The sequence below is a fragment of the Streptomyces sp. NRRL S-920 genome (genome assembly GCF_000717945.1).
In the GTDB taxonomy this organism is placed as follows: domain Bacteria; phylum Actinomycetota; class Actinomycetes; order Streptomycetales; family Streptomycetaceae; genus Streptomyces; species Streptomyces alboniger.
In genome coordinates, this window is record NZ_JODF01000042.1 from 1 (window position 1) to 57,671 (window position 57,671).

47 protein-coding genes (1 of these 47 running past the window's edge) are annotated in these 57,671 nt (G+C 72.6%); 23 read left to right on the forward strand and 24 right to left on the reverse strand.

The window, feature by feature from the left end; genetic code table 11:
• The first annotated feature begins 262 nt into the window (after positions 1-262).
• Both IG54_RS0126000 and IG54_RS0126005 read left to right on the forward strand, forming a co-directional pair.
• Positions 263-1,330: a hypothetical protein gene (locus tag IG54_RS0126000; protein WP_234336352.1), complete on the forward strand. Its 1,068-nt coding sequence runs from the start codon at positions 263-265 to the stop codon at positions 1,328-1,330.
• A 189-nt stretch (positions 1,331-1,519) separates the two neighbouring features.
• Complete coding sequence (locus IG54_RS0126005; RefSeq protein WP_420712283.1) at positions 1,520-2,512, forward strand: phosphotransferase family protein; 993 nt, start codon at positions 1,520-1,522, stop codon at positions 2,510-2,512.
• 1 nt (position 2,513) lies between these two features.
• Here the strand turns inward: IG54_RS0126005 and IG54_RS0126010 are convergent, their stop codons facing one another.
• Positions 2,514-2,942, reverse strand: coding sequence for a hypothetical protein (locus tag IG54_RS0126010; RefSeq protein WP_030789220.1), 429 nt, complete (start codon positions 2,940-2,942; stop codon positions 2,514-2,516).
• Between the two features lie 211 nt (positions 2,943-3,153).
• Here IG54_RS0126010 and IG54_RS0126015 point away from each other — a divergent pair, with 211 nt between their 5' ends.
• The 4 genes from IG54_RS0126015 (at position 3,154) to fxsA (ending at position 7,259) form a co-directional block, all read left to right on the forward strand.
• On the forward strand, positions 3,154-3,594 hold the full coding sequence (locus IG54_RS0126015; RefSeq protein ID WP_030789227.1) for an Lrp/AsnC family transcriptional regulator: 441 nt from the start codon (positions 3,154-3,156) through the stop codon (positions 3,592-3,594).
• A gap of 42 nt (positions 3,595-3,636) precedes the next feature.
• Positions 3,637-5,286, forward strand: coding sequence for an amidohydrolase (locus IG54_RS0126020; RefSeq protein ID WP_030789229.1), 1,650 nt, complete (start codon positions 3,637-3,639; stop codon positions 5,284-5,286).
• Positions 5,287-5,777: 491 nt separating this feature from the next.
• The gene (locus IG54_RS0126025) at positions 5,778-6,569 is read left to right on the forward strand and encodes a polyprenol monophosphomannose synthase (protein WP_030789231.1); all 792 of its coding nucleotides are present in this window, start codon (positions 5,778-5,780) and stop codon (positions 6,567-6,569) included.
• A gap of 105 nt (positions 6,570-6,674) precedes the next feature.
• A complete protein-coding gene (gene fxsA / locus IG54_RS0126030) occupies positions 6,675-7,259 on the forward strand; it encodes an FxsA family membrane protein (RefSeq protein WP_030789235.1) in 585 nt (194 codons plus the stop codon).
• A gap of 102 nt (positions 7,260-7,361) precedes the next feature.
• On the opposite strand, the gene IG54_RS0126035 is transcribed toward fxsA, so the two are convergent.
• The 4 genes from IG54_RS0126035 to IG54_RS0126050 all read right to left on the reverse strand — a co-directional run bounded on the left by IG54_RS0126035 (position 7,362) and on the right by IG54_RS0126050 (position 10,841).
• Positions 7,362-7,736, reverse strand: a complete 375-nt coding sequence (locus tag IG54_RS0126035) for an RNA polymerase-binding protein RbpA (RefSeq protein WP_030360404.1) — start codon at positions 7,734-7,736, stop codon at positions 7,362-7,364.
• A gap of 257 nt (positions 7,737-7,993) precedes the next feature.
• Positions 7,994-9,340, reverse strand: a complete 1,347-nt coding sequence (locus IG54_RS0126040; RefSeq protein ID WP_030789238.1) for an MFS transporter — start codon at positions 9,338-9,340, stop codon at positions 7,994-7,996.
• 44 nt (positions 9,341-9,384) lie between these two features.
• Positions 9,385-10,152 carry a glycerophosphodiester phosphodiesterase gene (locus IG54_RS0126045; protein ID WP_030789241.1) on the reverse strand — a complete coding sequence of 256 codons (768 nt, stop codon included), beginning with the start codon at positions 10,150-10,152 and terminating at the stop codon, positions 9,385-9,387.
• Positions 10,149-10,841: a YczE/YyaS/YitT family protein gene (locus IG54_RS0126050; protein ID WP_051819974.1), complete on the reverse strand. Its 693-nt coding sequence runs from the start codon at positions 10,839-10,841 to the stop codon at positions 10,149-10,151. The genes IG54_RS0126045 and IG54_RS0126050 overlap by 4 nt, the downstream gene beginning before the upstream one ends.
• A gap of 64 nt (positions 10,842-10,905) precedes the next feature.
• Between IG54_RS0126050 and IG54_RS0126055 the strand changes: the two genes are divergently transcribed.
• The gene (locus IG54_RS0126055) at positions 10,906-12,405 is read left to right on the forward strand and encodes a PLP-dependent aminotransferase family protein (RefSeq protein WP_030789247.1); all 1,500 of its coding nucleotides are present in this window, start codon (positions 10,906-10,908) and stop codon (positions 12,403-12,405) included.
• Positions 12,406-12,432: 27 nt separating this feature from the next.
• On the opposite strand, the gene IG54_RS0126060 is transcribed toward IG54_RS0126055, so the two are convergent.
• Positions 12,433-14,052, reverse strand: a complete 1,620-nt coding sequence (locus IG54_RS0126060; protein ID WP_030789250.1) for an ATP-binding protein — start codon at positions 14,050-14,052, stop codon at positions 12,433-12,435.
• Between the two features lie 36 nt (positions 14,053-14,088).
• Positions 14,089-14,283, reverse strand: coding sequence for a hypothetical protein (locus IG54_RS0126065; RefSeq protein WP_030789254.1), 195 nt, complete (start codon positions 14,281-14,283; stop codon positions 14,089-14,091).
• A gap of 275 nt (positions 14,284-14,558) precedes the next feature.
• Between IG54_RS0126065 and IG54_RS0126070 the strand changes: the two genes are divergently transcribed.
• Together IG54_RS0126070 and IG54_RS0126075 are read left to right on the forward strand one after the other, a co-directional pair.
• Positions 14,559-14,951 carry an ankyrin repeat domain-containing protein gene (locus IG54_RS0126070; protein ID WP_030789257.1) on the forward strand — a complete coding sequence of 131 codons (393 nt, stop codon included), beginning with the start codon at positions 14,559-14,561 and terminating at the stop codon, positions 14,949-14,951.
• Positions 14,952-15,252: 301 nt separating this feature from the next.
• Positions 15,253-16,677 carry a HEAT repeat domain-containing protein gene (locus IG54_RS0126075; protein ID WP_030789260.1) on the forward strand — a complete coding sequence of 475 codons (1,425 nt, stop codon included), beginning with the start codon at positions 15,253-15,255 and terminating at the stop codon, positions 16,675-16,677.
• A gap of 80 nt (positions 16,678-16,757) precedes the next feature.
• On the opposite strand, the gene IG54_RS0126080 is transcribed toward IG54_RS0126075, so the two are convergent.
• The 5 genes from IG54_RS0126080 to IG54_RS0126100 all read right to left on the reverse strand — a co-directional run bounded on the left by IG54_RS0126080 (position 16,758) and on the right by IG54_RS0126100 (position 21,345).
• Positions 16,758-17,627: a biotin-dependent carboxyltransferase family protein gene (locus tag IG54_RS0126080; protein WP_030789263.1), complete on the reverse strand. Its 870-nt coding sequence runs from the start codon at positions 17,625-17,627 to the stop codon at positions 16,758-16,760.
• A complete protein-coding gene (locus tag IG54_RS0126085; protein ID WP_051819975.1) occupies positions 17,624-18,286 on the reverse strand; it encodes a 5-oxoprolinase subunit B family protein in 663 nt (220 codons plus the stop codon). The genes IG54_RS0126080 and IG54_RS0126085 overlap by 4 nt, the downstream gene beginning before the upstream one ends.
• Positions 18,283-19,047 (reverse strand): LamB/YcsF family protein, encoded by a 765-nt coding sequence (locus IG54_RS0126090; protein WP_030789268.1) that lies wholly within the window; start codon positions 19,045-19,047, stop codon positions 18,283-18,285. The genes IG54_RS0126085 and IG54_RS0126090 overlap by 4 nt, the downstream gene beginning before the upstream one ends.
• Before the next feature lie 121 nt (positions 19,048-19,168).
• On the reverse strand, positions 19,169-19,954 hold the full coding sequence (locus IG54_RS0126095; RefSeq protein WP_030789270.1) for a putative hydro-lyase: 786 nt from the start codon (positions 19,952-19,954) through the stop codon (positions 19,169-19,171).
• An 89-nt stretch (positions 19,955-20,043) separates the two neighbouring features.
• The gene (locus IG54_RS0126100; protein ID WP_030789272.1) at positions 20,044-21,345 is read right to left on the reverse strand and encodes an MFS transporter; all 1,302 of its coding nucleotides are present in this window, start codon (positions 21,343-21,345) and stop codon (positions 20,044-20,046) included.
• Between the two features lie 149 nt (positions 21,346-21,494).
• On the opposite strand from IG54_RS0126100, the gene IG54_RS0126105 reads away from it, so the two are divergent.
• From IG54_RS0126105 to IG54_RS0126120, 5 genes are all read left to right on the forward strand, one after another.
• Positions 21,495-22,205, forward strand: a complete 711-nt coding sequence (locus tag IG54_RS0126105) for a GntR family transcriptional regulator (RefSeq protein WP_030789274.1) — start codon at positions 21,495-21,497, stop codon at positions 22,203-22,205.
• Positions 22,206-22,309: 104 nt separating this feature from the next.
• The gene (locus IG54_RS0126110) at positions 22,310-23,836 is read left to right on the forward strand and encodes a hypothetical protein (protein WP_030789276.1); all 1,527 of its coding nucleotides are present in this window, start codon (positions 22,310-22,312) and stop codon (positions 23,834-23,836) included.
• Positions 23,836-23,988 (forward strand): hypothetical protein, encoded by a 153-nt coding sequence (locus IG54_RS42180; RefSeq protein WP_158708931.1) that lies wholly within the window; start codon positions 23,836-23,838, stop codon positions 23,986-23,988. The genes IG54_RS0126110 and IG54_RS42180 overlap by 1 nt, the downstream gene beginning before the upstream one ends.
• Entirely contained in the window at positions 23,985-24,878 is an 894-nt protein-coding gene (locus IG54_RS0126115; RefSeq protein ID WP_030789280.1) for a hypothetical protein, read from the forward strand. The genes IG54_RS42180 and IG54_RS0126115 overlap by 4 nt, the downstream gene beginning before the upstream one ends.
• A 62-nt stretch (positions 24,879-24,940) precedes the next feature.
• Positions 24,941-29,560: a hypothetical protein gene (locus tag IG54_RS0126120; protein WP_030789283.1), complete on the forward strand. Its 4,620-nt coding sequence runs from the start codon at positions 24,941-24,943 to the stop codon at positions 29,558-29,560.
• A gap of 9 nt (positions 29,561-29,569) precedes the next feature.
• Here the strand turns inward: IG54_RS0126120 and IG54_RS0126125 are convergent, their stop codons facing one another.
• From IG54_RS0126125 to IG54_RS0126145, 5 genes are all read right to left on the reverse strand, one after another.
• Positions 29,570-30,691: an aromatic ring-hydroxylating oxygenase subunit alpha gene (locus tag IG54_RS0126125; protein ID WP_030789286.1), complete on the reverse strand. Its 1,122-nt coding sequence runs from the start codon at positions 30,689-30,691 to the stop codon at positions 29,570-29,572.
• Positions 30,692-30,717: 26 nt separating this feature from the next.
• Positions 30,718-31,872 carry an N-methyl-L-tryptophan oxidase gene (gene solA, locus IG54_RS0126130; RefSeq protein ID WP_030789289.1) on the reverse strand — a complete coding sequence of 385 codons (1,155 nt, stop codon included), beginning with the start codon at positions 31,870-31,872 and terminating at the stop codon, positions 30,718-30,720.
• A 15-nt stretch (positions 31,873-31,887) separates the two neighbouring features.
• Positions 31,888-34,401, reverse strand: coding sequence for a GcvT family protein (locus IG54_RS0126135; RefSeq protein ID WP_030789292.1), 2,514 nt, complete (start codon positions 34,399-34,401; stop codon positions 31,888-31,890).
• Between the two features lie 17 nt (positions 34,402-34,418).
• Positions 34,419-35,504, reverse strand: a complete 1,086-nt coding sequence (locus IG54_RS0126140; RefSeq protein WP_030789295.1) for an S-(hydroxymethyl)mycothiol dehydrogenase — start codon at positions 35,502-35,504, stop codon at positions 34,419-34,421.
• 250 nt (positions 35,505-35,754) lie between these two features.
• Positions 35,755-36,606, reverse strand: coding sequence for an IclR family transcriptional regulator (locus IG54_RS0126145; RefSeq protein ID WP_234336350.1), 852 nt, complete (start codon positions 36,604-36,606; stop codon positions 35,755-35,757).
• A gap of 188 nt (positions 36,607-36,794) precedes the next feature.
• Here IG54_RS0126145 and IG54_RS0126150 point away from each other — a divergent pair, with 188 nt between their 5' ends.
• Both IG54_RS0126150 and IG54_RS0126155 read left to right on the forward strand, forming a co-directional pair.
• The gene (locus IG54_RS0126150; protein WP_030789302.1) at positions 36,795-37,157 is read left to right on the forward strand and encodes a bifunctional 3-phenylpropionate/cinnamic acid dioxygenase ferredoxin subunit; all 363 of its coding nucleotides are present in this window, start codon (positions 36,795-36,797) and stop codon (positions 37,155-37,157) included.
• Between the two features lie 20 nt (positions 37,158-37,177).
• Positions 37,178-38,467, forward strand: a complete 1,290-nt coding sequence (locus IG54_RS0126155) for an NAD(P)/FAD-dependent oxidoreductase (RefSeq protein ID WP_078594523.1) — start codon at positions 37,178-37,180, stop codon at positions 38,465-38,467.
• Here the strand turns inward: IG54_RS0126155 and IG54_RS0126160 are convergent.
• Positions 38,464-39,009, reverse strand: a complete 546-nt coding sequence (locus tag IG54_RS0126160; RefSeq protein ID WP_030789309.1) for a hypothetical protein — start codon at positions 39,007-39,009, stop codon at positions 38,464-38,466. The two genes, IG54_RS0126155 and IG54_RS0126160, sit on opposite strands and share 4 nt — an antisense overlap.
• 478 nt (positions 39,010-39,487) lie before the next feature.
• Between IG54_RS0126160 and IG54_RS0126165 the strand changes: the two genes are divergently transcribed.
• Genes IG54_RS0126165 through IG54_RS0126185 form a run of 5 tightly spaced genes read left to right on the forward strand, consistent with a single transcriptional unit; the run spans position 39,488 to position 47,678 of the window.
• On the forward strand, positions 39,488-42,499 hold the full coding sequence (locus IG54_RS0126165; RefSeq protein ID WP_030789313.1) for a nitrate- and nitrite sensing domain-containing protein: 3,012 nt from the start codon (positions 39,488-39,490) through the stop codon (positions 42,497-42,499).
• A complete protein-coding gene (locus tag IG54_RS0126170) occupies positions 42,496-42,936 on the forward strand; it encodes a roadblock/LC7 domain-containing protein (RefSeq protein WP_030789315.1) in 441 nt (146 codons plus the stop codon). Before IG54_RS0126165 ends, IG54_RS0126170 begins: the two co-directional genes overlap by 4 nt.
• Positions 42,937-42,945: 9 nt before the next feature.
• On the forward strand, positions 42,946-43,416 hold the full coding sequence (locus IG54_RS0126175) for a DUF742 domain-containing protein (RefSeq protein ID WP_234336351.1): 471 nt from the start codon (positions 42,946-42,948) through the stop codon (positions 43,414-43,416).
• A gap of 25 nt (positions 43,417-43,441) precedes the next feature.
• Positions 43,442-47,092, forward strand: coding sequence for a hydantoinase B/oxoprolinase family protein (locus IG54_RS0126180; RefSeq protein ID WP_030789319.1), 3,651 nt, complete (start codon positions 43,442-43,444; stop codon positions 47,090-47,092).
• Positions 47,073-47,678, forward strand: a complete 606-nt coding sequence (locus tag IG54_RS0126185; RefSeq protein WP_030789321.1) for a GTP-binding protein — start codon at positions 47,073-47,075, stop codon at positions 47,676-47,678. Before IG54_RS0126180 ends, IG54_RS0126185 begins: the two co-directional genes overlap by 20 nt.
• 66 nt (positions 47,679-47,744) lie before the next feature.
• On the opposite strand, the gene glpK is transcribed toward IG54_RS0126185, so the two are convergent.
• The 5 genes from glpK to IG54_RS0126210 form a co-directional block, all read right to left on the reverse strand.
• Positions 47,745-49,265: a glycerol kinase GlpK gene (gene glpK, locus IG54_RS0126190; RefSeq protein ID WP_030789323.1), complete on the reverse strand. Its 1,521-nt coding sequence runs from the start codon at positions 49,263-49,265 to the stop codon at positions 47,745-47,747.
• A gap of 22 nt (positions 49,266-49,287) precedes the next feature.
• Positions 49,288-50,043, reverse strand: a complete 756-nt coding sequence (locus IG54_RS0126195; RefSeq protein ID WP_030789325.1) for an MIP/aquaporin family protein — start codon at positions 50,041-50,043, stop codon at positions 49,288-49,290.
• Positions 50,044-50,405: 362 nt separating this feature from the next.
• Positions 50,406-51,596, reverse strand: coding sequence for a lipid-transfer protein (locus IG54_RS0126200; RefSeq protein WP_030789327.1), 1,191 nt, complete (start codon positions 51,594-51,596; stop codon positions 50,406-50,408).
• Complete coding sequence (locus tag IG54_RS0126205; RefSeq protein ID WP_030789329.1) at positions 51,593-52,039, reverse strand: Zn-ribbon domain-containing OB-fold protein; 447 nt, start codon at positions 52,037-52,039, stop codon at positions 51,593-51,595. The genes IG54_RS0126200 and IG54_RS0126205 overlap by 4 nt, the downstream gene beginning before the upstream one ends.
• 163 nt (positions 52,040-52,202) lie before the next feature.
• Positions 52,203-53,009, reverse strand: a complete 807-nt coding sequence (locus IG54_RS0126210; protein WP_030789331.1) for a M15 family metallopeptidase — start codon at positions 53,007-53,009, stop codon at positions 52,203-52,205.
• Between the two features lie 73 nt (positions 53,010-53,082).
• Here IG54_RS0126210 and IG54_RS0126215 point away from each other — a divergent pair, with 73 nt between their 5' ends.
• A complete protein-coding gene (locus IG54_RS0126215) occupies positions 53,083-53,616 on the forward strand; it encodes an NUDIX domain-containing protein (protein WP_030789333.1) in 534 nt (177 codons plus the stop codon).
• Positions 53,617-53,766: 150 nt separating this feature from the next.
• On the opposite strand, the gene IG54_RS0126220 is transcribed toward IG54_RS0126215, so the two are convergent.
• Positions 53,767-56,121 carry a glycoside hydrolase family 31 protein gene (locus IG54_RS0126220; protein ID WP_030789335.1) on the reverse strand — a complete coding sequence of 785 codons (2,355 nt, stop codon included), beginning with the start codon at positions 56,119-56,121 and terminating at the stop codon, positions 53,767-53,769.
• A gap of 216 nt (positions 56,122-56,337) precedes the next feature.
• Here IG54_RS0126220 and IG54_RS0126225 point away from each other — a divergent pair, with 216 nt between their 5' ends.
• Positions 56,338-57,671 carry the 5' portion of an acetoacetate--CoA ligase gene (locus IG54_RS0126225; RefSeq protein WP_030789339.1) on the forward strand. It continues 661 nt past the right edge of the window, so only the first 1,334 of its 1,995 coding nucleotides appear in the window; it begins with the start codon at positions 56,338-56,340; its stop codon lies beyond the right edge, outside the window.

Here is a 57,671-nt window from a genome sequence, read left to right on the forward strand (position 1 = left end):
GCCCTGGCCCCCGGCCCTGGCCCCCGGCCCCGGCCCCGGGTCAGGCCCCGGCCCAGGGCCAGCCCCAGGCCCCCCGGCCAGGAAAAGCGGGCCGCCACGCGTCTGGCTCCGCCCCGCTAACTGACGTACCGTCAGCTGAGCGCCGGAGGCCCCGCCGCCTCCCGCCGCGCCCTGAACTGCCGCGCGCCCAGGGAGGTTTGCCGTGGAGGACGACCGTCCGGTACCGCTCGACGAGTATCCCGTGCACCAGGTACCCCTGTCGATGAAGCACGTCGCGACGGGCGACCGCAACGCCTACGACCGGTGCATCTTCCACCTCTTCGACCACGAGGGCCGCGCCCTGCTCATCCTCGGCCTCGGCGTCTATCCGAACACCGGTGTGATCGATGCGTACGCCACCCTCCGCATCGGCGACACGCTCCACGCTGTACGCGCCGGTGACGCCCTCGGCGACGACCGGACAAACCTCTCCGTCGGCCCGCTGCGCATCACCGTCGACGAGCCGCTGCGCCGCCTGCGCCTGGAGTGCGCCGCCGACCCGGACGACCCGGCGTCCCTGTCGTACGACCTGACCTGGACCGCCGACTTCCCCGCCCTCTGGGAGCCGCACCACACCCAGCGCCGCGGTGCTCGGCTCACCCTCGAAGGGCGCCGTTTCGTCCAGGCGGGCCGCCCCCGCGGAGTGATCCGCGCGGGCGGCGAGGAGATCCATGTCGCGGCGGGGGAGTGGACCGCGACCCGCGACCGGAGCTGGGGCGTGCGGCCCATTCCTGGCGAGGAACGCGGGCGCCTGGAGGAGGAGTTCGCCACCGAGGGCTTCCACTGGATCTGGTGCCCCGTGCGTTTCGACGACCGCTTCCTGATGGTCATCGTCCAGGAGGACGCGGACGGCTACCGCACCCTCAACGACGCCACCCTCGTCCGCCCCGCCCTGCGCGACCGCCAACTCGGCTGGCCCCGTGCCGACATCACCTACCGGCCCGGCACCCGCCACCCCGAGCGCGCCGTCATCCACCTCACCGGCCCCGACGACCACAAGCCCCTCGAACTGGGCGCGGAGGTCCTCGCTTCGCTGCCCCTGGCCGTAGGCGCCGGATATCCGCCCGCCGACGACTGGCAGCACGGCACCTGGCGCGGCCGCGACTGGACCGACCGCCGCACCTACGACCTCTCGGACCCCGCCGCACACCCCCTGGCCGCCTACGGAGTCATCGACCACGCCGCCCGCTTCACCCTCGACGGACAGACGGGGTACGGCATTTTCGAGCACGGCAGCTTCGGCCGCCACGACCCGAGCGGCTTCACCGGATTCGACTCCGTGGCGCCCTAGGGCCTGTCCGGCGGATCATGCCGCGGGCCGCGGGGTCTGGCACTTCCCCAAGCTCTCGGCTTCGCTCGAGCAGGGGAGACCCCATCACTGCGGCCCCGCCCCCGCACGACCACGCGCGAACCGGAAGAGCTGGCCCGCCGCCTCACCGCCTGGCTCGACACCCGCCTGCCCGGCGCCGAAGCGGTCGACGTGACCGTCCCCGAGTCCAACGGCATGTCCAGCGAGACCCTGCTCTTCACCGTCGAGCACCCCGAACCGCCCCTGCGCTCCTGCGCGTTGCGCCTGGCGGCCGACCCGGCGGCGTACACGATCTTCCCCGTCTACGACATGCCGCGTCAGTACCGCACGATGCGGCTCGTCGCCGAGCGCACCGACCTGCCGGTGCCGCGCGTCCTGTGGCTGGAAGAGGACCCCGGGCCGCTCGGCGCGCCCTTCTTCGTCATGGAGCGGGTCGAGGGCCGCGTCCCGCCGGACGTCATGCCTTACACGTACGAGGGAAATTGGCTGCACGCCGCGATCGACACCGAACGCGCCCACCTGGAGGAGGCCTCGGTCCGGATCGTCGCCCGGCTGCACGACCAAGTCCCGGTGTCGGAGGCACGATTCCTCGCACTGCCCGGCGAGGGGAGCCCGCTGCGCCGGCATGTCACGGCCCAACGCGCTTACTACACATGGGTGGTGGGGGGACTGCCCCGCTCACCCCTCATCGAGCGCGCCTTCGACCGCCTCGAAGAGCTGTGGCCGCACACCGAGGGTGCGCCCGTCCTCAACTGGGGCGACGCGCGCATCGGGAACATCGTCTACGCCGGCTTCGAGCCCGCGGCGGTCCTCGACTGGGAGATGGCGGCGCTCGCACCCCGCGAGGTCGACCTCGGCTGGATGGTCTACCTCCACCGTTTCTTTCAGGATCTGACGGTGAGTTTCGGCCAACCAGGGCTGCCGGACTTCCTGCGCCGCGACCGTATCGAGGCGACCTATGCCGGGCTCACCGGGCACACCCCGCGCGACATGGACTTCTACACGCTGTACGCGGCGCTGCGGCACGCGATCGTCATGCTGCGCGTCGCCTACCGCCAGGTCCACTTCGGCGAGGCCGCGGCGCCCGGAGCGGGCGGGGACGCGGACGCGCTGATCCTGCACCACGACAGCCTCGCCGCCATGGTGCAGGGCAGCTACTGGTGACTCAGGCGGCGGGGCGCTGCTGCCGCGGTACGCGGAAGGGCCGCGAGCCCGGTCCGCCCACGTGCGAGAACGGCTGCTTCCGCCAGTCGAGGCCCTGAGGGAGCGTCAACAGCAGGGCGGTGTCCTGCTCCTGAGCCTCCATCGTCTCGTCGACGGGTGTGGCGTCCTCGGCCGCGCGGCCCGTACCGGCACAGACCGTGAGCCCGAACGGGTTCCACGGAGTGGGGCACAGGGCGTGCTCGGGCAGGACGTCCTCGTCGGCCAGGAGTGCGATCGGCTGCCCGCAGTCGGGGCAGTTCACGCGGTACATCTCAAAGGTGTCGTACGCGTCGAGAAGGGCGTCAGCCGGTTCGACGCCCTCCGGCTCGGGCTCGGCGGCCTGCTGCTGCTTGGCGCGAGTGGGCCTGCCGGGGCGCTTCAGATTCTGCATGGGACTCTCCCCCTTGGGTGGGCCGACAAGGCACTGCGGCCTCGACCACAGCAAGCACTTCCCGTCCCGTCGTAGAGGTAATCGTGGCATCCCATCGGACACGGTCAACGAGGTGTGGCGTTCGTCACATGCCGACGGGAGTTGCCACGCCGCGCGAGCCCGGCGGGCGCTCGGGTATCCGCGGGGATCAAGAGCCCTGTAGGTTCGGCGCATGGAGGAGCTGGACCGACAGATCGTGCAGCTGCTCGTCAAGGACGGGCGGATGAGCTACACCGACCTGGGCAAGGCCACGGGCCTGTCCACATCGGCCGTGCACCAGCGGGTACGCCGCCTCGAGCAGCGGGGAGTCATCCGCGGCTATGCCGCGGTCGTGGACCCGGAGGCCGTGGGGCTGCCGCTCACGGCCTTCATCTCGGTGAAGCCGTTCGACCCCAGCGCGCCCGACGACATCGCCGAACGCCTCGCGGGCGTCCCGGAGATCGAGGCGTGCCACAGCGTCGCGGGCGACGAGAACTACATCCTGAAGGTCCGCGTCGCCACTCCGCTGGAACTGGAACACCTGCTGAGCCGCCTGCGTGCCCTCGCCGGGGTCTCCACGCGGACGACCGTGGTGCTCTCTACCCCGTACGAGGCGCGCCCGCCCCAGGTGTGACCCGCGCGCGAGGCGCGCGTCCGCAGGGGCGAGACTGGACCCATGAGCCAGAGCACCGCCCCCGACGACGTCCGGGACTCCCAGAACCACCGCACCGTGCTGCTGCGCGGCGGCGACGTCCACAGCCCCGCCGACCCGTTCGCCACCGCGATGGTCGTCGAGCGCGGCCATGTCGCCTGGGTCGGCTCCGAAGGCGCCGCCGACGCCTTCGCGGACGGCGTCGACGAGGTCGTCGACCTCGAAGGCGCCCTGGTCACCCCGGCGTTCACGGACGCCCACGTGCACACCACGGCCACCGGCCTCGCCCTGACGGGACTCGACCTGTCGGGGGCCCGTTCACTGGACGAGGCGCTCGTATCCGTACGCGAACACGCCGCCGCACGACCGCACGACACCGTGCTGCTCGGCCACGGCTGGGACGCCGCCCGCTGGCCCGGCGGCCGCCCGCCCACGCGCGCGGAGCTGGACGAGGCCACCGGCGGCCGGCCGCTCTACCTCTCCCGTATCGACGTCCACTCGGCGGTAGCCACCACCGCTCTGCTCGACCTCGTGCCCGGCATCACCGAGCGCACCGGCTTCCACCCGGACGCCCCGCTGACCGCCGACGCCCACCACGGAGTGCGCGCCGCCGCCCTGGCAGCGGTCACGCCCGCCCGGCGCGCCGAGGCCCAGCGCGCCGCCCTGAAGCGCGCCGCCTCGCTCGGCATCGGCTCCGTCCACGAGTGCGCGGGCCCGGAGATCTCCGACGAGGACGACTTCACCGGGCTGCTGAGGCTCGCCGCCGAGGAGGCCGGGCCCCGTGTCGTCGGCTACTGGGCCGAGCACGGCCCCGAAGGCGTGGCGCGCGCCCGGGAGTTGGGCGCGGCCGGCGCCGCCGGTGACCTCTTCGTGGACGGCGCCCTCGGCTCGCACACCGCCTGTCTGCACGAGCCGTACGCCGACGGCGCCCACACCGGCACCGCCTACCTGGACGCCGCCGACGTCGCCGCCCACGTCGTGGCATGCACCGAGGCGGGCCTCCAGGCGGGCTTCCACGCCATCGGGGACGCCGCGGTGGGCTCCGTGGTCGATGGCCTGCGGCTGGCCGCGGAGAAGGTCGGCCTGGCCCGCGTCAGGGCCGCCAGGCACCGCGTGGAGCACGCCGAGATGCTCACCCCCGAGACCATCGCGGGATTCGCCGAGTTCGGCCTCACCGCGTCCGTCCAGCCCGCCTTCGACGCCCTGTGGGGCGGCGAGGACGGCATGTACGCCGAGCGCCTCGGTGCCGAGCGGGCCCGCACCCTCAACCCGTACGCGGCCCTCCTGCGCACCGGCGTCCCCCTCGCCTTCGGCTCCGACAGCCCCGTCACGCCCCTCGACCCCTGGGGCACGGTCCGCGCCGCCGCCTTCCACCGCACGCCCGAGCACCGCGTCTCCGTGCGCGCCGCGTTCACGGCCCACACCCGGGGCGGCTGGCGGGCCGTCGGCCGCGACGACGCGGGTGTCCTGGTGCCGGGCGCGCCCGCGGACTACGCCGTGTGGCGCACCGCCGATCTGGTGGTGCAGGCCCCGGACGACCGCGTGGCCCGCTGGTCGACCGACCCGCGCTCGGGCACGCCCGGCCTGCCCGACCTGTCGCCCGGGGCGGAACTCCCCGTCTGTCTGCGCACCGTGGTGGCCGGTCAGCCGGTCCATGTGGGGCCGGACGAGTGATGTCCCGGCGGTGCGCGGCGCCGATCACGGCCCGCCGGGGCTCCGTACGACCTGCGAATCCTCGGCACTGACCTGGCGGTATTTATCAACACCGCAGCTCACAAGGCTATTGACAGAGAGCCGCCGTGGGCCGGTAGGTTCGGCCGGGTCCACCACAGGACGTCCGACCGGCGAACCTCCACGCAGTCGTCGAACGCCGCTGGGTCATGGGTGGTGTGCCGCACCGGCGCACCTCCGCTGGGAGCCAGATCCAGCGTCCGCGACGCGGAGGCGAGGGAACGTATCAGCCGGTCGGCTGGTGTGACCCGGGTCGGGCCCGGACGCTCAGTAGACAACGGCTTTCGGTCGATCCGCAGCCAGCGGGTCCCGGGCCGGCCCGAAGGGCGCCGGGCCCCGATCCGCAGTCCTGGACCTGCCGACCCCCGAGCCGCCGCTGCGGCGCAGGCCGCGGCCACTATGGTGGTCCTCTGCGTACGAACGAAGGGGCAGTAGTGAACGACGGCGGTCGAGTCTCCGAAGCAGGGGACCAGGGGAGACAGTTCGGCTCGCTCGGCACGGCCTTGGTGATCATTCCGACCTACGACGAGGCGGAGAACATCCAGTCCATCGTCGGCAGGGTGCGGGCCGCCGTCCCGGAGGCGCACGTCCTGGTCGCCGACGACAACAGCCCCGACGGCACCGGCAAGATCGCCGATGAGCTGGCGGCCGAGGACGACCAGGTCCACGTGCTGCACCGCAAGGGCAAGGAGGGCCTCGGCGCCGCCTACCTCGCGGGGTTCCGCTGGGGGCTCGACAACGACTACGGCGTGCTCATCGAGATGGATGCCGACGGCTCCCACCAGCCCGAGGAGCTGCCCCGGCTGCTGACCGCGCTGAAGGGCGCCGACCTCGTGCTCGGCTCGCGCTGGGTGCCCGGCGGCCGGGTGGTGAACTGGCCCAAGCACCGCGAGTTCATCTCCCGCGGCGGCAGCACCTACTCGCGCCTCCTGCTGGACGTGCCCATCCGCGACGTGACGGGCGGCTACCGCGCCTTCCGCCGCGAGACCCTGGAGGGCCTCGGCCTCAGCGAGGTCGAGTCGCAGGGCTACTGCTTCCAGGTCGACCTGGCGCGCCGCGCGATCAAGGCGGGCTACCACGTGGTCGAGGTGCCCATCACGTTCGTCGAGCGGGAGCTGGGGGACAGCAAGATGAGCCAGAACATCGTCGTCGAGGCGCTGTGGCGGGTCACCGCCTGGGGTGTGGGGGAGCGCGTCGGCCGGGTGATCGGCCGCAAGCAGTCCTGAGCGGACCCGGCCGCGGGGCGCACGCCGTCCTGGGCGGCCCCCGGCCCGGCCCTGTTGATCATCCCCCTTATCCCGGCCTGAGGCGGACCCAGGCACACTGGGAGCATGACGACCGGCGCACCGCCTCCCATCCGCCCCAGCAGGACCAGACGTTCGGGACCCCTGAGGTTCCTGCCGCTCGGCATCGCCGCGTGGCTCGTCCTGGAGATCTGGCTGCTCACCGTCGTGGCGGGTGCCACGAGCGGGTTCGTGGTCCTTCTGCTCCTGGTGGGCGGCCTCGTGCTCGGCTCCGCAGTGATCAAGCGGGCGGGGCGCAGGGCGTTCCGCAAGCTCAGTGAGGCCGTGCAACAGCAGCAGAGCGGTGTGGCGCCCGAGCCGGAGGCCGCGGGCGGTGGCGGGGCCCTGACGATGCTGGGCGGCCTGCTGATCATCCTTCCCGGGCTCATCTCGGACGCCCTGGGGCTGATCCTGCTGATCCCGCCGGTCCAGAAGGCCCTCGGGCGGTACGCGGAGCGGACATTCGAGCGCAAGGTGCGCGAGGTGCGCGAGGCGTCCCCCGGCGGCCTCGGTGACGCCTTCCAGCAGGCGCGTATGCACCGCCCCGACGGCAAGGTCGTCCAGGGCGAGGTCATCAGGGACGAGCCGTCGGCGCGCGGCCCGCGCCCGGACGACCCGCAGCTGCCGCGCTGACGGCGTCCGAGCCTCACGCACAAGTACGAGGGCCGGGGCCACTGCTGAGCAGTGGCCCCGGCCCTCGTACTTGTGCTGTGCGGTTGTGTGCCGGGTCCGTCGTCAGGCGGACTTGCGGCTGTCCCGCGGATGCACCGCGATGTTCATGGCGCCGGACCGAAGGACCGCGAGGCGTTCCTCCAGGACCTCTTCGAGTTCCTCTCGAGTACGGCGCTCCATGAGCATGTCCCAGTGCGTACGCGCCGGCTTGCCCTTCTTCTCCTCAGGTCCGTCGCCGTCTACCAGGAGTGCCTGGGCCCCGCAGACCTTGCACTCCCACTCCGGCGGGATCTCCGCCTCGACCGAGAACGGCATCTCGAAACGATGTCCGTTCTGGCATGCGTACTCCACGGCCTGGCGCGGAGCCAGGTCGATGCCGCGGTCGGTCTCGTAGCTTGTCACCACGAGACGCGTGCCGCGAAGAGCTCGCTCACTCATGAATCGTGCCTCCCGGGCTTGTCGCCCACAGGACAGGTGTCGCTGTCGTCGTCATCCGGTCAACGTCCGGTCGGCGGTAAAGATTCCCGTTCAGGGTCATGCGTCGCCGTCGTATGCCGCCCACTTGTAGTACCCACCAGCGCCCGGTTTGTCACATCTGACAGTAGATGTCACCCAGCGTTTCTGAAACTTCAGCTCGCAGTAACGGTCCGCCTGGCAGGCCAAACGCGTACACTACCGGCCTTTGCCCTCAGTTGCTAAATCCGGTCGGGTACGGGATTGCCCGCGTCGCGCACCGCACGCCTCACCGGCACCCTCGCGAGCAGCGCGAATCCGAGCAGGAAGAAGGCCACGAGGGAGACGATCGCGTCCCGGTAGCTCCCCGTCAGCTGGTAGGTGAGGCCGAAGATCAGCGGCCCGAGCCAGGCCATGCCGCGGTCGCTGATCTCGTACGCGGAGAAGTACTCCGCCTCTTTGCCGCGCGGCACCAGGTGCGAGAAGAGCGAGCGGGACAGGGCCTGGGTGCCGCCGAGGACCAGGCCGATTCCCGCCGCGAGGACGAAGAACCACGCGGGCGCCCCCGCGGGCAGGAAGTAGCCCGCCCCGATCGTCACCGTCCAGGCGACGAGGGAGCCGAGGATGGTGCGCTTGGCGCCGTACGTCCGCGCCAGCCTGCCCATTCCGAGGGCCCCGGCCACCGCGAGCAGCTGCACCAGCAGGACCGCGACGATCAGCGTGGACTGTTCGAGCCCCAGCTCCTCGGAGCCGTACACGGACGCCTGCGAGATCACCGTCTGGACCCCGTCGTTGTAGACGAGGTAGGCCAGCAGGAAGGCGAGCGTGTGGGGATGGCGGCGCATGTCGCGCACCGTCGCCGCCAGCTGCCGCAGGCCGCCTCGCGCGCCGCTCGCGGAGTGCGCGGTCCGCCGGTCGCGCAGCCGCTTCAGGGGTACGAGGGTGAAGGCGCCCCACCACACACCGGCCGACGCCAGGCAGATGCGGACCGCCGTCGACTCGGAGACGCCGAAGGAGTCATGGGCGAGGAACAGTACGAGGTTCGCCACCAGGACCAGGGCCCCCGAGGCGTAACCGAAGGCCCAGCCGCGCGAGGAGACCGCGTCGCGCTCCTGCGGAGGAGCGATCTGCGGCAGATAGGAGTTGTAGAGCACCATCGAGACGGCGAGCGAGGCATTGGCGACGATCAGCAGGAGACCGCCGAGGAGATAGCGTTCGCCGTCCAGGAAGAACATGCCCGCGGTCGCGGCCGCCCCCAGGTACGCGGCCACGGCGAGCAGGGGCTTCTTGCGGCCCGTACGGTCGGCGGCCGCGGCCGCCAGCGGCATCACGAAGACCGACACGAGCACGGAGGCGGACACCGTGTACGCGAAGAAGGACCCCGCGCGGACCGGGATGCCCAGCGGGTGCACATACCCCTCAGGGTCGGCCGCCGCCTTGGCGATCTCCGTGAGATAGGGCCCCAGGAAGACGGTCAGGACGCTCGTGGAGTAGACCGAGCAGGCCCAGTCGTAGAAGTACCAGCCTCGTTGCTCGCGCCGTCGTTCGGCGGCCTCGTCGGCCGCCGTGCGCAGGGTGTCGGTGCCCACCCGTGACCTCGCTGTTCCCCGTGGGCGAAGCCGCCCTCGGGCGGTCAGACCCAGCTCCCCCGGTCCGTCAGCACCTCGCGCAGCGTCTCGATGTGATCGGAAACTATGCCATCCACGCCCAGGTCCAAAAGGGCGGCCATCCGCTCGGCGTCGTTGACGGTCCACACGTGGACCTGGAGCCCGCGCGCGTGGGCGGCGCGTACGAAGCGGTGGTCGACCACCCGGATCCCGCCGTGCGTCTCGGGTACCTGCGCGCAGACCGCCGAGCGGCGCGGCGCCGTCGGGACGCCGTACGACCCAAGACGCAGGGCTGCCACGCCACGGGTGCCGAGGGAGGTGGCCAGGCGGGGGCCCGCGACGCGCTGGGCCCTCGCCACGCGCGCCTCGGAGAACGAGCCGACGCAGATCCGGTCCCAGGAGCCGGTGCGGCGGATCAGGTCCAGGAGCGGCAGGAGCGCGGACTCCGCCTTCACGTCCACGTTCCAGCGCACCTCGGGGAAGGTCTCCAGCAGCTCTTCGAAGAGGGGCACCGGCTCGCTGCCGGCCACGCGCGCGTGGCGCACCTCGCTCCAAGGGAGGTCGACGATGCGTCCCGCCGCGTCCGTCACGCGGTCCAGCGTCGCGTCGTGGAAGGCGACGAGGCGGCCGTCGGCCGTGGCGTGCACATCGGTCTCGATGTAGCGGTAGCCGAGGCCGACGGCACGCCGGAAGGCCGCTGCGGTGTTCTCCAGGCCGTCCGCCGCGCCCCCGCGGTGGGCGAGGGCGAGCGGACCCGGGTGATCGAGGTAGGGGTGGCGTACGCGCGTGGTCACCGCTGAAGTATCGCGCGCTCCGGGGGGCCGCCGGAGGCCACGACCCTCTCCGCGCTGGACGCGGGGAGGGCGAGGCGGCGCAGGAAGAACTGGGCGAGCGGGCCGATGGCGAGTGCGTACAGGACCGTGCCGAAGCCCACCGTGCCGCCGAGCGCGAAGCCGGTGGCGACGACCGCCACCTCGACGAGCGTGCGCGTCAGGCGGATCGAGCGGCCGGTGCGCGCGTGCAGGCCGGTCATCAGACCGTCGCGCGGGCCGGGACCGAACGAGGCGGCGATGTACAGGCCGGTCGCCGCGCCGTTGAGGACCACACCGGCCAGCAGCAGCGGGACACGGACGGCGAGTGAGTCCGCGTCCGGCAGCAGCGCCAGGGTGGCGTCCATCGACAGCCCGCAGACGAAGACGTTCGAGACGGTGCCGAGCCCCGGGCGCTGGCGCAGGGGGATCCACAGCAGCAGAACGGCCGCGCCGACGATGATCGAGACGACGCCGATGGGCAGGCCCGTCCGTGCGGACAGGCCTTGGTGGAGCACGTTCCACGGCTCGGGACCGAGCCCCGCGCTCACCATCAGCGCCGAGCTGGCGCCGTACAGCGTCAGACCGGCGTACAGCCGCGTCAGCCGCCGTGCGAGTTGTGGCTTCGTCCCGGACAAGTGGTGCCCCCTGCTGGTGGTAGTGGCCCGATGCATGTCACCCTGTGGCTTGGAAGCAGACCGCAACCATGGCCAATTCGGGGAAGGTGGACTGGGAATCATGGCTCAGTGGACTTCGGCGATGGGCTCGACTCAGCTTGCCCGGCTCCTCGCCTCCCAGCAGGCCCGACCCAGCGGCACGGGCGCCCGCCGCCCGCCCGCCTACCGCGCCCTCGCCGACGGCATCAGACTGCTCGTCCTGGAGGGCCGCGTCCCCGTCGCCGCGCGACTGCCCGCGGAGCGCGAACTGGCGGTGGCGCTCGCCGTCAGCCGCACCACCGTGGCGGCCGCCTACGAGGCGTTGCGCGCCGAGGGCTTCCTGGAGTCCCGCAGGGGAGCGGGCAGCTGGACCGCCGTCCCCGCCGGAAACCCCCTCCCCGCGCGCGGGCTCGAACCGCTGCCCCCGGAGGCGCTCGGTTCCATGATCGACCTGGGCTGTGCCGCGCTGCCCGCGCCCGAGCCCTGGCTCACCCGGTCCGTCCAGGGCGCCCTCGAAGCGCTCCCGCCCTACGCCCACACGCACGGCGACTACCCCGCGGGCCTGCCCGCGCTGCGCGAGATGCTCGCCGAGCGCTACACCGCGCGTGGGATCCCGACCATGCCCGAGCAGATCATGGTCACCACCGGCGCGATGGGCGCCATCGACGCTATCTGCCACCTCTTCGCGGGCCGCGGCGAGCGCATCGCCGTCGAGTCCCCCTCGTACGCCAACATCCTCCAGCTGATGCGCGAGGCGGGCGCCCGGCTCGTCCCCGTCGCCATGGCCGAGGGGCTCCAGGGCTGGGACATGGACCGCTGGCGGCAGGTCCTGCGGGACGCGGCGCCCCGGCTCGCGTACGTCGTCGCGGACTTCCACAACCCCACGGGCGCGCTCGCGGGGGAGGACCAGCGCAGGCAACTGGTCGAGGCGGCCCGCTCGGCGGGCACCGTCCTCGTCGTCGACGAGACGATGAGCGAGCTGGGCCTCGACCCGGACCTCGACATGCCGCGCCCCGTCTGCGGGTTCGACCCCGCGGGCTCCACCGTCATCACCGTCGGTTCGGCGAGCAAGGCGTTCTGGGCGGGCATGCGCATCGGCTGGGTGCGGGCCGCCCCCGACGTGATCCGCAGCCTCGTCGCGGCACGCGCGTACGCCGATCTGGGCACCCCCGTCCTCGAACAGCTCGCCGTGAACTGGCTGCTGAACACCGATGGCTGGCAGGCCGCCGTGGACGTGCGCAGGGAGCAGGCGAGGGAGAACCGCGACGCGCTGGTCGCCGCCGTACGCCGCGAGCTGCCCGAATGGGAGTTCGAGGTGCCGCGCGGTGGTCTGACGCTGTGGGTGCGCACCGGCGGCCTGTCGGGGTCGCGGCTCGCCGAGGTGGGCGAGCGGGTGGGAGTGCGGGTTCCGTCAGGGCCGCGCTTCGGTGTCGACGGGGCCTTCGAGGGGTATGTGCGGCTGCCGTTCACCGTGGGCGGCGCGGTGGCCGAGGAGGCGGCGGTGCGTCTGGCCGCCGCCGCCCGCCTGGTGGAGACGGGCGCCGGCACGGGGGCGGAGATCGCGCATCCCTTCGTGGCCTGAGGTCGACTCCGGGCCCAGGGGCGGGGGTCAGCTCTCCGCGGGGACCGGCTGCGCCGCGGTGACCTCCCGGGGAACCTCTTCGGCCTCGTCGGTCTCCTCGGCCCCCTCCGGTTCCTCGACGGGGAGCGTGTCCGCCGGGGTGCTGTACTCCGGTAGCAGTTCCAGGACCGCCCTGCGGTGCGACTCACTGGTGGCGTCGTCGTAGGGATCGGGCGTGGCGGGCACCTGGAGGCGGTGGACCGGGCCCGTGCCGAGCCGCGCGTAGCCCCGGCCGGGCGGGACCTCCGCGGTGGGCGTCGTGTGGGGCGGCGTACCGAGGACCTCCTCCAGCTGGTCGGGGGTGGCGGGCCCGAGGACCACACGCGCGCGCGTGTGCTGGCGTACGGCGTCGCTCAGGAAGTCCAGGCAGTCCAGCTGATCCGCGACGGCCACGGTCACGTTCGCCGCCCTGCCGTGCCGCAGCGGGACGTGGAGCAGCGACTGGGGGTCGTTGCGCCCGTCGGCGGCGGCGAGGTGGCCGAGCGCGCTCGGCCGGTCCAGGAGGACCCACAGGGGGCGCTTGGTGTCCTCCGGCGGCGGGTGGCCCGCCTGCCGGGCCCGGTTGGCGGCGATGAGCCTGCGCTCGGTCTCGTGCGCGGCCCATTCCAGGCTCGCGAGCGCCCCGGCGAGCCCGCACTCGATGGCCAGGACCCCTTCGCGGCCGGTCAGGCACGCGTAGTCGCCGGCGCCGCTGCCCTCGACGATGAGGACATCGCCGTACTGGAGCGCCTGGAGGGCGATGGAGCGCAGCAGTGTCGTCGTGCCGGTGCCCGGCCGGCCCGCGATCAGCAGGTGGGGTTCCGTGGAGCGGACGCCGGTGCGCCATACGACGGGGGGTACGTCGCGGCGCTCCTCGCCGTCGGTCACCGGCAGGGTGCGCTGCACTCCGGTCTCGTCGGTGAAGCCGAGGACCGTCTCCCCGGGGGCGGTGACGAAGCGCTGGGCGGCGATGTCGGTGGGGAGAGCGGGCAGGACGGTGACGGTGAGTTCGTTGCCCTCCTCGTCCCACGCGAAGTGGTATTCGCGTCCGCGGCCCGACTTCGCGTGCAGCAGCTGTTCGATCCGCGCGCGGGACTCGGCCTCACCGTCCGTGAAGTACGCGGGGTACTGCACCACCAGTTGGGAGATCCGCCCGGTCTCGTCGAACTCGTAGGTGGTGAAGGCCTTGTCCCACGCGCCGCCGTGGGCGTAGAGCGGGGCGGGGTCCTCGGGGACCGAGAAGTACGGGACGAGCGCTTCGTAGAGGGACTGCAACCGCTGTGCCTGGGCCTCGTCGGGGCCGCTCGGCGCCGGGGCGGTGCGCTCGCGGCCCGTCCACCCTGCGGCCGCCATCAGGGAGATGAGGGCGAGCATCGGCCCGTAGGGGACGAGGGCGAGGACCAGGACCACGGAGGCGACCAGGAACAGCAGCGGCCCGCGCTTGTCCTTGGGCGTACCGGCCCACTTGCGCCGCCCGGCGGCAGCCAGCCGGCGCAGTCCACGAGTCATCGTGATCAGCGGGTGGAGAACGTCGGTGGCGCTGTCGGCGGCCGACCGTGCCAGCTCCCGGCTCCGCGCGATGGACGCGGTGCCGTTACTCAGGATGCGGGGGAGTGGGCGCCTGGCCACGTCAGTCTCCTGGAGGTGCGTACGAAGGCAGGGGGGTCAGAACTTGATCCCGCCGAGGAGGCTCGCGAGGCTCGCGCTGCCGGCCTTGATGCTCGGGGCGATGGCGGTGCCCGCCATGAAGAAGCCGAACAGCGCGCAGACCACCGCGTGGGAGGCCTTGAGGCCGTCCTTGCGGAAGAACAGGAAGACGATGATTCCGAGCAGTACGACGCCCGAGATGGAAAGGACCATGACGGTTCTCCTGGTTTGTGGGGACAGTCACCATGAGTTCTTCCAGGTTCACAGCATGTATCCATACGACAAAAGGTGCAAATGAGTGAAATTCTCTGAATTTCCCTCGAATGGCAGAGCCTCTTCGGGGCGTCGGGGAGCAGGTCGGGACGTCTTCCGTGTCCGCCGTGATCTTTGCCTCGGGCGGGCACGGTCATGTGTCCGCCGGGGCAGTACCCTGTCGATTCACTCGTACGGCTGCACACGCAGCGCATCCCAGAAAGGCGGACGCCTCCATGAGCGAAGCCCCCGACCCCGAGGTCGTGGAGCTGGCGACCAAGATCTTCGATCTGGCCCGCCAGGGCGACGCCGCGGCGCTCGCGGCATACGTCGACGCGGGGGTCCCGGCCAACCTCACCAACGACAGCGGTGACTCGCTCGTGATGCTGGCGGCCTACCACGGGCACGCCGACGCGGTCCGGGTCCTCCTGGAGCGCGGCGGCGACGCGAACCGCGCCAACGACCGGGGGCAGACGCCGCTCGCCGGAGCCGTCTTCAAGGGCGCGGAGGCGGTGATCCGGGCCCTCCTCGACGGCGGGGCCGATCCGGCCGCCGGGACGCCGTCGGCGGTGGACACCGCCCGGATGTTCCAGAAGACGGAGTTGCTTGAGCTGTTCGGGGCCGCCTGAGCGGGTACCCGTCCAGCAGCTACGGGGGCGCTGGAAATGTGGTCGCGGCGGGTGTCACCGCCGGGTCATCATGACGACGTGATTCACGGACGCGACGGTGGGGCAGGTCTTGCCGCACCGCGTGGGCCGTGAGCGGCCCGCCCCCGGACCTCAAGTCCGGGATCCCTTGGGGCCACGGACGAGAGGCAGAGGAAGATGGTCTTCGACAAGCAAAAGACGGCGGGCGGCCCGACGTGTTGGCGTGCGGCCAGGTAATGCGTGATTCCCGGTTGCGTCGACGCTTGATGTGAGGCTGTTTCCCATGTTCGATCCGGTCATAGCGCCCAGCGGTACGCTGCTCGGCCTGCTCCAGCGGGGCCGCGGCGACGGCACGCTGCACGCACTCACGGCACCACGGTCCGAGGCGCTCGCCGCCCTCGACCACTGTGTGCTCAACGATCCCCGCCACGACTGGCAGGTGGAGAACCGCTCGCTGTACTACGCCCGGCTCTACCTCGACCTGCACGGCGGGCTCGGCGAGATCGAGCGCCACCTCTTCGATGCCGAGGACGCCCTGGACACGGACGACTCGCGCACCGGGCTCGCCCTCGCCGTCCTCGGGCACCTCGCCTCCTACGGCAGGCACGACGCCCTCGAACTCCTGCGCAGGTACGCGGCGTTCGGCGCGAACTGGGCGTGGGCCCTCGACGAGCTGGCCCTGCGCGACGACGACGCGGGGCTGCGCGCGCTCGCCGTCCCCGTGCTCGCCAGATTCCCCGCCGGCGCGGAGGGCGAGGCCGAGCTGGCCGCCGCCGTGCGCGACGCCTACGAACCACGGCCCTGGCGGCTGTGGGAGGAGGACCCCCGCGCCGGTGTCGGCGCCCGCGTGCGAGCCGCGCGGGAACAGGGCTCCTTCGACCGCTGGCAGCGCCAGATGCGGCCCGCGGGCCCCCGCCCCGGGTGGAGCGTTAAGGCGGTCTTCGCCTGGGCGCAGGAGGGCCTTGAGCGCGGCGCCGTGCTGCACGTGCCCGCCGCGCGCTGCCTGGGCGCCGTCGCGGGACCCGAGGACCGGCCCGAGGTCGTCGAGGCCGCCCGCAACGGCTCCGACGGGGCGCGCGCCACCGCCCTGCGCTACCTCGCCGACGCCCACGACCCCGCCGTCCTCGACCTCATCGAGTACGCGGTGGAGGACCACTCCGCTGTCGTGGTGGACGCGGCGACGGAGGCCTTCGAACGGATGGGCGGTGTCGCCGCCGTCGAGCGGGCCCGGCGCTGGGCCTACCGCCCCGACGCCCTCGGCGCCGCCGCGGGACGCGTGCTCGCCTGCCGGGGCGGCGCCCAGGACAGCAAGCTCGTCCTCGCCGCACTGCGTGAGGCGGTCCGCGGCGAGGGACCCGACGCGCCGACGCTGTGGACCCTCGTCGACGGCGCGGGACGCCTCGGCATCGCCTGCGCCGCCCCCGTCCTGCGGCACGTCTACCGAGAGACCGCCTCGTCCCACCTCCGCGGCCGCGCCGCCCGTGCCCTCGCCGCCACCGACCCGACCTTCGCCGCGGGCTTCGCCGTCGAGTGCCTGTGGGACTGCGAGGAGACCACTCGCGGGGTCGCCGCCCGGCACGCCGAGACCGGCGACGCCCGCGTGGTCAACCGCCTTCGGAGGCTCGCCGAGGACCCCGCCGAGGAGGACGAGGTACAGACGGCGGTGCGCAGCAGGATCGGGCCCGACGCGGACGCGCCCGCTGTGTGACCCGGCCTCGGGTGAGGCTCGCGGTCCGGTGGGAGCCGGCCTCTCGGGGCGGTGCCGGTGCCGGGTGGGCGCGGTGAGCGTCATGTGCGGCCCGCCCGGACGAAGCGCACCGGCGTGCCCGGTGGTGCCTGGGCCGCCGCGGCCAGGTCCGCTTCCCTGACCACCGCCACCACCGGGTAGCCGCCGGTGGTCGGGTGATCGGCGAGAAAGACGACCGGCCTGCCGTCCGGCGGCACTTGAACGGCGCCCAGCACCATTCCCTCGCTCGGCAGTTCGCCGGTGAGCGCCCGCTCCAGGGCGGGGCCCTCGGTGCGCAGACCGATGCGGTTGCTCGCCGAGGACACCCGGTACGCGCGCGTGGTCAGCGTCTCCAGCGCCGCCCGCGTGAACCAGTCTGCGCGCGGCCCGAGCGTCACCCGCAGCACCAGCTCCCCGGGCGGGGCGGGCTGCGGGACGGTGTCCACGCGCGCGTGCGGGCCCCTCGGGGTGCCGAGCGGCAGCACGGCCCCGTCCGCGAGCGGGGGCGGGCCGAGGCCGGAGAGCAGGTCGGTGGAGCGGCTGCCGAGCACCGGGTCGACGGCCACCCCACCGTCGACGGCGATATAGCCGCGTACTCCGGAGACGGCCGCCCCGATGTCCACGAGCGCCCCCGCGGGGACACGCACCGGCGCCCCCCAGGCGGCGGGGCGGCCGTCCACGGTCACCGGGCAGGGGGCTCCGCCGACCGCGATGGTCACGGGACGGCGGGGGCGCACGGCGCAGCCGTTGAGGGTGGTCTCCAGGACGGCCGCGCCGGGCGCGTTGCCGACCAGCCGGTTGACGAGGCGGGCCGCGGGCTGGTCCAGGGCACCGGAACGGGGCACCCCGAGATGGGCGTGTCCGGGACGCCCGAGGTCCTGGACGGTCGTCAGCGCCCCGGCCCGTACGACGGCGACGGCACGGTCGGTCATCGGTCCTCCGGTGCGAGGCCCGGCGCGGCCTCCGTGGGGTTTGCGGGCGTACCGTGCGCCACGAAGCGGACGCGTACGCCGGGGGAGAGCAGCGCGGCCGGCACGCGCGCGTGGTCCCACAGCACGGCGTCCGTCGAGCCGATCAGCTGCCAGCCGCCGGGCGAGGCACGCGGATAGACGCCCGTGTACGGGCCCGCCAGGGCGACGCTGCCCTCGGGGACGGAGGTGCGGGGCGTGGCCCGGCGCGGCACCCCGTAGCGTTCGGGCAGCCCCGTCAGATATCCGAAGCCCGGCGCGAACCCGCAGAAGGCGACGCGGAATTCGGCCGCCGCGTGGATCCGCGCCACCTCGGGCACGCTCACGCCCCAGTGCGCGGCGACGTCCGCGAGGTCCGGCCCGTCGTACCGGACCGGGATCTCCAGGACGGCACCCGCCCGCTCGGGCAGCGGCGGGACCTCCCAGCCGGGCAGTTCGGCGCGGACCCGGGCGGGCTCGTCGAGGCCGTCCAGGAGCACGGTGCGGGCCGCGGGGACGATCTCCCGTACCCGCAGTGAGCCCGCCGCGCGGCGGCGCAGCAGCTCCGCGTGGAGCGCCTGGGCCCCGGTGCCGTCGGCGAGTTCGACGAGCAGGGCCCGCTCGCCCACGGGCAGCACCCTCACGCGAAGGCCTCCACGCGCACGCCCGCCGACTCCAGGCGGGCCCGGACCCGGCGGGCCAGCCCCACCGCCCCCGGCGTGTCGCCGTGCAGGCACAGCGACCGCGCGCGGACCGCGATCTCGTGGCCCCCGCGGGACGTCACGACGCCCGAGCGGGCCATCCCGAGGGACCGCTCGACGACGGCGTCCGCATCCGTGATGACGGCTCCCTCGCTGCCCCGGGGCACCAACGTGCCCTCTTCGGTGTAGGCGCGGTCCGCGAACGCCTCGGTGACCTCCGGGAGCCCCGCCTGGCCCGCCGTCTCCAGGAGGCGCGAACCGGGCAGCCCGAGGAGCGGCAGCGAGCCGCCCGCGAGCAGGACGCCCTCCACGACCGCGCGGGCCTGGCCCTCGTCGTGGACGACCCGGTTGTACAGCGCGCCGTGCGGCTTCACGTACGACACGCGCGTGCCCGCCGCGCGCGCGAAGACCTCCAGGGCGCCGATCTGGTAGGCCACCTCGGCCGCCAGCTCCTCGGGCGGCACGTCCATCGCGCGCCGCCCGAAGCCCGCCAGGTCGCGGTAGGAGACCTGCGCGCCGATCCGCACCCCGCGCGCGGCGGCCAGGTCGCACACCCTGCGCATGGTGACCGCGTCCCCCGCGTGGAAGCCGCAGGCCACATTGGCGCTGGTGACGACGGACAGCAGCTGCTCGTCGTCGGTGAGGTGCCAGCGGCCGAAGCCCTCGCCGAGGTCGGCGTTGAGATCGATGGAGGCGGTGCTCATCTGCGGAGACTCCTGTTTCTCGGCGGCCATGTGGTGCTCGTCCTGCTCGGTGGCCATGGGGTGCTCGTCTTTCTGGGCGGCCCCGTCATTCTCGTCCCGGTGGCCCCGCGGTTCTCGGTGGTCACGCCACGCGGTACTGCTCGTCGCGGGCGTCGGTGAGGAACATGCGGCCCGGCGCGTGCGTGATCGCGAACGGCGGCCTCGACGCCATCACCGCGGCCTGCGGCGTCACCCCGCACGCCCAGAACACCGGGATGTCGTCCGGTTCGGCGGCCACCGGATCGCCGAAGTCGGGCCGGCCCAGATCCTCGATGCCGAGCCCCGAGGGTTCACCGCAGTGCACCGGACTGCCGTGCACCGCCGGCATCAGGGCGCTCTCCCTGATGGCGTCGGCGAGAGAACGGGGCGGCACCGGCCGCATCGACACCACCATGGGGCCGTGCAGCCGCCCGGCCGGACGGCAGGGGCGCGCGGTCACGTACATCGGGACGTTGCGGCCCTGCTCGATGTGGCGCAGCGGTACCCCGGCGTCGGCGAGCGCCCACTCGAAGGTGAAGCTGCACCCGATGAGGAACGACACCAGGTCGTCCCGCCAGCGGTCGACGACGTCCGTGGGCTCGTCGGCCAACTCCCCGTGCTCCCATACGCGGTAGCGCGGCAGATCCGTCCGCAGGTCGGCGCCCGGGGCCAGCGGTGTGACGTAGGAGCCCGCGTCCGTGACGTCGAGCACCGGGCAGGGCTTCGGGTTCCGCTGGCAGAACAGCAGCATCTCGTACGCCCAGTCGGCGGGGACGGAGATGAGGTTGGCCTGGGTGAAGCCCGCCGCCCAGCCCGCGGTCGGACCCGTCTCGCCCGCACGGAACGCCGCACGGGCCTCCTTGGCGGTACGGACCACCGGGGCGCCCACGCGCGCGTGCCCGTTGACAGCAGTTCCCTTCCCCGCGTGCCCGTTCCCCGCGTGCCCGTTGACAGCGGCTCCCTCCCGCGCGTGTCCGTTCACAGCAGCTCCCTCCCTCGCGTCTCCGGGAGGCCGAACAGCGCGATGACGGCGAGGCCGTACCCGAGCGCTCCGAAGATCAGCGCTCCGCCCACGCCCCAGCTGTCGGCGAGGAAACCGACCATCGTGGGGAACACGGCGCCGACCGCGCGCCCGGTGTTGTACGTGAAGCCCTGGCCCGTACCGCGCACAGCCGTCGGGTACAGCTCGCTGAGGAAGGAACCGAAGCCGCTGAAGATCGCCGACATACAGAAGCCCAGCGGGAAACCCAGCACAAGGAGAAGGCCGTTGGCCCCCTCCGGGATGTTCGTGTACGCGAGGATGCTGGCCGCGGAGAGGAACGCGAAGAGCGTGATGTTCCGCTTCCGGCCGAGCTTGTCGGTGAGGTAGCCACCGGTCAGATAGCCGATGAAGGCACCGGAGATCAGGAAGATGAGGTAGCCGCCGGTGTTGACGACGGTCAGGCCGCGCTCGGTCTTGAGATAGGTCGGCACCCAGGTGGCCAGGGTGTAGTAGCCGCCCTGCACACCCGTGGACAGAAGCACCGCGAAGCAGGTGACGCGCAGCAGCCCCGGCTTGAAAATGGCCGTGAACGACCCTTTGTGGGCGCTCTTTCGGCGCTCCGCGGCCGCTTCCGGGGCGTCGTGCACATTGCGCCGCACATAAATCACCAGGAGAGCGGGCAGCGCGCCGGTCCAGAACATCACGCGCCAGGCGAGATCGTCGTCCAGGAACTGGAACACCACGGTGTAGACGATCGCGGCGAGGCCCCAGCCCACGGCCCAGGAACTCTGGATCGCACCGAGCGTACGGCCGCGGTTCTTGGCGGTGGCGTACTCGGCGACGAGGATCGCGCCGACCGCCCACTCGCCGCCGAAGCCGAGGCCCTGGAGGGCGCGGAAGACCAGCAGCGTCTCGTAGTTGGGCGCGAAGCCGCAGGCGACGGTGAAGACCGCGTACGTGACCACCGTGATCATCAGCGCCTTGACGCGGCCGATCCGGTCGGCGACCACACCCGCGACGGCGCCGCCCACGGCGGAGACGACCAGGGTGACGGTGGTGAAGAGGCCGGTCTGGCCGCTGTTGAGACCGAAGTACGCGGAGAGGGCCACCATGCTCAGCGGCAGCGTGAAGTAGTCGTAGGAGTCGAGGGCGTAGCCCCCGAAGGCCCCGGCGAAGGCGCGGCGGCCGCGCGGGCCGAGCGCCCGCAGCCAGCCGAACGCTCCGCTGTCGTCGGGCTGGTCACCCTTGTCGGGATGTACGCCGGCCGGCGCGGCCGGGGGCGGTGGGGTCGTGCTCATGGGCACCTCGCAGGAGAGGGACGGTCGGGTGCTGGAGCGGTGCGGGGCGGGGTCGTGGGGAACCGCCGTGCCCGACAAGGTAGAGGATTGTTGAACGATCCCTCAATACCCATGTTGTTTCGTTCTCGCGACTGCGATTGAATCCGGGCATGGCTGAGGGGATGGCTGAAGTGAGCGGACTGGCCGACGACCGTGTGCTTCTCGGGCGTACCAGTACGGCGCAGAGGGTCTCGGACATCCTCAGGAGCCGCATCGCCGAGGGCTACTTCCCGCCCGGCACGCGCCTGTCCGAGGACAGCATCGGCGGGGCGCTCGGGGTCTCCCGCAACACTCTCCGGGAGGCCTTCCGGCTGCTCACGCACGAGCGGCTCCTCGTCCACCAGCTCAACCGCGGCGTCTTCGTGCGGGTCCTCACGGTCGAGGACGTCGAGGACATCTACCGCACGCGCCGCCTCGTGGAGTGCGCCGTCGTGCGCGGCCTCGCACGCGAGGAGCCGCCGTTCGCCCTCGACGCGGTGGCGGGCGCCGTCGAGGACGGCGTACGGGCCGCCGCCGGGAAGGACTGGAAAGGCGTCTCCACCGCCAACATCCACTTCCACCGGGAACTCGTCGCCCTCGCCGGCAGCGCCCGCACCGACGAGCTGATGCGCAGCGTCTTCGCCGAACTGCGCCTGGCCTTCCACATCGTGGCCGACCCGCGCCGCCTCCACGAGCCGTACCTCGAACGCAACCAGCGGATCCTGGACACCCTGCGCGAGGGCCACGCCGCACAGGCCGAACGGCTCCTCGCCGCCTACCTGGAGGACTCCCTCGCCAACCTGGTCGAGGTGTACCGGCGAAGTGTGGGCGCGGACGGCTGAGCCGGCCGCTTCCGCGCGGACACGGGCCATTCGCCGTGCCGGCCGGGCCGGTCGCTTCTGCGCCGTTTCGACCGTTGTCAGACCGAGGACCTAGTCTGTGCACCGTGACTTCGCCTGCCACCACGGACACCGCTCCGCCCCAGCTCAGCGCGGGGCCGAGGCCCGCTCTGGGCCCGGCCGCCGACGAGGGCCTGGCGCGCCGCCTGCGCGCCCTGGCCTGCACGGCCCCGCTGCACGACCTCGACGTGCGCAAGGCCAACCTCGCGGGCGAGTACTCGGTGTACGCGATGGCCGAGGTGGCCCTGTCCGCCATCGACCTCGTCACGCTCAACATGGACTTCGATACCGGCGCCGACCACGAGCAGATCGTCGCCAGGCTGCTCCCGCGCGTGGCCGCGCAGGCCCCCGGCCGGCCCGCCGCCGAGCACGAGCGCGTCGCCCGCTGGGTCCTGGAGAACCTGATCAACGTCGGCAGCGTCGACCGAGGCTTCCGCGCGGTGTACGGCACCTTCGCGCCCGACGGGACGTACGTCCGCAGGGACTACGACTTCAAGCTCCTCGAAGAGGTCTCCGGGTACGGCGGCAGCGTCTATCTGCGCACCACCGACGAGGCTGTGAACGTCCTGGTGGGCGCCCTCGACACCGACGTCACCAGCGCCCAGATCGCCGCCGAGGTGAAGCTGGAGGTGCTGATCAGCCGCGGCAGGCTCGCCGATGCCCAGCTCGCCGCCGAGCAGGCCCGCTACCGCACCGTGCAGTACTCGGAAACGCTGCGCAAGGCCCTCGACGCGACCCGGCGCAACGTCCGCGCGGTGGACTGGCTCCAGGCCGTCCCCGACATGATCGCGGAGGCGCTCGACCACGTCGCCGACCGCTACCGCCACGAGAACGCCATCCTGACCAACATCCGCAAGGCCCGCGACGAGTCCGAGGACCCCGAGCAGAAGCGCCGCGCCGCCGAGCTGGTCGACATCGTCAAGGACTGCATCCGCCGCCACACCCAGCTCCAGTCCCGCCTCCTCGAAGCGGGCCCGCTGTTCCGCGCCGAACAGGACCGGCAGGCCTTCGCGACGCCCACCGCGCGCGCGGGACTCGACCTCTACGGCCAGCTCGTCGCGCCGCTCCTGCCGCTCCCCGCCGAGCAGGCGATCCGCGTGACGGACGCCTTCTTCGCGCGGGGAACCGGCCTGCGCACCCCCGTGTCCGTACGGGTCGGCGACCTCGTCGACATACTGCTCACCCCTCCCATGGAGCGGGAGCACCTCGGCGCGGAGATGCCCGAGCCGGACCTGATCGCCACCCCGGACGACAGCCGCTTCAGCGAGGAACAGCTCGCGAGCGCGATGGAGCTGCTCGACCTGCCCGCCGACGCGCCGCGCCGCCTCTCGGGACTGCTCGCGGAAGCCCGCCTCCGCGACCGCGAACTGCCGTACCTGGTCATCCTGCTGGCCGTCCACGCGGCCAGCCCGCCGGTCGGCACCGCCTACCGCCAGGGCGAGGAGAAGCTCCTCTTCGCCGTGGACGACGGCACCGAGCTGGACGACGAGGAGTTCGGCGGCGCCGACCTCATCGTCGGCACCGCCCTCCTGGACGCCGCCGGCATGGCCGCCGACCGCAAGGAGGCCGCCTGATGCCCACGGGACAGCCCACCACGGCGCGGCACATCCCAGCGCGCTGGCAGACCACGACGCGCCCGCACATCACGACGAGACCGCACGCCACGGCACCGGGCGCCCCCGGAGCCGTACGACCGATTCACCGCCGCAAGGAGCACACGCCGTGACCGACCACCCCGCAGAGCACGCCGCGTGGGGCGAGCCGGACCCTGTCACGGTGCCCTCCGCCCCCGCACCCGTCACCCCGGCGGACGCCGCCGACGCCGCTCGGCTCGTCTCCTTCGGCCTCCAGCCCAAGCTCCAGCCCGCCCGCGACCAGGAGTACGGCGACCTGCTCCGCCGCTACCGCGAGGACCCGCCCTTCGCGCGGCTCGCCGACGCCGTCGCCACCGGACTCGGACTCGTCGTCCTGGAGGTGTCCCCGCGCGCGGGCATGGCCGTGACCGCCGCCGAGGACTCCGTCTTCGCCGTCCGCATGGGCGACTACGCCCGCCGCGCCGCGACCGACTCCACCGACCGCTTCCTGCACGGCCTCGCCCACCTCGCCGTCGCCGCCATGGCCTTCCCGCGCCCCGAGGACCTCGCCGACGACGGATACATCGGCCGCGTCACGGTCAACGGCGTCGACGCCTTCGTACGCCAGGCCTGCCACCGCCTGGAGGAGCGCGCCGAGGAACAGGGCGAGAACACCGACCCGGCCACCGACGCCCCCGGCCTGGAGGCCGCCTGGCGGATCTGGGCGCGGCGCAGCTCGACCGGAGCCACCAAGGACGCCCGCCGCCTCGCCGGTTCGACCACCGGCATCGTCGGCAAGGCCGTCGCCTTCCTCACCGACTCCGGGTTCCTCCAGCGCACGGGCGACGACTCCGGAGGCACCTACCGCACCACCGCGCGCTACCAACTCCAGGTCCGCGACATGGCGGGCAGCGCGGCCATGGCCGAGCTTCTCGAACTCGGCGTCGTCCCGGTCACCGACGGCTCGGCGACACTGCTGCCCCCCGAAGACACCGACGACCTGGAGCTGGCCGCCGACGCGGGGCTGCCCTTCCACTCCTGACTCCGCAGACCCCGCCCCCACCTCCCCGCCGTCCCCACGACTTACGACGAGAGTCCGCCGCCATGTACGAGCTGTCCCGGATCCGCCTCTACTCCATCGGTCCGGCCGGTGCGCGCTACGCCGACACCGTGCTCGACCTGCGCGGCGTGGGCGCCGAGGTGCCCGACCCCGCGCCCACCCAGGCGGAGTTCTTCGAGGACGAGCCGACAGGACCGCCGCGCCGCCCCGCCCCCGCGGGCGTGCTCTTCCTGGAGAACGGCGGCGGCAAGTCCGTCCTGCTCAAGCTGATCTTCTCGGTGATGCTGCCGGGCCACCGGAACACCCTCGGCGGCGCCAGCTCCGGCGTGCTGCGCAAGTTCCTGCTCGCCGACGACTGCGGGCACGTCGCCCTGGAGTGGCAGCACACCCGCACCGGCGAGTGCGTGGTCGTCGGCAAGGTCAGCGAGTGGCGGGGGCGGCAGGTCTCGAACGACCCGCGGAAGTTCGCCGAGGCCTGGTACTCCTTCCGGCCCGGACCCGGCCTGAGCCTGGACTCGCTGCCGGTCGCCGAGTCCACCGCCGTACGCCCCTCGGCGGAGGGCGCCTCGGGCGCGCAGGGCCGACGGCGCACCATGAAGGGCTTCCGCGACGCGCTGACCGAGGCCGGCAAGGCGTACCCCCACCTCGAAGTGCACTGGGAAGAGATCCACGACCGCTGGAACGAACACCTCGGCGACCTCGGCCTCGACCCCGAACTCTTCCGCTACCAGCGGGAGATGAACGCCGACGAGGGCGAGGCCGCCGGTCTCTTCGCCGTCAAGAAGGACTCCGACTTCACCGACCTGCTGCTGCGCGCCGTCACCGACACGCGCGACACGGACGGCCTCGCCGACCTCGTCCACGGCTTCGGCAACAAGCTGGGCCGACGGTCCGAGCTGATGGCCGAGCGGGACTTCACCGCGGGCTCCGTCGACCTGCTCGGACGCATCGTCGACGCCGCCGAGACCCGCTCACGCGCGCGTGACGTCCACGCGGCCGCCGAGCGCAGGACCCGCACCCTGGCCCGCCGCCTCTCCGCGCGCGCCGTCGAGGAGCGGGGCCGCGCCGCCACGCTGGCCGAGCAGGTCACCGCCGCGGCCCACACCGTCACCCAGGCCGAGCAGGCCCGCGGCAAGAGTGCCCTGATCTCCGCCGAACTGGCCTACCGCCACGCCTCCTTGGCGCTCACCGTCGCCGAGAAGGCCGCCGCGGCCCAGCGCCGCGAGCTTGCCGACGCCCGTACGCTGCACGCCGCCTGGCAGGCCGCCGAGGCCGTGCTGCGCCACCGCGCGGCAGCCGACCGCTCCACGCGCGTGGCCGCCGCGATCCGCGAGGCCGAGCGCGACGCCGCGCCCGCGCTCGCCGCCCGCGCGCAGGCCGCGTCCGACCTGGTCCGCGCCCTGCACACGGCCGCCGAAGGCGCCGAGAACCTCGCCAACGAAGAGGAGGAGCGCTCCGCCGCCCTCCAGGAGACCGGCGAGACCGCGCACCGCGACGCCACCGCCGCCGCCACCGAGGCCCAGCGGGCCCGCAGCGAGGCGGGGCACCTGAAGCAGCGCCTCACCGAGGTCGAGCAGGAGACCGCGGAGGCCGTCCGCGCGGGCTGGCTCGACGACACCGCCCCCGACGCCGACCCCGCCCGGGCCGCCCTCGCCGCGAGCGACGCCGAGAAGACCACCGTCGCCGCGTGGGACACCGCGCGCGAGGCCGCCCGCCGGGCCGCGGACCACGCCAAGGAGACGGCCGCCGCCGAGGCCCGCGCCGAGCTGACCGCCGCCCGCGCCTCGGACGCCGCGACCGCCGCCGAGGCCGCCCACGACGCGGAGCGCCGCGCCGCTGAGTCCATCGCCGGGGACGAGCGGCTCGCCGAACTCCTCAGCCTGCCCGCCAAGAACGGCGGCAGCGGCGTGCCGCAGCCCCGCCAGGGAGCCGAGACCCGCACGGAGAACACCCTCTCCGTAGAGGCGTTGGACCGCTCGGCCGACGATCTGCGGGCACTTCTCGACGAGGGCGTCGCCTCCGCCGAGCGGCAGCTCTTCGACCTGCGCACCGCGGCCGCCGACGACTCCCGCATCCTCGGGGCACTGGGTGACGGGGGACTGCTGCCGCCCGGCCCGGACGTCCTCGCCACCGTCGAGTTCCTCGGCGAGCACGGCATCCCCGCCCTCCCCGGCTGGCGCTACCTCGCCCAGGCCGTCGACCCCGCCGACCACGCGCGCGTGCTCGCCGCCAGGCCCGAGCTGGTCGACGGCGTGGTCATCACCGACCCGGACACCCACGCCCGCGCCCGCGAAGCCCTCGCGGACGCCGCCCTGCTGCCCCGCTCGGCCGTCGCCGTGGGCACCGCCGCCGCCCTCCTCGCCCCCACGCCGGGCGAGCAGGCCACGGACAGCGGCGTGTTTCTCGTACCGCCGAACCCGGCCATGCACGACGAGCACGCCGCCGACGAGGAGCGGCAGGCGCTGCGCGCGCGGGCCGCCCAGCGGGACGAGGAGATCCGCGCGCTCGCCGTCCGGCTCGCCAAGGACCGCGAGCTGGCCGCGCGTCTCGCCTCCTGGCGGACCGGCTGCCCGAGCGGGCGCCTCGCCGAACTCGCCACCGCCGCGCGGGAAGCCCGCGCTTTCGCCGAGGAAGCCGAAGCGGAGCTTGCCGAGGCCCGCACCGCGCGCGCCGAGGCCGACGAGGCCGCCGCGGAGGCGGCACGCGTGCGGGACGAGCGCCAAGAGGCCGCCCAGCGCGCCCGCCGTGCCGCCGACGCCCTCGCGGGCCTCGCCTTCCGGCTCCGTGAGCGGGCCGGCTGGCAGGCCAAGCTGCGCGAACTGGCCGACGACGCCGTCGAGTACGAGGCACGCGCCCAGACCTGCCTGGACCGCGCCCGCGCCGCCGACGAGGACCGCCGCGCCGCCCAGCGCGCCGCCGACGACGCCCGCCGCACCGCCCGCGCGCTGCGCGCCGAGCGCGCCGAGATCGCCGGCGCCCCTGAGGACGTACCGCAGGACACACCGCCTCCCAAGACGTCGCTGCCCGCCCTCCGCGAGGCCTACCGCGCGGCATCGCAGCTCTACGAGAAGGTGGGAGTCGGCGCCGACCTGCGGGCCGAGCAGGCCCGCGCGGAGAGCGACGAGAGCGCCGCCCTCGCCGAACTCGACCGGCTCAGCAACAAGGTCCGCACCCGCGCGGCCCTGCTCCTCGAAGGCACCGACGGTTCCGACGGCCCCTCCCGCCAGGCCGCCGCCGCGCGCGCGGAGGCGCAGGTCCAGCTCATCGAGGCCCGCGCCGCCGCCGCGAGCGAGCAGCTGGGCCGACTGCGCGGCGAGGCCGAGCGGCACGCCCCCGAGGACGGCGAGGCACACACCGAACTGCCCGACGAGCTGGTGCCCGCCGACGCCGAGCAGGCCCAGGCGCTGCTGCGCACCGCCACCGGCGAACTGGCCGCGCACACCGAGGCGCTGGGCCGCGCCAAGGAGGCCCACGCCGCGCTGCTCCAGGCCCACCGCGCCACGGAGGACGCCGCGGGCGGCTTCGACGAGACGGCCGCCCTGCTGCGGGACCTCCTGCGCGAACACCACGAGGAGCCCGAGGAGGAGCCCGAGGCCTATCCCGGAACCCTCGAAGAGGCCCGCCAGGCAGCCGCCGAGACCCGGCGTTCGCTGCGGGGCTGCGCCGCCGACCTGTCGACGGCGGAGTCCGCCGTCCGCGAGGCGAGCGACATCCTCGTACGCCACGCGAACTCCACGCGGTACGAGCAGGTCCGCACCCCCGCCCGCCAGCAGATCCGCGAGCTGCCCGCCTCCGCGCTGCCCGAGCACGCCAAGAAGTGGGCCGACGCCTTCGCGCCCCGGCTGCGGGTGCTGACCGACGAGCTGGAGCAGCTGGAGCGCAACCGCGACAGCATCGTCGACCGCCTGCGCGGCCTGGTCGAGTCCGCCCTCGCGACGCTCAGGTCCGCCCAGCGGCTGTCCCGCCTGCCCGAGGGGCTCGGGGAGTGGTCGGGCCAGGAGTTCCTGCGGGTCCGCTTCGAGGAGCCCGACCAGGCCACCCTCGTCGAGCGCCTCGGCGAGGTCATCGACGACGCCACGCGCGCGGCCGTGAAGAAGAACTCGGACATGCGGCGCGACGGCATGTCCCTGCTGCTGCGCGGTGTCCAGGCCGCCCTGGAGCCGCGCGGTGTCGCCGTCGAGATCCTGAAGCCGGACGCCGTGCTGCGCGCCGAGCGGGTGCCCGTCGGACAGATGGGCGACGTCTTCTCCGGTGGCCAGCTGCTCACCGCGGCCATCGCCCTGTACTGCACGATGGCCGCCCTGCGCAGCAACGACCGGGGCCGCGACAAGCACCGCCACGCGGGCACGCTCTTCCTCGACAACCCCATCGGCCGCGCCAACGCCACGTACCTCCTGGAGCTCCAGCGGGCCGTCTCCGACGCGCTCGGTGTGCAGCTGCTCTACACCACCGGCCTGTTCGACACCACGGCGCTCGCGGAGTTCCCGCTGGTCATCCGCTTGCGCAATGACGCGGACCTGCGAGCGGGCCTGAAGTACATCAGCGTCGAGGAGCATCTGCGCCCCGGCCTGCCGCAGCGCGACCCCGACGACCCCGACGGCGAGACGGTGCACGGGGAGATCACGGCGACGCGGATGTACAAGCGCCCGGCCGCCACGGCGTAGGGGGCGGTGCTACGCAGCGAGTTGTCTCGTCAGCCACTCGTGGAAGATCCCGATGTGGTGCTCGGTCGGCACCAGCACCCCGCCCTCGCGGTAGGCGCGTGACGCCATCGCGGGCTGGGTGCGCTCGCAGGCCGCGAAGTCCTGGGCGTTGACCCGGTGGAAGAGTTCCACGGACTTCGACAGGTCGGCGCCGGACGCGACGACGTCGGGTGCGTACAGCCAGTCGCACTCGACGACCGTGCGGTCCTCGGCCAGCGGAAACAAGCGGTGCAGGATCACGTGGTCGGGGACGAGGTTGAGGAACACGGTCGGTTTCACGGTGACCGCGTAATAGCGGCGGTCCTGGTGGTCATCGACCTCGGGGAGGCGGCCGAAGCCCGCGCTGCCGTCGACGGTGAAGCCGCCGACCTCCTCGCCGAACGCCGCGCCGTGCCCGACGTAGTACTGCGCGGCGAAACCGCCCGCGAACTCCGGGAGGACGTCGGTCAGTTCGGGATGGATGGTCGCGCAGTGGTAGCACTCCATGAAGTTCTCGACGATCAGCTTCCAGTTGGCGCGTACGTCGTACGTGACGCGTCTGCCGAGTGCCAGCCGCTCGGTGCCGTAGCGCTCGATGGACGCCGTGTCACCCAGACGTTCGGCCGCGGCGCCGATGACGGTCTCCTCGAAGGAGGGCGGTTCGTCCGCCAGGCACACCCAGGTGTAGCCGAGCCACTCCCGCAGGGCCACCTTGACCAGGCCGTAGGCGGAGCGGTCGACGTCCGGCATCCTCATCAGGTCGGGCGCGGCGATCAGCTTGCCGTCGAGGTCGTATGTCCAGGCGTGGTACGGGCATTGGAGGGTGCGGCGGACCTGCCCGGACTCCTCGGTGCACAGGCGGGCGCCGCGGTGTCGGCAGACGTTGAGGAAGGCGCGCGGCTCCCCGGTGCGCGAGCGGGTGAGAAGGACGCTCTCCCGGCCGACCTGGACCGTGCGGAAGGCGCCCGGCTTGTCGAGGTCGGCGCTGCGGACCGCGCAGAACCAGAGGGCCTCGAAGACGCGCTCCTGTTCCCGCCGGAAGAGTTCCGGGTCGGTGTAGTAGCGGCCGGGGAGGGTCGCGATGAGACTCGGGGGCAAGGGGGTCGTCGTCACGGTCGTACTCCTCGGGCGGGCGCTCCTCAGGCGGGCGCGGCGGTGAGACGGCTGGGGTCGAAGAGGTCGATGGGGTGTCCGGTGGTGCCGTCCAGTGCCAGGTCGGCGACGATCTCGCCGACCACGGGTACGAACTTGAAGCCGTGGCCGGAGAATCCGGCCGCGACGGTGACCGCCCCGGGGTGCGCCGGATGGCGCGCGATGACGAAGTGCTCGTCGGGCGTGTTGGAGTACATGCAGGTCGCGGCCTTGAGGAAGCGGCCGGGGAGGGACGGGATCAACCGGCCCACCTGGTCGGCCATCGCGGCGACCTCGTCTTCGTGGACCGTGCGTTCGATGGTCTCCGGGGTGCAGGGCGTGCCCTTGCGGAAGAAGGCCACCTTGGCGCCCAGCTCGGGCCCGTCGATGGATGGGAAGCCGTACACCTGTACGCCCTGTGCGTCCTCCCAGATGTAGATCGGGTGGTTCTCCGGCAGGAAGGGCCGCACACCTCCGGTCGGCTGGAACCAGTACATGACCTGCCGTTCGATGCTGAACGCCACCCCCAGATCGGTGAGCAGCCGCGGCGCCCAGGCCCCGGGACAGAGCACCAACTGGCCCGCCGTGTAGGTGTCCTCGGCGGTGTGGACGCGCACACCGTCCCGGCAGGGCTCCCAGCGCGTCATCGGCTCCTCGAAGTGCAGGTCGGCGCCGTCGCGCGTGGCGAGCTGGAGGTGAGCGGCCACGGTGTTCTCGGGGCGGACGAGACCTGCCCGCGCCTCGTACAGCGCCACTTCGTCCTCGCGCGGGGTGAGGGTCGGGAAGCGGCGGCGGATCTCCTTCGCGTCGAGCATCTCGTGCGGCAGCCCCCACCGCTCGGCGGAGAGCAGTGAGCCGGACACCGGGCGGCTGTCGGGGCGCCCGAGCATCACGCCGCCGCACAGGGTGGCGATCTCGCGGCCGGTGTCCCGTTCGAGGCGGTCGTACAGTTCGTAGGCGCGCAGGAGCAGCGGGACGTACGCGGGATCCTCGAAGTAGGACTGCCGGGTGATGCGGGAACCGCCGTGGCTGGAGCCGTGGTGGTGCACCGGACCGAACTTCTCCAGACCGAGGACGCGGGCGCCGCGCGCGGACAGGTGGTGGGCGGCGGCGCTGCCCATCCCGCCGAGGCCGATCACGATCACGTCGTAGGTGGGGGACACCTGTGCCTCCTGCGGCTAGCGGCGGATCCGGGTCATCTCCGGGTCGAACAAGGGCTCTTCGGCGACCGTCGCGGGAACCTTCTCGCCGAAGTACTCCACGTGGACGCCCGTGCCCGCCTCCAGAGGCGGCAGCCAGGCGTACGCGACGCACCGGCCCAGCGTGTAGCCGTACGAGGCACTGGTGACGTACCCGGCAGGGGCGCCGTCGGCATACACGGGCTCCTTGCCGAGGACGACGGCGGCCGGGTCGTCGAGGAGGAGGGCGGTGAGCTTGCGTGTAGGCGGCCCCAGGGCCTCCAGCGCCGCACGGCCCACGAAATCCCCCTTGTTCATCCGGACCGCGAAGCCGACGCCCGCCTCGTAGGGGTTGTGTTCGGTGGTCATGTCGTGGCCCCAGGCGCGGTAGCCCTTCTCCAGGCGCAGGCTGTTGAACGCGGAACGTCCGGCCGCGATCACGCCGTGCGCGCGCCCCGCCTCCCACAGCGTGTCCCACAGACGGAGCCCCAGGTCGGCGGTGGTGTACAGCTCCCAGCCCAGTTCACCGACGTAGGACAGGCGCATCGCGGTGACCGGGACGTACCCGATGTACGTCTCCTTGGCCTTGAAATAGCCGAACGCCTCGTGCGAGAAGTCGTCGTGGGTGAGCGGCTGCACGAGTGCGCGAGCCAGCGGGCCCCAGACGCCGATGCAGCAGGTCCCCGAGGTGATGTCCCTGAGGTGGAGGTCGTCGGGGGCGTGCCGCAGCAGCCAGTCGAGGTCGGCGGGGGAGTTGGCGCCCACCTGGAAGCGGTCGGGCGCGAGGCGGGCAACGGTCAGGTCGGAGCGGATGCCGCCCGCCTCGTCGAGGAGCAGGGTGTAGGTGACCGCACCGGGCTTCTTGGCGAGGTTGTTGCTGGTCATGCGCTGGAGGAAGGCGAGTGAGCCGGGGCCCGTGACCTCCAGGCGGCGTAGCGGCGTCATGTCGTAGAGGGCGACCCTCTCGCGGGTGGCGCGCGCCTCGGCCGCCGCGATCGGGGACCAGTGGCGTGCTGCCCAGGCGTCGCGCGGGGGTGGCTGGAGGTCCACGGCCAGGGACGCGTCCGCATTGAAGGTCAGGGATGCGTCCGCATTGAAGGTCAGGGATGCGTTCGACTCGTACCAGTGAGGGCGCTCCCAGCCGCCGCCCTCCAGGAAGACGGCGCCCAGCGCCTCCTGCCGGGTGTGGAAGGGGCTGACCCTTAAGGGGCGCGGCTCGTCCAGGGGCTGGAGCGGGTGGAGGACGTCGTAGACCTCGACGAACTGCCGGGCGCCGCGCTCGGCGACGTACGCCGGCGAACGCTGGACGTCCTCGAACCGCGTCAGCTCGCACTCGTGCAGGTCGAGTGAGGGCCGCCCGTCCACCATCCACTCGGCGACGGCCGCGGCGACGCCCGCGGAGTGCGTCACCCACACCGCCTCGGCCAGCCAGAACCCGCGCAGCGCCCGGGACTCGCCGAGCAGCGGCATCCCGTCGGGCGTGAAGGAGAAGACGCCGTTGAACCCCTCCTCGATCCCGGCGCGCTCAAGGGCGGGGAGCAGTTGTCGGCAGTCCTCCCAGCTGGGCGCGAAGTCCTCCTCGGTGAAGGGGTACGAGGACGGCATCACCTCGGCGTCGTCGTAGGCGGGGACCGCGAACGGGTCGACGGGCAGCGGCCGGTGGGCGTACGAGCCGATGCCGATGCGGTTGGTGTGCTCCCGGAAGTACAGATCGCGGTCCTGGTGGCGGAGGATGGGACGCGACGCCTCGGTGCGCGGGTCGTTGACGCCCGCCAGTTCGGGCAGCGGCCCGGTCCGCGCGTACTGGTGGGCGAGCGGCAGCAGGGGCACGTCCACACCGGCCATCCGCCCGATCACCGGGCCCCAAAAACCGGCCGCCGAGACGACGTGGTCGGCGGGAAAGGTGCCGCGGTCGGTGACGACGGCCGTGACATGGGCGCCGTCCCGCTCGATACCCGTCACCGTGTGCCGGCCCAGAAAACGTGCTCCACGCGCGCGTGCCCGTTCCCTCTGCGCCCGGCAGGCGAGCACGGCGCGGGCCAGGCCGTCATCGGGCGTGTGCAGACCGCCGTACAGCCGGCTCTCGTCGACGAGCGGCCACAGCTCCTTGCAGCGTCCGGGCCCGACCAGCTCGGCGCGCACACCCCAGGAGGCGGCGAAACCCGCCCTGCGGTGAAGATCGGCCCAGCGCTCGGGCGTGGTCGCCAGTTCGAGACCGCCGACGGGGTGGAAGCACGGGAGCCCGTCCACCTCAAGGGAGCCGAACTTCTCCACGGTGTACTTCGCGAACGAGGTGAGGGTTTTGGACGGCCCCGTCTGGAAGACCAGCCCCGGGGCGTGCGAGGTCGAGCCGCCGGGCGCGGGCAGCGGCCCCTGGTCGAGCACGGTGACATCGGTCCAGCCACGGGCGGTCAGCTCGTCGGCGAGCGAGCAGCCGACGATCCCGGCGCCGATGACGACGACGCGGGGGTTTCCTCCGGCGGGGCGGCTCGCAGGACTGGCAGAGTGGCTCACAGGAGTGGCGGGGCGGCTCACAGGACCACCACCGAGCGCAGCACCTCGCCGCGCCGCATCCGGGCGAAGGCCTCCTCCACCTCGTCCAGCAAGATCGTCTCGGAGACGAAGCCGCCCAGGTCGAGACGGCGGTCGAGGTACTGGTCGACGAGGATCGGGAAGTCCCGGGTGGGCAGGCAGTCCCCGTACCAGGACGACTTCAGGGCACCGCCGCGCGAGAAGAGGTCGATCAGCGGCAGCTCGACCGTCATCTGCGGATCGGGCACCCCGACCTGGACCAGCACGCCCGCGTGATCGCGCATGTAGAAGGCCTGTTGGTACGTCGACGGGGTGCCGACCGCGTCGATCGCGACGTCGACCCCATGGCCGCCGGTCAGCTCACGGACGGCCGAAACGGGCTCGGTTCCGCGGGAGTTGACGGTGTGCGTGGCGCCGAACCGGGTCGCCCCGTCCAGCTTCGCGTCGTCGATGTCGACGGCGATGACGCGGCGCGCGCCGGCCAGGGACGCCCCGGCGATCGCGGCGTTGCCGACGCCGCCGCAGCCGATCACGGCGACGGTGTCCCCGCGTCCCACCCCGCCGGTGTACACGGCGGCCCCGTACCCCGCCATCACGCCGCAGCCGATCAGGCCCACGGCCTCGGGGCGCGCCGCGGGGTCGACCTTCACCGCCTGCCCCGCGGCGACCAGCGTCTCGTCCGCGAAGGCGCCGATGCCGAGGGCGGGGCTCAGCGGCGTGCCGTCGAGGAGCGTCATGGGCTGGGTGGCGTTGCGCGAGTCGAAGCAGTACCAGGGGCGGCCGCGCAGACAGGAACGGCAGGACCCGCAGGGCGCGCGCCAGGCGATCACCACGTAGTCGCCGGGGGCGAGATCGACGACGTCCGCGCCGACCGCCTCGACGGTGCCCGCCGCCTCATGGCCGAGCAGGAACGGGAAGTCGTCGTTGATGGCGCCCTCCCGGTAGTGCAGATCCGTGTGGCAGACCCCGCAGGCCTGTACGGAGACACGCACCTCTCCCGGACCGGGATCTGGCACGACGATCGTCTGCACCTCGACGGGTGCGCCCTTCTTCATGGCGACGACGGCGCGGACCTCGTGGGGCACGGCCAGACTCCTCTGCTGTTGCGTACTACACGATGGGTTGCGCTATGAGAGACATAGTGGGAACGCCATCAAGAGGCCGTCAAGGGGGCGGAGTTAACCCTTCGCGAAACAGTGGGGTCGACCTTTCGCGAATCAACGGGGGCGCCCCTTCGCGAAACAGCGGGGGGGGGTGGCGAAAGCTCGCCGGTACGCGCGTGGGCGGGACCGGGGAATCCGGTCCCGCCCTCGGCGGTTCGCGAAGAGCGCGCTGTCAGAAGCCGTACCCCATCCGCCGGGACAGCTCCACCGACGCCGCGACCGTGCGCTTGGCCAGCTCGGTCAGGCGGTCCTCGGTCAGCCGGTACACCGGCCCCGACGCGCTGAGCGCCCCGATCACCTTGCCGTCGTGCGCGCGCACGGGCGCGGCGACGGCGGCGAGCCCCACCTCCAACTCCTCGACGGCGATGGCGAAGCCCCGCTCCACGACGGTCTCCAGCTCGCCGCGCAGCGCCACCGTGCCGGTGACCGTGTGCTCGGTCATGCGGGGCAGCGTGCGGGCGATCAGGCCCTCGCGCAGTGTCGTCGGCAGATGCGCGAGCAGCACCTTCCCACTGGATGTGGCGTGCAGCGGGGTGCGCCTGCCGAGCCAGTTCTGCGCGGTCACGGAGGCCGGGCCGCGCGCCTGCATGATGTTGACCGCGGCGTCGTCGTCGAGGACCGCGATGTTGACGGTCTCGCCCAGCTCGTCCGCGAGTTCGCGGCAGACCGGGCCGCCCTCCTGGGAGATGTCCATGCGCACTGCCGCCGCCCCCGCGAGGCGGAGTACGCCCGCACCCAGGAAGTACTTCCCGCGATCCTTGGCCTGGCCCACCAGGCCGCGGTTCTCGAGCACCCCGAGGAGTCGGAAGGCCGTCGACTTGTGGACGCCCAACTCGTCGGCGATCTCGGTCACTCCCGCCTCGCCGTGCCGCGCGAGGATCTCCAGAACGCTCACCGCGCGGTCCACGGACTGGACGGAGCCGGCGGCCGTCTTCGGCTGCCTCTCGCGTGGACCGCCGCCCGGCTCCCTGTTCCGATCAGCCTGCTTCCGCTTCTGATCAGCCTGTTTCCGCGTGCCGGTCATAACTCAACTCTCGCCTCCTGGCGGCCGGTTGAAGCCGCGTCTGCGGGAAGCCCTTGACGCGGCGGGCTCCCCGACCGGATTCTGTTGCGCATAGCGCTCCCTCGTGCGCCATGTGAAACATCATGTTATCGAAGGGTCTTGGCCCCAGAAGGGGCGAGGACCGGGCCGAACGAACCAGAGGGGGGCCCATGATCGCCGTATGCCGCCTCGAAGACCTTCCCGCGGGCGAGTCCGTCCGCCTCGACACCGCGCCGCCCGTCGCGGTGTTCAACGTCGATGGTGAGCTATTCGCCATCGACGACACATGCAGTCACCAGGACGCGTCCCTGTCGGAAGGGTGGCTCGAGGGCTGCCTGATCGAATGCCCGCTCCACGCCGCCTCGTTCGACCTCCGCACCGGCCGCCCCACCTGCCTTCCGGCGCGCAGGCCCGTCCGTACCCACCAGGTATACGTCGAGGACGGCGTGATCCACGTGCGACTGGCCACCGCGGAGAAGGGGGTCGCGGGGGAGGGCCCCGCCGCCTGCGCGGAGGAGGGATCCGCCGCGTGAAGGCTGTCACCACAGGCGGCATGAAGACCGTCACCGTGGTCGGTGCCTCGCTCGCCGGCCTGTACGCGGCACGAGAACTGCGCGCCCAGGGATTCGACGGGCGCCTGGTGGTCGTCGGCGCCGAGCCGCACCACCCGTACGACCGGCCGCCCCTGTCCAAGGGGTTCCTCACCGGCGAGTGCGCCGAGCCCCAACTCGCCCTGTCCGACACCGAGGAGGCGGCGCAGCTCGACGCCGAGTGGATCCTGGGGACCCGCGCGCGTGCCCTCGACGCGCGCGGCCGCACGGTAGTCCTGGATAACGGCCGGACGCTGGCGAGCGACGGCGTGGTGATCGCCACCGGGGCCTTCGCGCGACGCCTGCCGGGGCCCGCGCTCACGGGCGTGCACACGCTGCGCACGTTGGACGACGCCCGCGCGCTGCGTCGAGACCTCATCCATGGCCCGCGGCGTGTGGTCGTGATCGGCGGTGGCTTCATCGGCGCCGAGACCGCGTCCTCGTGCGTGGCGCTCGGGCATGACGTCACGGTCGTCGAGGCCGCGCCGCTACCGCTCGCCGCCCAACTCGGGGCCGAGATGGCATCCGTGTGCGCGGCACTGCACGCGCGGGGCGGGGCGCGGCTGCTGACAGGCGTCGAGGTCGCCGCGCTGCGCGGCGCCGGCCCGACCACCCTCGGCGGGGGAGCCGTCACCGCCGTTGAACTGTCCGACAGCCGGCTGTTGCCCGCCGACGTGGTCGTCGTCGGCATCGGCGCGGCCCCCAACACCGGCTGGCTCACGGGCTCTCCCCTCGCCCTGGACGACGGCGTGCTGTGCGACGAGGGCTGTGTCACCACACTGCCCCAGGTCGTCGCGGTCGGCGACGTCGCCCGCGTCGGCGGGGTCCGCGCCGAGCACTGGACGAGTGCTACGGAACAACCCCGTGTGGCGGTAGGGAACTTGCTCGCGCGCCGCACGGTGGAGACGGCGCGCCCGCTGCCGTACTTCTGGTCGGACCAGTACGGCTCACGCCTCCAGTTCGCCGGGCGGCGCCGCGAAGGCGACACCGTACGCGTCGTCGAGGGCTCTCCGGACGCTTCGGACGGGGACGGTTTCCTCGCCGTCTACGAGCGCGCGGGCCGCACGACCGCGGTACTCGCACTCGATCGCACCCGGCCCTTCACGAAGGCGCGCAGGGCGCTCATGGCCGCCGCGGCCACGGACCGGGAGGCGGAACGGGAGCGCGACGAGGAAGGGGAGCGCGAGGCGGAACGGGAGCGGGAGACGGAACGGCAGGCGGAGTACAGGGAGGATGCGGCCAGGGTGTCCTAGGAGTGCGACAACTGCCCCGGCCGCCTCCGTATACGTTCCTTGCCGCGCGCCGCCACCCGCGCCAGACGGCGGGCCCGGCGCCGCTCGCGTCGCAGCCGGCGCGCCGTGCTGCTCGGCATCGACACCACTCCGTGTCGTTGGTTCCACACCTGGCGGGTCACCCATACGTCGAGCACGCCCCAGGTGGCCACGACCGTACTGGCCACACTGCTCAGCACCATGGGGAAGGAGAGCCAGGAGCCCGCGAGCGCGGTGAGGAAGGCGACCATCGCCTGCACCAGCGTGACGGCCACGATGATCACGGCCCGCACGGCCGCCGTCCGCACGGGATCGGGCAACCGCCTTCTCCGGGCGGGCTCCTCGATCCACAGCGGCGGGCGGGGCTCCGGACGCGCTTCCTTGCTCGGGTTGACACCGACCTCCCTCGGGGCGACATCTGCCTCCCGCCGGACGGCACCGACCTCCCGCGGCGCGACACCGCGCGCCGCTGCCTCGACGGCCCCACCGCTCCCTGACGCCTTGTGGCGCTCTGCCGTGCCCATCATTTCGTCACTCCCCCGCCGCTCCGCGGCCGTTCACGAACACCCTCTGGCACCCCCTGGGGACACCCTTTGTCCAACTCACCTGCGGCTGCCCGTCACCTGTGGCTGCCCGGTTTACCGCCCTTTATGCCGCCCGCCCCACGGCGCGCCCCCTGGACCGAGGGCCTTCACCGCCTCACCCCGACCGACGAACGGGAGATCCGAAAGATTCCCGTCCCGCTTCCTCGAAGCGAAGAGATCCGGCCAACTGGCGTATGCGGCACGGGTGATGGGGCCGGGGTGCATGCGCCACATGCTGGGACGCAATCTCCCGTAATGAAGGGACAACTAGGGGCGTCTCTTTCGCGTCACGGCCGAAAAGCGTTCGGTTGGGCCTTCGAGTTGTCCATGGGTCAGTAGTAGGCTCGCGCCGTTTGTTGACGCACATGTGTGCCCCTGGCCCGTGCAACGGCCGCAGGGGGCCGATCTGGGGGAGGCCATGCGCTTTCGCGGGAAGTCCATCCGCCGGAAGATCGTGGCGCTGCTGCTCGTGCCGCTGGTTTCCCTCACCGCGATCTGGGGTTTCGCCACCGTCATCACCGGACGCGAGGCCGGCAGACTGCTCGACGCCACCACCGTCGTGGACAAGATCGGCTACCCGATCGAGGACACCGTCCGCGTGGTCCAGCAGGAGCGCCGCCAGACCCTCGTCTACCTCGCCGACCCCCGGGCATCCGACGCCCTCGCGGCCCTGCGCCGCAGCCGCGACGCGACCGACGACATGATCGCCGAGGTCCGTAAGAACGCCGGGGACCCGGACGTCCGCGACAGCGTCGACGGCAACTCGCGCAAGCGCCTCACCTCACTCCTCGATGCCTTCGACGGCATCGACTCACTGCGCCGCACGGTCGAGGAGGGCACGATCACCCGCGCCGGCGCCCTGAAGATGTACACGAAGCTGATCGACCCCTGCTTCGTACTCCTCACCACCCTCAACGGCTTCGCGGGCCTCGACGACGTGGACCTCGACGAGCAGGGCCGCGCACTCGTCGGCGTGACACGCGCGCGTGAACTGCTCTCCCGCGAGGACGCCCTGCTCGGCTCCGCGCTCGTCGCACGGCGCGTCACCCGGGCCGAGATCCGCCAGGTCGCCGAACTCAGGGCGCAGCGCACCCTTCTGTACGAAGTGAACCTCGCGCCCCTGCCCGAGGAGGACCGCGGCCGCTACGAGCGCTATTGGAACGGCGCCGAGACCACACAGCTGCGCAGGGCGGAGAAGGACGTCATCGAGTCCGCGCCCGGCACCCCGCGCGCGGTGACGTCCGGACACTGGAACGACACCGCGGGCCGGGTCCTCAAGCAGCTCGCCGAGCGCGACGTCGAAGCGAGCGACCGCCTCAGGGACCGCGTCGAACCGGCCGCCGTCGACGTGATCGTGCGCGCCGTCCTGGCCGGCGTCCTCGGCCTGCTCGCGCTGCTGGTCTCCCTCTTCATGTCCATACGCATCGGACGCGGCCTCATCCGCGACCTGCGCCGTCTGCGACTCGAGGCCCACGAGGCATCCGGCGTCCGACTGCCCGGCGTACTGCGCCGACTGGCGGCCGGCGAACAGGTCGACGTGGAGACCGAGGCGCCCCGGCTCACCTACGACAAGGACGAGATCGGGCAGGTCGGGCAGGCCCTCAACACCCTCCAGCGCGCCGCGGTCGAGGCCACCGTCAAACAGGCCGACCTGCGCCGCGGCGTCTCCGAGGTCTTCGTCAACCTCGCCCGCCGCAGCCAGGTCCTGCTGCACAAGCAGCTCACGCTCCTGGACACCATGGAGCGCAGGACCGAGGACACCGACGAACTGGCCGACCTCTTCCGCCTCGACCACCTGACCACCCGCATGCGACGGCACGCCGAGGGCCTGGTGATCCTCTCCGGAGCCGCCCCCTCGCGGCAGTGGCGCAAGCCCGTCCAGCTCATGGACGTCGTACGCGCCGCCGTCGCCGAGGTCGAGGACTACGAACGCATCGAGGTACGCCGCCTGCCCCGCATCGCGGTCACCGGCCCCGCCGTCGCCGACCTCACCCATCTGATGGCCGAACTCCTGGAGAACGCCACGGTGTTCTCGCCCCCGCACACCGCCGTGCAGGTGCTGGGTGAGCACGTCGCCAACGGCTTCACCCTGGAGATCCACGACCGGGGGCTCGGCATGGCCGCCGACGCGCTCCTGGACGCCAACCTACGGCTCGCGGAGACCCCCGAGTTCGAGCTGTCCGACACCGACAGGCTCGGCCTCTTCGTCGTCAGCAGGCTCGCGCAACGCCAGCGGGTCCGCGTCTCCCTGCAACCCTCTCCGTACGGCGGCACGACCGCCGTCGTCTTCATCCCCGAGGCCCTGCTCACCGACGACGTCCCCGACACCGGCGGTGTCGGTTTCCGCCTCGACCGGCAGCAGGGCAAGGACCACCCGGTGCGCACCGACAAGGCGGCGGACCGCGCGGCGGCCCTGGCCCAGGTGCCCGTGCAACTGCCCGGACTGCCCGCCTCCGTGCTCGACGGCCCCGTGGAGCTGGAGGCGCCCGTCGGCCTCGCCGACCTCGACGCCTTCCCCGGCGCGCTCGGCGACGACGACAGCGAGCAGGGCGGTCTCTTCCGCCCCCGCCGCCGCGTCACCGGCACCCCCGGCGAGCAGCACCAGCAGGCCCGCGACGACCGCGAGGCCGGCCGCGCCGAGCCCACCCGCCGAGACGCGCCGCAGGCCCGCCCCGACGACGACCCGGCCGAGGACGCCCGGTCCGGCGGACTCGTGCCGCTGCCGCGCCGCGGGGCCCCCAAGCTGGTCAGCTCGCACGGCCGCCCCGTGCCGCGCCCCAGGTCGCAGGACAGGCCCCTGGCCCCGGCGGCCGAGGACGAGTTTCCGGAGCCCACACAGCCCCGCAGGCGCTCCGGCTGGCCCGATCTGTCCCCGCCGCACCGGGACGTCACCGCCGCCGACGCGGCCCCGGAGCTGCCCCGCCGCACCCGCCGTACAGGCCCCCAGGGCGGCGCCGCCCCGGACCGCGTCAGCCAACGGCGCGGGCCCGCCCGCACCGGCCCGGACGGCATCGGCCAGGAACGCGGCCCCGCCCGCACCGCCCCGGACGGCATCAGCCAGGAACGCGATCCCGCCCGCACCGGCCAGGGCCGCACCACTCCGTCCGGAGCCGTGCCCGGCCCCCGCCCCGCCCCGGCGCCCTCCGCGGACGCCGGCCGCGACCGCACCACCACCACCACGACCGCCCTGGGCGGCGGACTGCCCCGCCGGGTCCGGCAGGCCAGCCTCGCCCCCCAGTTGAAGGACGGCCCCGACCGCCGCTCCGACCGTGCCGGGAGCCGGCCGGAGGAGCGTGACGCGGACGAGGTACGCAGCCGCATGGCCTCGCTTCAGCGGGGCTGGCAGCGCGGCCGCGACGAGAACGCCGCGGGCGACGACGCCACGGGCGGCACAGCACCAGGAACGACATCTGAGGGGAACGGTCGATGACCGCACCGAAGGCCGACGCACGCACCGCCACGACCGGGGGGCAGGGTGAGCTGAACTGGCTCCTCGACGACCTGGTGCAGCGCGTCGCCAGCATCCGCAAGGCACTCGTACTCTCCGGGGACGGCCTGCCCACCGGCGTGTCCAAGGACCTGACGAGGGAGGACAGCGAGCACCTCGCCGCCGTCGCCTCCGGGTTCCACAGCCTCGCCAAGGGCGTGGGCCGGCACTTCGAGGCGGGCCGGGTCCGCCAGACCGTGGTCGAACTGGACGACGCGTTCCTCTTCGTCACGGCCGCGGGCGACGGCAGCTGCCTCGCCGTCCTGTCCGACGCCGACTCCGATGTCGGCCTCGTGGCGTACGAGATGACACTGCTGGTCAAGAGGGTGGGTGTGCATCTGGGTACGGCACCACGCACGGACCTGCCCGCGGGAGGGTAGTGGGAGGTCATGAGCGACGAAGGTCGAGGGACGCACAGGACGCAGGCACGGCGGGGGATACCCGCGACACCCGGGACGGCAGGGGCAGCGGGGCCACAGGAGACGCCCCGCTGGTTCGACGACGACGCAGGCCCCGTGGTGCGCCCGTACGCCATGACGCGCGGTCGCACCACCAGCCCCGCCCAGCACCGCCTCGACCTGATCGCGGTCGTCATCGCCGAGCCCGGGGCCGCCGACGCCCCGGACGCGGACCAGACGCTGTCCCCGGAGCACGTCGACATCGTCGAGCTGTGCCGCGACACGCCGCAATCCGTCGCCGAACTGGCGGCTGAACTCGATCTGCCCATCGGCGTGATCCGCGTTCTCATCGGGGACCTGGTGGACGACGAACTGGTGCATGTGACGCGTCCCGTGCCCCCCGCCGAGCTACCGGACGAGAGTATTCTGCGCGACGTGATCAGCGGCCTCCGGGCGCTCTGAACAGCGCGGAAGCGGGAGTGTGGACGTGACTGGCTGGCAGTTCTGGGTCGACAGGGGCGGCACCTTCACGGACATCGTCGCGCGCGGCCCCGACGGCCGGCTCCTCACGCACAAGCTCCTGTCGGACAACCCGGGCCGCTACCGCGACGCGGCTGTCGCGGGCATCCGCGAACTGCTCGACCGCACGGGCGGCGCCGAGGACGCGACCGTCGACGCCGTCCGCATGGGCACCACCGTCGCCACCAACGCCCTCCTGGAGCGCAAGGGCGAGCCCACCGCCCTGGTCATCACCCGCGGCTTCGGCGACGCCCTGCGCATCGCCTACCAGAACCGGCCGCGGATCTTCGCCCGCGAGATCGTCCTCCCCGAACTCCTCTACGAACGTGTCATCGAGGTCGACGAGCGCGTCACCGCCGACGGCGAGGTCCTGCGCGCCCCCGACCTGGACGGCCTGAGCGGGGCCTTACAGAAGGCGTACGACGACGGGATCCGCTCCCTGGCCGTCGTCTGCGTGCACAGCCACCTCCACCCCGCCCACGAACGGGCCATCGGCGAACTCGCCACCCGCACCGGCTTCCCGCAGGTCTCGCTCTCCAGCGAGGTCAGCCCCCTCATGAAGCTCGTCCCGCGCGGAGACACCGCGGTCGTGGACGCCTATCTCTCGCCGGTCCTGCGCCGCTACGTCCAGCACGTCGCCGATGAACTCCACGGCGTACGGCTCCTGTTCATGCAGTCGAACGGCGGGCTCACCGAAGCGGGCCAGTTCCGCGGCAAGGACGCCATCCTGTCCGGCCCGGCAGGCGGCATCGTCGGCATGGCCCGCATGTCGCGGCTCGCCGGATTCGACCGCGTCATCGGCTTCGACATGGGCGGCACGTCGACGGACGTCTCGCACTACGCGGGTGAGTACGAGCGCGTCTTCACCACGCGGATCGCCGGGGTCCGCCTGCGCGCCCCCATGCTGGACATCCACACCGTCGCCGCGGGCGGCGGTTCCGTGCTCCACTTCGACGGCAGCCGCTACCGCGTGGGGCCGGACTCGGCGGGCGCCGATCCCGGCCCCGCGAGCTACCGGGGCGGCGGCCCGCTCACCGTGACCGACGCCAACATCGCCCTCGGCCGTGTCCAGCCCGCCCACTTCCCCGCGGTGTTCGGCCCGGACGGTGACCAGCCCCTGGACGAGGCGCTCGTACGCGACCGCTTCGCCGCCCTCGCCCGCGAGATCCACGACGCGACGGGTGACGAGCGCACGCCCGAGCAGGTCGCCGAGGGCTATCTGAGCATCGCCGTCGCCAACATCGCGGGCGCCGTCAAGCGCATCTCGGTCCAGAAGGGCCACGACGTCACGCGCTACGCCCTCACCACGTTCGGCGGGGCGGGCGGCCAGCACGCGTGCATGGTCGCCGACTCGCTCGGTATCAGAACCGTGCTCGTCCCCCCGATGGCCGGCGTCCTCTCCGCCCTCGGCATCGGCCTGGCCGACATCACGTCGATGCGGGAACAGTCCGTGGAAACCCCCTTGGACGCCGCCGCCATGCCGCACATCCGCAAGACCGCGGACGACCTGGAGAACACCGCACGCGCCGAACTCCTGGCCGAGGACGTGCCCCTCGACCGCGTACGCGTCACGCGCCGCGCCCAACTGCGCTATGACGGCACCGACACCGCCCTCACCGTGGAACTCACGGAGCCGGACACCATGATCCGCGCCTTCGAGGACCGCCACCGCGCCACCTACTCCTTCACCCTGGACCGCCCCGTCGTCGTGGAGGCCCTCTCCGTGGAGGCCACCGGGCTCACCGAGCCGCCCGACCTCTCCACCCTCGCCGGCCAGGTGACAGCCGGCGCCCCGCGGAGCGTCCGGCTGCACACCGGGGGCGCCTGGCGCGACGTACTCCTGCACCGCCGCGAACAACTGCCCCCCGGGGACATCGTCACCGGGCCCGCGATCATCACCGAGGCAGGCGCGACGACCGTCGTGGACGACGGCTGGCAGGCGGTCACAACGGACACCGGACACCTGCTCATGGATCGTGTCGCGGAGCCGGAGAGTTCCAGCGCGAGCACCGCCGCCGACCCCGTCCTCCTCGAAGTCTTCAACAACCTCTTCATGTCCATCGCCGAACAGATGGGCGCCCGCCTGGAGTCCACCGCCCAGTCGGTGAACATCAAGGAGCGGCTCGACTTCTCGTGCGCCCTGTTCGACCCCGACGGCAACCTCGTCGCCAACGCCCCGCACATCCCCGTCCACCTGGGGTCGATGGGCACGAGCGTGAAGGAGGTCATCGAACGCCGCGGCAGCGCTATGCGGCCCGGCGATACCTACGCCGTCAACGACCCGTACCACGGCGGCACCCACCTGCCCGACGTCACGGTCATCACGCCGGTCTTCGAGCACGCCACCACGACGAAACCTCCGAAGATCCTCTTCTATGTGGCCTCGCGCGGCCACCACGCCGAGATCGGCGGCATCGCCCCGGGCTCCATGCCCGCCGACAGCCGCACCGTCGCCGAGGAGGGCATCCTCTTCGACAACTGGCTTCTTGTAGAAGAGGGCCGCTTCCGCGAGGCCGAGACCCGGCGCCTGCTCACCGACGCCCCCTACCCCTCCCGTAACCCCGATACCAACCTCGCCGACCTGCGCGCCCAGATCGCGGCCAACCAGAAGGGCGTCGACGAAGTCGCCCGGATGATCGACAACTTCGGACTCGACATCGTCCAGGCGTATATGAAACACGTCCAGGACAACGCCGAAGAATCCGTCCGCCGCGTCATCGACGTCCTTGAAGAGGGCGAGTTCGCTTATCAAACCGACTCGGGTGCCACCCTCCACGTCCGCGTCACCGTGGACCGCGAAGAACGCTCCGCGACCGTCGACTTCACCGGTACGTCCCCTCAGCTCGCCACGAACTTCAACGCACCCTTCGCGGTCGTCAACGCGGCGGTCCTGTACGTCTTCCGCACCCTTGTCGACGACGACATCCCGCTCAACGACGGCTGCTTGCGCCCCCTGCGCATCATCGTGCCGCCCGGCTCCCTGCTCGCCCCCGAGCCGCCCGCGGCGGTCGTCGCGGGGAACGTGGAGACCTCCCAGGCCATCACGGGCGCGCTCTACGCCGCCCTCGGCGTGCAGGCCGAGGGCTCGGGCACGATGAACAACGTCACCTTCGGCAACGCCCGTCACCAGTACTACGAGACGGTGGCCTCCGGCTCCGGAGCGGGCGACGGCTTCGCGGGGGCATCCGTCGTACAGACCCACATGACCAACTCGCGCCTCACCGACCCCGAGGTCCTGGAGTGGCGGCTGCCCGTCATCCTGGAGGAGTTCGCCGTGCGGCGCGGCAGCGGCGGCAGCGGGAGGTGGCGCGGCGGCGACGGGGCAGTGCGCCGCATCCGCTTCCGTGAGTCGATGACGGTGTCGACCCTGGCCCAGCACCGCAGGGTCCCGCCGTACGGCATGGCGGGCGGCGCCCCCGGCGCACTCGGCGCGGGCCGGGTGGAGCGAGCGGACGGCACCGTGACGGAGCTGGGCGGCAGCGACTCGGCCGACCTGGGCCCCGACGACGTACTCGTGATCGAAACCCCCGGCGGCGGCGGATACGGACCGGCCCCCCGCGACACCACTGATGCAGGTACTGATCCAGGAGAAGTGAGCGATGATCTTCAGGCGTTCTGAGCGCGGCAAGGCCCCCGTCGAGCCGGTCACGCTGAAGATCCTGGTGGCGGGAGGCTTCGGCGTCGGCAAGACGACCCTGGTCGGCGCGGTCAGCGAGATCAGGCCGCTGCGCACGGAGGAGGCCCTCAGCGAGGCGGGGCGCCCCTTCGACGACACCCGCGGCGTCGCGGGCAAGCACACCACCACAGTGGCGATGGACTTCGGCCGCATCACCCTGCGCGAGGACCTGGTCCTGTACCTCTTCGGCACTCCCGGCCAGGACCGCTTCTGGTTCCTCTGGGACGAACTGGCGACGGGGGCGCTCGGCGCCGTGGTCCTCGCCGACACCCGGCGCCTTGAGGACTGCTTCGCCGCCGTCGACTACTTCGAGCGGCGCTCCATACCTTTCGTGGTGGGCGTCAACTGCTTCGAAGGCGCTTCCCGTTACCCCGCCGACGCCGTCCGCCAGGCGCTCGACCTCGACGAGTCGGTGCCCGTCGTGTTGTGCGACGCGCGCGACCGCGAGTCCGTCAAGGACGTCCTCATCGGCGTCGTCGAACACGCGATGCAGGCGGCCGCCGCGGCCAGGGAGCCCGCGACCACCTGACCGGCGCGTGCGCCGGTACGGCCCGTACCCCCGCCGACCGGGGTACGGGCCGCGGCTCCGCTCGGCTCAGCCCTCGCCGTCCTCCAGCCAGCCGAAGCTCCGCTCCACCGCCTTGTGCCAGTTGTGGAACTCCTTGTCGCGCGTGGCCGCGTCCATCCGCGGCGACCACTCGACGTCCTGCTGCCAGTGCGCCTTCAGCTCATCGAGGTCGTTCCACACACCGGTCGCGAGCCCGGCCGCGTACGCCGCGCCCAGGCAGGTCGTCTCGGAGACCTTAGGCCGGATCACCGGCACCCCGAGGACATCCGCCTGATGCTGCATCAGCAGATTGTTCTTGGTCATGCCGCCGTCCACCTTGAGGGTCGTGATCGGCACCCCCGAGTCCTGGTACATGGCGTCGACGACCTCACGGGTCTGCCAACTGGTGGCCTCCAGGACCGCGCGCGCCAGGTGCGCCTTGGTGACGTACCGGGTGAGCCCGGTGACGACGCCGCGCGCGTCCGAACGCCAGTACGGCGCGTACAGACCGGAGAACGCCGGCACGATGTACGCCCCGCCGTTGTCGTCCACGCTCGCTGCGAGGGTCTCGATCTCGTCCGCGCTGCGGATGATGCCGAGCTGGTCGCGGAACCACTGCACCAGGGCGCCGGTGATCGCGATGGACCCCTCCAGGCAGTACACGGGCGCCTCGGAGCCGATCTTGTATCCCATGGTCGTGAGCAGCCCGTTCTTCGAGGGCACGGGCCGGTTGCCGGTGTTGAGCAGCAGGAAGCTGCCCGTTCCGTAGGTGTTCTTGGCGGTCCCCGTGTCGTAGCAGGCCTGCCCGAACACGGCCGCCTGCTGGTCGCCGAGCGCGGACGCGACGGGCACTCCGGAGAGCTGCCCCACCGCCGTGCCGTACACCTCCGACGACGACCTGATCTCCGGCAGGACGGCCTCGGGGATGTTCATCGCCGACAGGATCGACGGGTCCCACTGGAGCGTCTGGAGGTTCATCAGCATGGTGCGGCCCGCGTTGGTGACGTCGGTGACGTGCTTGCCGCCGTCGGTGCCGCCCGTGAGGTTCCAGATCAGCCAGGAGTCGATGGTCCCGAAGGCGATCTCACCCCGCTCGGCGCGCGCCCTGAGCCCCGGCACGTTGTCGAGCAGCCAGGCGGCCTTGGGCCCGGAGAAGTAGCTCGCGAGCGGCAGCCCGGTCTGCTCGCGGAAACGGTCCTGCCCGTCCGTGCCGCCCAGGTCGTTGCAGAGTGCCGACGTGCGGGTGTCCTGCCAGACGATGGCGTTGTGCACGGGCTTGCCCGTGGCGCGGTCCCACAGGACCGTCGTCTCGCGCTGGTTGGTGATGCCGAGCGCGCTCACCTGGTCGGCACGCAGGCCGGCCTTGGCGATCGCCCCCGCGACCACCGCCTGCACCTTGGACCAGATCTCGGTGGCGTCGTGCTCCACCCAGCCGGGCTTGGGGAAGATCTGGCGGTGCTCGCGCTGGTCCACGGCGACGATCGCGCCGTCGCGGTCGAAGATGATGCAGCGGCTCGAGGTGGTGCCCTGGTCGATCGCGGCGACGAATTTCTCGGAGCTGTCCGGCATGGCTACCCCTTGATGAGACGACTCAGAAGGCTGCGTTGTAGATGAGGCCCGCGAGGGCTCCGCCGATCAGCGGTCCGGCCACCGGAATCCAGGCGTAACTCCAGTCGGACGTACCCTTGTTGGGGATCGGCAGGAACGCGTGCACGATGCGTGGGCCGAGGTCGCGCGCGGGGTTGATGGCGTAGCCCGTGGGGCCGCCCAGGGAGAGCCCGATGCCGACGACGAGGAACGCCACGATCAGCGTCTGCGTACCGGACTCGCCGAGCCCCTCGGTGAGCCCGAAGGCGAGGATCGGCAGCACCAGCGCGAGGGTCGCGATGACCTCCGTGATGAGGTTGGCGACCGGGTTCCTGATCTCCGGGATGGTGGAGAAGATGCCGAGCGTCGGCGTCGGCTCGTGCGCGCTGGTCACCTTGTCCTTGACGCTGCGCGTGACATTGGCGTTGAACTGCGCGAGATACACGAGGTACGCGAGGACGGCGCCGAGCATCGCGCCGACCATCTGGCCAAGCAGATAGACCCACACCTCGCCCCAGTCGCCGGTGTCGATGGCGATGCCGAGCGTGACGGCGGGATTGAGGTGGCCCCCGGAGAGCGGGCCCGCGGTGTACGCGCCCGCGAGCACCCCGAAACCCCACCCGAAGGCGATGACGACCCATCCGGAGGCCTTCGCCTTCGAGTGGCTGAGCGTGACGGCGGCGCACACACCGGCGCCGAGCAGAATCAGAATCGCGGTGCCGATGACCTCACCGACGAAGATGTCCCCATTTGAGTACATGGCGGCTCCTAGGCCCTCCCCCGGGGCGGTGCGCCCCGGTACTCCGTGCAGGGTGCGTTTCCACGACTACTGGCGGAATGCGCCCGCCTGGTGCAGCCGAGGGCAGGGAGTCTCCCGCGCCCCGCCTGGCGCCCATGACGAGCGTGCCGTGGCAGTCGTATCGCCCATGGGGGATGACCCGTTGACCAGGCCCTTCGCAGGGGCCTTTGCAGCGCGCAGAGGCTCTGCGCGCGCGTGGAGCCGAGGTGCGGCGACGCCGACTGACACCCGGAAGTGTTCACCGGTGGTGATGGAGCGTCAAGGTCGCGGACGGCACTGCTTAACCGGTGTGGCGCCTTCCTCCGGAGCGCCCCCGAAGTGGATCAGTGGACCGCGACGACCGATGAGCCGTGGCCGAAAAGGCCCTGGTTCGCGGTGACCCCCACGCGCGCGCCCGCCACCTGCCGGGCCCCTGCCGCCCCCCTCAACTGCCAGGTTATCTCGCACACTTGGGCGATCGCCTGCGCCGGCACGGCCTCTCCGAAGGAGGCGAGCCCGCCACTGGTGTTCACCGGCACCCGGCCGCCCGCGGACGTCGCCCCGTCGTGCAGCAGCTTGGCTCCCTCGCCCTCGGCGCAGAGCCCCAGATCCTCGTACCACTGGAGTTCGAGAGCGGTGGACAGGTCGTACACCTCCGCCAGGGATACGTCCTCGGGGCCTATGCCCGCCTCTTCGTACGCCGCACGCGCGATGGACGCACGGAACGTCCCGTCGGCCGGGGCCACGGCCGACGCGGAGTCCGTGGCGATGTCGGGCAGGTCCAGCACCGTCGTCGGATAGGTCGGCGTCACCGTGGACACCGCGCGGATGCGCACCGGATCCGGCGCGCCGTGCCGCCGCGCGAACTCCATGCTGGAGAGCACGAGGGCCGCGGCCCCGTCGGAGGTGGCGCAGATGTCGAGCAGCCGCAGCGGGTCGGCGACGACGGCGGAGGCGGCCACCTCCTCGGCGGTGACGGCCTTGCGGTACCGGGCGTTGGTGTTGAGCACGCCCGCCGCCGCGTTCTTCACCTTGACCTGGGCGAAGTCCTCCAGGGTGTCCCCGTGCACGGCCATCCGGCGGCGTGCGTAGAGCCCGAAGTACGCGGGGTTGGTCGCCCCGAGGACGCGGAACCGCAGCCAGTCGGGGTCATCGGGCCGGTCCCCGCCGGCGGGCCGGAAGAACCCCTTGGGTGCCGCGTCGGCACCGACCACCAGGACCACGTCGGCCAGCCCCGCGAGGATCTGCGCACGCGCGGCGGCGATGGCCTGGGCGCCGGACGCGCACGCCGCGTACACGCTCGCGACCCGCGCTCCCTGCCAGCCGAGCGCCCTGGCGAACGTGGCCCCGGCGACGAAGCCGGGATAGCCGCCCCGGACCGTGTCCGCGCCGACGATCGAGCCCACGTCACGCCAGTCGACCCCGGCGTCCGCGAGGGCCTCGCGCGCCGCCACCACGCCGTACTCCACGAAGCCGCGCCCCCACTTGCCCCAGGGGTGCATGCCCGCACCGAGCACCGCCACCTCACCGCTCATGCGCTCACCCCCACGGGCCGCCAGTGCCATGTGGTCCACGTCGTCTCGCCGTCCTCGTCGAGCACCCCGGGGACGACCTCGACCTCCATGCCGACCTCCAGGTCGCGGACCGAGACGCCGGGAGCCCCCTGGCCCAGCACCACCATGCGCTCCGCCTCCAGCTCCACAGCGATCAACGTGTAGGGCTGCCAGGGGAGTTCCGGATCGGAGGCATAGGGCGCGGGCGGGCGATAGCGTCCGTCGGTGTACGACCAGACGCGCCCGCGCCGCGACAGCGCCACCTCGACCAGTGCGCCGCCCTCGCATCCGGGGTTGCGGCAGAAGCCGTCCTCACGCGGGAAGAAGACACACGTACACGCCGAACAGCGCGTGCCCAGAAGGCGGAAGCTCTCCCCCTCCCCGGCGAACCAGTCGGCCACTACAGGGGTGCGTGTACGAGACAAGGCTCCTCCATGGGCGCGGGCTCCGCCGAACCTGACGGCCTGTCAGAAGTGTGCCACGGGCAACCGGATTTCGTCAGAGGGAGCAAAAGTCGGAGACTACGGAGAGCGCGACCGGGGCCGACGGGGGTGGCCCCGGTCGCACTCCGAGGGCACGATCCGTCCGTCAGTGGCCCGCCAGCGACCTCCGGGACACCGGGAAGTCGAAGTAGGTGTCGGGAAACAGCTCGGGCTTGTGCGTGAAGTGCCACCACTCCTCGGGCAGATTGACGAAGCCCTCCTTGGCCAGCGCCCCCCTCAGGAGCTCGCGGTGGGCCCGCTGCTTCCCCGTGACGCGCGGATCATCCGTGTGCGACAGCGTGTCGAAGCAGTCGAACCCCGTCCCCATGTCCACGGAGTTGTCCGGGAAACGCTCACCCCGCGGGCCGTAACAGGGCGTCAGCGGCTCCCCGGGGACGTAGGGACGCGTCGGCACCGCCGGAAGCTTCACGACGGTCAGATCCACCGTGGAACCCCGGCTGTGCCCGGACTTCTCCGCGATGTAGCCGTCCGCGAACAACCGCGTCTTGTCGACACGGGGATAGAACTCCGCCTTCATGCGCGCGTCACCGAGATCCTCGGCCCAGCGCACGAAGTGGTCCACGGCCCGCTGCGGCCGGTAGCAGTCGTACACCTTCAGGGAGTAGCCCTTGCGCAACAGCCCGCGCTGCGCCTTGCGCAGTGCCTTCGCGGCGGGTTCGGTAAGGATGCACATCGGCTTCTTGTAGCCGTCGATGGGCTCGCCCACGAAGTTGTGCGGCGTGACGTACCGGATCTCCTGGATGATCGTCGGGTCGACGTCACGCAACGCCACGAACTCCTCGGGAGCCTTCGGCTCGGGCTTCGCGTGCGCGGGGGAGGGGGCGCCCACCACCGCCAGCAGGGCGGCGGCGGAGACGGCGAGTTTCCGTAGAGCGGGGGCAAAAGCTGTCATGCTCCCTGCGTCTATCAGGATCACCGCCCACCAGGGAAGACCGACGCCGCGGAGATCGGATACAGTCCGCGGCGTGTCCGCATCCCCACACCTCGCCAACTCCGCCCCGGGCTCCCACTGTTCGAGCTGCGGAGCGTCCTACGAAGACCAGCCTTCCGCCGGGCCCCGCACCTGCGCCGCCTGCGGAGCCGTGGCCTACCGCAACCCGCTCCCCGTAGCGGTGGCCCTCCAGCCCGTCTACGACACACAAGGCACCGGCCTGGTCGTCGTGACCCGCAGCATCGCTCCCGCCCCCGGAGGCATCGCCCTCCCCGGCGGCTTCATCGACGACAGGGAGGACTGGCGGCACGCGGTCGTACGCGAACTCAAGGAGGAGACCGGCATCGGCGCCCAGAGCCGCGATGTGCGCCTCATCGACGCGCTGAGCGCCCCCGACGGCTACCTCCTGCTCCTCGGCCTCCTCCCCGAACGCCCTGCCGCCGACCTGCCGGCCTCCGCGTCGACGGACGAGACCGAAGGCTGGCACGTGCTGCGCCGCCCCGAAGAACTCGCCTTCCCGCTGCACACCCTGGCGGCACGCGCGTGGTTCGAGGGCCGCTACATCTGACCCACGCCACCGCCCCGGCCGCCCCCCGGCCGGGGCCCCGAGAGGGCTTCCACTGGCGGCCGCTCGGACGCCACCGGGGCAGGCCCGCTCAGCAACACCGGAGCGAGACGTCCAGCGGCCCTCCAGAGGCCGCGGCGAGCCCCGTGGCCCTCACCCGGTGAGCCCCCGCACCCGCACCGGCCACCGCACGGCCCCGCCCCCGTCTCTCTCGACGACCACACGCCCCCCGCTCCACCGCGTGGTGAACCGCTCGACCTCCGGCTCCTCCCACCCGTCACCGGCATCGGCGATCACCGGGCCCCCGCCCGTACGCCCCACCGCCGGGGCCCACACCTCCAGCTCAAGGGCCCCATCGCGCCCCCGCACGGGCAGTACCGCGCCCGCCCGCGCGAGTACGGGAACGCGCGACAACGGCGCGTCCAGGAGCACCTGCCCAGGCCCCTCGTACGCCTCCTCGGTCGCCGTGTCGTACCAGCGCCCCGGCGGCAGCCGTACCAACCGCTCCCGCACCCCGCTCTCCAGCACCGGCGCCACCAGCAAGGAGTCCCCGAGCAAGAACGCGTCCTCACAGTCGCGCAGCGCCCTGTCCTCCGGGCTGCCCCACCACACGGGCCGCACATACGGCGCACCCGTGCGCCTGGCCAGCTGGGCGAGCGTCACGAAGTACGGCAGCAACCGCCTGCGCTCGACGAGCGCCACGCGCGCGTGCCCCAGCACCTCCGCACCGAACTCCCAGGGCTCGCGCCGCCCCGCGTCGATCGCCGCATGCGTACGGAACAGCGGCAGATACGAACCGAGTTGGAACCAGCGCAGATACAGCTCCGGAGAGGGACTGCCGTCGAACCCGCCCACATCGGGACCCGAATACGGCACACCGCACAGCCCGAGCCCCAACACCAGCGACAGCGACGCCCGCAACCCGGGCCAGTTCGAGGTCACATCGCCGGACCACGTCCCTCCGTAGCGCTGCATCCCCGCCCACCCGGAACGCGAGAACAAGAAGGGCCGCTCCTCGGGGAGCAGTTCACGCAACCCCTCGTACCCGGCACGGGCCATCGCCAGCCCGTATACGTTGTGAGCCTCCCGGTGGTCGCCGCCACGCCCCTCCAGACAGTGCCGCGCCGAACGGGGTAGCGTCGCCTCACCGAACGCCGCGAACGACACCGGCTCGTTCATGTCGTGCCAGAACCCCGCGAAACCCTGGTCGAGCCGCTCCTCGTACCGGCGGCCCCACCACTCCCGCGTGCGGGGGTCGGTGAAATCCGGATACACCGCCTCACCGGGCCACACGACACCGCGCACTAGCCGCCCCGCCGCGTCCCGCACAAAAGCGTCGACCGCCGCCCCACTGTCGTACAGCTCGACGCCCGCCTCGGCCTTCACCCCCGGATCCACGATCGACACGAGCCGGATTCCCTCCCGGCGCAACTCGTCCGCGAACTGCGGCAGTTTCGGGAAGCGCTCCTTGTCGACGGTGAACACCTGATGCGCTTCGTAGTGATCGATGTCCAGATGGACGGCATCCAGGGGCAGGCCGTGCTCCCGATAGCCCGCGACGATCCGCCGCACCTCCTCCTCGCTGCCGAACCCCCACCGCGCGTGATGGTGCCCGAGCGCCCACGCGGGCGGCACCGCGGGGGGACCCGTCAACGCCGCCCAGGTGTGCAGCACGCGCGCGGGAGTGCCGACCATCGCCCAGCACCGCAGCGGACCCCCCTCCATCCGCACCTCGCACGAGCCGGCCCGGTCGTGGCCCGACCCCGCTCCCTCCTCGCCCTCACGCACCGAGACCTCGCCCTCCCACGTGTTGTCGTGGAAGACCAGATGCGTACCGGCGTCGGACACCACCATCTGCACCGGCATGGTGATGTACAGCGGATCGTCCCCGGGCCCGAAGGACCCCCCGGGATCGGTGTTCCACAGCCGGTACGTCCCCCTCCGCAGCCGGGGCCCACGAGCACGCCCACCGAGCCCGAAGAGCCGCGCGTCCGCCGGCACCTCCGACCGCTGCACCCAGCGCGCCGCGCCTCCCTCGGCAGGCTCCCACCAGCGCGGCGGCAGATCACGCCGCAGCATCACACCGCCGGGCGTGCGCAGCTCGACGGCGCCCTGACGCGACACCACCACCGTCGCGCGCTCCGACACCACCCGCCAGCCGCCTTCCTTGTCGGGCTCCAGGACCGCCCGCGGGTCCGGCTCAGGACTCCCGCACCACAGCGCGTACGAGGGCTCGGGCTCCGCACCGTCCCACCCCCAGAAGACCGCCCCACCGGCCGTCACCCGCACCCGCAGCGCCGAGCGGGCGAACCGCACCACCCCACCACCGGGCCCCGGCTCCACTCCCGCCACAGGACCGGGCACCCTGGCACGCTCGGCACGCCGAGGAGCCAGCCCCACCGCGTCGGCCCGCCACCTGCGCCAGGAGGAACGCACCGTGCGCAACCCCTGCGCCGTGCCCACCATGCCCACCGCTTTCACCGAACGCACCAGGTCACGACCGTTCATGCTGCTCACCCTGCCACCGAAAACGCCGCACGTGTGGTCCGTTCAACTGCCGTTCACCTGGGGCTACGACACATCACCACCGGGCCCGCTGTGTGGGGCACACCCTGGTGCGGAAGTCGATCACATGGCATCGTCCCTAGCAGCCGTGTCCACGCGCACACCCAGCACGTGCGCACTTCCGCACGCATACGACGCGTACAGTCCGGGAGCCGCCCCATGACGTCCTCAGCGAACCCTGCGCCGCTCTGGCAGCCGAGCCCGGAGAGGATCGCCGAAGCGCAGATCACACGGTTCCAGGCCTGGGCCGCCGAGCACTACGGCGCCCCGGCCGAGGGCGGCTACGAAACGCTGCACCACTGGTCGGTGACCGAACTCGAAACGTTCTGGAAGGCCATCACCGACTGGTTCGACGTCGAGTTCTCCACGCCCTACGCGCGCGTGCTGGGCGAGCGCTCGATGCCAGGAGCCCAGTGGTTCCTGGGAGCGACCCTCAACTACGCGCAGCACGCGCTACGCGCCGCCGACGACCCCACGCGCGCGGACGCCCCCGCCCTCCTCCATGTCGACGAGAGCCACGACCCACGGCCGGTCACCTGGACCGAGCTGCGCCGCCAAGTAGGCTCCCTGACCGCGGAGCTGCGCACCCTGGGGGTACGCCCGGGAGACCGCGTCAGCGGATACCTGCCGAACATCCCCCAAGCCGTCGTCGCCCTCCTCGCCACCGCCGCCGTCGGAGCCGTCTGGACCTCCTGCGCCCCCGACTTCGGCGCCCGCAGCGTCCTGGACCGCTTCCAGCAGGTCGAGCCCGTCGTACTCTTCACCGTCGACGGCTACCGCTACGGCGGCAAGGAACACGACCGCCGCGAGACCGTCGCCGAACTCCGCTCCGAACTGCCCACCCTCCGCGCGGTCGTCCACATCCCGCTGCTCGGCACCGACGCCCCCGAAGGCGCCCTGGAATGGTCGGCCCTCACCTCGGCCGACATCGCGCCCGTCTACGAAGCGGTGCCCTTCGACCACCCCCTGTGGGTGCTGTACTCCTCCGGCACCACCGGCCTGCCCAAGGCGATCGTCCAGTCCCAAGGGGGCATCCTCGTCGAGCACCTCAAGCAGCTCGGCCTGCACTGCGACCTCGGCCCCGACGACCGCTTCTTCTGGTACACCTCGACCGGCTGGATGATGTGGAACTTCCTCGTCTCCGGCCTCCTGACGGGCACCACGATCGTCCTGTACGACGGCAGCCCCGGCTACCCCGACACCGCCGCCCAGTGGCGCATCGCCGAACGCACCGGCGCCACCCTCTACGGCACCTCCGCCGCGTACGTCATGGCCTGCCGCAAGGCGGACGTCCACCCGGCCCGCGACTTCGACCTCTCCCGCGTCACATGCGTCGCGACCACCGGTTCCCCGCTGCCCCCCGACGGCTTCCGCTGGCTGCACGACGAATTCGCCGAGAGCCCGGCCACCCCCGGCGGCCTGTGGATGGCATCGGTCAGCGGCGGCACGGACGTCTGCTCCTGCTTCGCCGGCGCCGTACCCACCCTCCCCGT

What these genes read in the sequence shown, in the direction of transcription:
- IG54_RS0126080 (WP_030789263.1), bottom strand. Translation starts at nt 17,627, where the DNA reads ATGACCGACCGTGCCGTCGCCGTCGTACGGGCCGGGGCGCTGACGACC.
- IG54_RS0126035 (WP_030360404.1), bottom strand. Translation starts at nt 7,736, where the DNA reads ATGAGTGAGCGAGCTCTTCGCGGCACGCGTCTCGTGGTGACAAGCTAC.
- IG54_RS0126155 (WP_078594523.1), top strand. Translation starts at nt 37,178, where the DNA reads ATGAAGACCGTCACCGTGGTCGGTGCCTCGCTCGCCGGCCTGTACGCG.
- IG54_RS0126200 (WP_030789327.1), bottom strand. Translation starts at nt 51,596, where the DNA reads ATGAGCGGTGAGGTGGCGGTGCTCGGTGCGGGCATGCACCCCTGGGGC.
- IG54_RS0126075 (WP_030789260.1), top strand. Translation starts at nt 15,253, where the DNA reads ATGTTCGATCCGGTCATAGCGCCCAGCGGTACGCTGCTCGGCCTGCTC.
- IG54_RS0126015 (WP_030789227.1), top strand. Translation starts at nt 3,154, where the DNA reads ATGGAGGAGCTGGACCGACAGATCGTGCAGCTGCTCGTCAAGGACGGG.
- IG54_RS0126020 (WP_030789229.1), top strand. Translation starts at nt 3,637, where the DNA reads ATGAGCCAGAGCACCGCCCCCGACGACGTCCGGGACTCCCAGAACCAC.
- IG54_RS0126150 (WP_030789302.1), top strand. Translation starts at nt 36,795, where the DNA reads ATGATCGCCGTATGCCGCCTCGAAGACCTTCCCGCGGGCGAGTCCGTC.
- IG54_RS0126195 (WP_030789325.1), bottom strand. Translation starts at nt 50,043, where the DNA reads ATGTACTCAAATGGGGACATCTTCGTCGGTGAGGTCATCGGCACCGCG.
- IG54_RS0126050 (WP_051819974.1), bottom strand. Translation starts at nt 10,841, where the DNA reads ATGCATCGGGCCACTACCACCAGCAGGGGGCACCACTTGTCCGGGACG.
- IG54_RS0126160 (WP_030789309.1), bottom strand. Translation starts at nt 39,009, where the DNA reads ATGGGCACGGCAGAGCGCCACAAGGCGTCAGGGAGCGGTGGGGCCGTC.
- IG54_RS0126220 (WP_030789335.1), bottom strand. Translation starts at nt 56,121, where the DNA reads ATGAACGGTCGTGACCTGGTGCGTTCGGTGAAAGCGGTGGGCATGGTG.
- IG54_RS0126175 (WP_234336351.1), top strand. Translation starts at nt 42,946, where the DNA reads ATGAGCGACGAAGGTCGAGGGACGCACAGGACGCAGGCACGGCGGGGG.
- IG54_RS0126065 (WP_030789254.1), bottom strand. Translation starts at nt 14,283, where the DNA reads ATGGTCCTTTCCATCTCGGGCGTCGTACTGCTCGGAATCATCGTCTTC.
- IG54_RS0126000 (WP_234336352.1), top strand. Translation starts at nt 263, where the DNA reads ATGAAGCACGTCGCGACGGGCGACCGCAACGCCTACGACCGGTGCATC.
- glpK (WP_030789323.1), bottom strand. Translation starts at nt 49,265, where the DNA reads ATGCCGGACAGCTCCGAGAAATTCGTCGCCGCGATCGACCAGGGCACC.
- IG54_RS0126145 (WP_234336350.1), bottom strand. Translation starts at nt 36,606, where the DNA reads ATGACCGGCACGCGGAAACAGGCTGATCAGAAGCGGAAGCAGGCTGAT.
- fxsA (WP_030789235.1), top strand. Translation starts at nt 6,675, where the DNA reads ATGACGACCGGCGCACCGCCTCCCATCCGCCCCAGCAGGACCAGACGT.
- IG54_RS0126170 (WP_030789315.1), top strand. Translation starts at nt 42,496, where the DNA reads ATGACCGCACCGAAGGCCGACGCACGCACCGCCACGACCGGGGGGCAG.
- IG54_RS0126105 (WP_030789274.1), top strand. Translation starts at nt 21,495, where the DNA reads ATGGCTGAGGGGATGGCTGAAGTGAGCGGACTGGCCGACGACCGTGTG.
- IG54_RS0126100 (WP_030789272.1), bottom strand. Translation starts at nt 21,345, where the DNA reads ATGAGCACGACCCCACCGCCCCCGGCCGCGCCGGCCGGCGTACATCCC.
- IG54_RS0126090 (WP_030789268.1), bottom strand. Translation starts at nt 19,047, where the DNA reads ATGAGCACCGCCTCCATCGATCTCAACGCCGACCTCGGCGAGGGCTTC.
- IG54_RS0126055 (WP_030789247.1), top strand. Translation starts at nt 10,906, where the DNA reads ATGGCTCAGTGGACTTCGGCGATGGGCTCGACTCAGCTTGCCCGGCTC.
- IG54_RS0126120 (WP_030789283.1), top strand. Translation starts at nt 24,941, where the DNA reads ATGTACGAGCTGTCCCGGATCCGCCTCTACTCCATCGGTCCGGCCGGT.
- IG54_RS0126185 (WP_030789321.1), top strand. Translation starts at nt 47,073, where the DNA reads ATGATCTTCAGGCGTTCTGAGCGCGGCAAGGCCCCCGTCGAGCCGGTC.
- IG54_RS0126010 (WP_030789220.1), bottom strand. Translation starts at nt 2,942, where the DNA reads ATGCAGAATCTGAAGCGCCCCGGCAGGCCCACTCGCGCCAAGCAGCAG.
- IG54_RS42180 (WP_158708931.1), top strand. Translation starts at nt 23,836, where the DNA reads ATGCCCACGGGACAGCCCACCACGGCGCGGCACATCCCAGCGCGCTGG.
- IG54_RS0126210 (WP_030789331.1), bottom strand. Translation starts at nt 53,009, where the DNA reads ATGACAGCTTTTGCCCCCGCTCTACGGAAACTCGCCGTCTCCGCCGCC.
- IG54_RS0126165 (WP_030789313.1), top strand. Translation starts at nt 39,488, where the DNA reads ATGCGCTTTCGCGGGAAGTCCATCCGCCGGAAGATCGTGGCGCTGCTG.
- IG54_RS0126070 (WP_030789257.1), top strand. Translation starts at nt 14,559, where the DNA reads ATGAGCGAAGCCCCCGACCCCGAGGTCGTGGAGCTGGCGACCAAGATC.